Origin of the sequence: Nocardia sp. NPDC059240, from assembly GCF_042753865.1 — a bacterium.
Taxonomy (GTDB): domain Bacteria; phylum Actinomycetota; class Actinomycetes; order Mycobacteriales; family Mycobacteriaceae; genus Nocardia.
The window spans coordinates 227,454-284,343 of record NZ_JBHZAC010000005.1; the positions used below are offsets into that span (position 1 = coordinate 227,454).

The window sequence follows — 56,890 nt, forward strand, 5'->3', positions numbered from 1 at the left end:
TGTGTTCGGCTGCTTATTTTGTTAATAACACACCCCCCCCCAAGACCCAATCCACCACCACCCCCTCGGGGCCCCCGTACCCCGGCCGCCCGGCATTTTTTCCGAAGATGCCGGGCCGCCGTCGTTTCCGCCCGGGCAGGGGGTCGTTTCCGCCCGGCCAGGGGTGCGCGGGTGGATTCACAACCGGTGATGGCAGCATTGCGGGCGTGTCTGCCGTTCGTCGCCTGCCCGTGGTCAAGGACCTGACCTTGGTGACGGCAGGGGCGATGACCGCGAATGTGGCCGGATACCTGCTGCAATTGCTCGCCAGTCGATGGTTGGGCGTCGGCGGATACAGCACGTTCGCGAGCCTGCTGGCGGTACAGATGCTGTGCGCCGTCCCCGCGCTGGCGCTGCAGAACGTGGTCGCGCGGGAAGTGGTACGGGGCGCGCCCATTACCGCCGCACGCGCGTTGACACTGCGCTGCGCGGGTCTGGTGACGGCGGCGGCGCTGGTGCTGGTGCCCGTGGTCAGCGCCGTGCTGAAGGTGAGCCTGGTCGCCTCGGGCGGCGCGCTGTGCTCCGCGCCGATGCTGGTCCTGCTGGCCGGGGAGCAGGGAATACTGCAGGGCCGCAGCCGCTTTCGCGAGCTGGCGACCGTGCTCGGCGGGGCGGCCACCCTTCGGGTGACGCCCGCGATCGTCCTGCTCGCCTGCGGCGTCGGTGCCGCGCCCGCCCTCTGGGTCGGCGCGATGGGCGCGGCGATCGCGGCCCTCACCGCCCGCCGGATGACCGATGCCGCGGTCGCCGACCGTCCCGGCGCGGAGGTCACGCCCGCGTGGGGCCTCGGGGTCGCGGCGGTCTTCCGGGCGGTGCAGGTGCAGGCGGCGTTGACCGCGTTGTCGGCGGCGGATCTGCTGGTGGCGCGGATTGTGCTGGACGAGAACGATGCCGGGCGGTACGCGCTCGGGGCCATCGCGGCCAAGATCGCGTTCTGGTTGCCGCAGGCGGTCGGGGTGGTGCTGTATCCGCGCATGGCGCAACCACAGCATTCCGTGCGCGCCATGCGATCCGCGCTGGCCGTGCTGGTGGGCATCGGGGCCGTGACGGTGCTGGGCGCGGCCGCGGCGGCCCCGCTGGCGCCGCTGTTCGCCGGACAGGATTACGCGCCGATAGAGGGGCTGCTGTGGTTGTTCGCGCTCGAAGGCGCGCTGCTGGCCGTGCTGCAGGCGGCGCTGCTGTCGGCCATCGCGGCGGATCGGACGGCGCCGGCCGCGATCACCTGGATCGGCTTGGCCGGCGGTGTGGCCGTCATGCTGACCTGTGCGCATTCGGTGCTGTCGTTGATCGTCATCGCCACGGTCACCGCCGCGGCCACCACGCTGGTGATCACCGGCGTGGCCGTGCGCACGGCACGCGAGGACGCGGAGAACCGTTCGCCGGTCCCGGATCTCGGAGTGGGTGGGACGTAGGGTGCCGAATGTGAATGCCGAGGGTCGCAAGCGGTGGTACCGGCTGGTGCCGGCGGCTTACAGCCTGGCGCTGGCCCTGATCGTGCTGGGCCCGCTGCTCGGATCGGGATACCTGCTGCTGCGCGACGCGGTCAGCACGCCGCGCTCGTATCTCACCGATTCGGCGCTCGGACTGGGTGAGGCGGCGCCGCGCGCCGTACCGCAGGACGCCCTGCTCGCCGTCCTCTCCTCGGTCGTGGACGGCGGGATCGTCGTCAAAGCGATACTGCTGGCGGCTGTTTGGCTGGCCGGATGGGGCGCGGCCGCGCTGGCCCGGGAACTGCTGCGGGTCTCGCTGGGCCCGCAGCTGGTGGCCGCCACCGTCGCCATCTGGAATCCGTATGTGGCCGAACGCCTGCTCCAGGGGCACTGGAGCCTGCTCGCCGGCTATGCCGCACTGCCCTGGATCGCGCTGCTGGCGGCCCGATTACGTGCCGCGCCACCAGCCGGCACGGCCGGTACCTGGGCGGCATTGATCGGCTGCCTGGCGGCCGCGGGCCTGACACCGACCGGGTCGCTGCTGGCGGGCGGCATCGCGGTGGTGCTGGTCGGCAAGCGGAATCTGCCCGCGACGGTGACGTTCTGGATTCTCACCACCATGCCCTGGGTGATCGCGACCGCGCTCTCGGGCACGGGCGCCGCGCCCTCGGATCCGGCGGGCATCCCCGCCTTCGCCGCCCGCGCCGAACCCTGGCTCGGCACCCTCGGCAGCCTGGCGGGCCTCGGCGGCATCTGGAACAGCACCGCCGTACCCGATTCGCGGACAACGTTTTTCGCACTGATCGGAACACTGCTGCTACTCGTGTTGGTGGTCACCGGATTACGCGCGGTCCGCGGCTCCGGAAGGGTCGCCCGGCGGCTGGTCTGGCTGGCCGTGGCGGCGATCGTGCTGCCCGCGCTGGGCGCGACCGGCTGGGGACTGTCGGTCGGCGAGTTCCTGGTGACCCGGGTGCCCGGCGCGGGACTGCTGCGCGACACCCAGAAGTATGTGGCGCTGGCGATGCCCGCGTACGCGCTGTGCGCGGCGGCCGGCTGCCGGGTGGCCGGACGGTGGCTCTCGGCGAATGTCTTCGACGGACCCGGCGCGCGGCCCGATCGGCCTCGGACCGGCGGTGCCACAGTGCTTTTCATCGCCCTGCTGCTCATCGCGCTGCCGGATCTGGCGTGGGGTGTCGGCGGGGCACTGCGGCCGGTGCACTATCCAGCGGGCTGGCAGCGGGTGGCCGCGGCGGCGGACGGGCCCGGCGATATCGCGGTGCTGCCGGGCGGGATGTTCCGGAAGTTCGGCTATTCCGGTAGCGCGCCGGTGCTGGATCCGGCTCCGCGCATGATGCGCCGGGATGCGTTGCAGACGGGCGAACTTCCGGTGCGCGGCGGTGTCGTCGCCGGTGAGAGCAAGCAGGCGCGACGGGTGGAGCGGCTGCTGCTGCGTGGCGCGTCCGCGCACGAGCTGGCCCTGCAAGGGGTGGGCTGGGTGCTGGTCGAGGGCGGCACGCCCGGGCCGCTCGGCGACTCGAAAAATACTCTCGCCCAACTGGATCCCGTCTACAGTGACGCGGACCTGCAGTTGTACCGGGTGCCGGGAACCATTACCGCGGATGACGCCTCGCCCGCGGACCGCCGCCTGTCGGGCGCCGCGCATCTGCTGTGGGCGACCTTGCTGGTCGGCGGATTCCTCACCGCGGCAGCGTATTCGCGGCGGAAGGCTCCCGAAGAAGGCTCAGTCCTTGGGAAATCCGAGGGCGAACCCGAAGCCGATCACGACGATGCTCACCAGCGCGATGACGAGAATGATCCACATATCTAGAAACTATGAAGCGTAGTAGTCCGATGCGCCCGGCTTTCGGAATCCTCACAGCACGCGCGCAGGCGCGATCAGGCCGCTGACCCGCTCGCCGCGGGTCACCGCCGACAGCACCTCGTAAACCCCGTTTCCGGTTTGCTCCCAAGAGAATTCACGCGCCCGCGCCCGCGCCTTCTCCCCCAGCACCGTGCGGGACTCACGATTGCCGAGCAGCTCGCCGACGGCCTCGGTGAGCGCGGCGGCATCGTCGACCAGCAGCCCGGTCACCCCGTCCACGATGGAATCGGTGAGCCCGCGCGAACTTCGGTACCCGACCGTGGGCACCCCGTGCTGCGCCGCCTCGATGACCGCCAGCCCCCAGCCCTCCTTGCGCGAGGGCAGCACGTGCACCCAGGCGCGCGACAGCAGCCGATGCTTCTCGTCCTCGTCGACATGCCCGTGGAAGGTGACCGCGTCCGAGATGGCAAGTTCGTCGGCGTAGGCGCGCAGGTTGTCGGCCCACCAGCCGCCGCCGATCACGTCCAGACGCAGGCCGGGCATCCGGTCGCGCAGCCCGGCCACCACGGCCATGGCGTCCTCGATCTGCTTGTGCGGCACCAGTCGCGACAGCACCACGATGCTCGGGTGCGCGGTGCGGGTGTCGTCGTCACCGGCGGGCACGCGGGCCGGAATCGGCTCGGCGCCATTGCGCACCACCGCGATTCGCGTCCCGGCCACACCGAGGGCGGTCAGCTCTTCGGCCGACGGCAGCGACACCGTCAGATACTGCTCGCGCCGGTGCACGCGCGGCGAGAGCCGCGATTCGATCCACCAGCCGATCCGGCCGACCAGTCGCCCCGCCACCGGCCACTGCTCACGATGCCCGTGATGCACCAGCACCACGGTCGGCGCGGCCGTCGCGGCCCGCGCGAAGAAGGGGATCCCGTTCTGGGTGTCGATGACCGCGTCCGGCCGCAGCCCTTTCAACGGCCCGACCCCGAACCGACCCAGCGCGATCGCCGCCAGTGCCCGCGGATACACGGTGAACCGGCCGCCGCCACGGCTGATCTCGATGCCGTCCACCGATTCCCGCCGCGCCGCCCCGGGATACCCGGCGGTCCGCAGCGTCACCTTCACGCCGCGCGCGGCCAGCTGCGCCCCGACCTGCTCCAGATAACGCTCACTACCCCCACCCTGTGGATGCCCGGTGTCGCGCCAGCACAGCAGCAGCACTTCACGCACGGGCGGATCTCCAGGGTCACGGTCGAGGACGGGCGGTCGGATCGGCAGACAATGGGCTCCACCATATAACCCGTGCGCATGCCACGGGCCAACAGTGGTCATCCGACCTAACTCCTGTTGCCCGGTCGGGTCGCGCCTGTGCGAGACTGGCCGCCGTGCTTCGAGCTGAGCGAACCCTTACGCGCCGTGCCGGGCAGGGCCCGCGATTCGCCCGCCGGGCGACGCTGCGCCGGTCGCTACGGCTGCTGGGGAGTTTCAAGTTCGAGCAGACCGATCCGGCGATCTTCTATGGCGGGGTGGCGGTCGATACCGCCGAGTTGGTGGGGGATTTCTATCGGGATCTGACCGGGGAGTCGCTGCGCGGGACGATCGTGCTGGATGTGGGCGGGGGGCCCGGGTATTTCGCCGACGAGTTCGGGAGCGCGGGGGCGCGGTATCTGCCGGTCGAACCGGATCCTTCGGAGATGCATGCGGCCGGGCTGCAGGTGGCCGGATCGGTGCGCGGGTCGGGGATGGCGCTGCCGTTCCGCGATGACGCGGTGGAGATCTGCATTTCGTCGAATGTGGCCGAGCATGTGCCGCACCCGTGGGTGATGGCCGAGGAGATGCTGCGGGTCACCAAACCCGGTGGGCTGATGGTCTTTTCGTACACCGTGTGGCTGGGGCCGTTCGGCGGTCACGAGACCGGGCCCTGGCATTACCTGGGTGGCGAGTACGCGGCGCGGCGGTATCGGCGTAGGTACGGGCGGGAGCCCAAGAATCGTTTCGGCCGTTCGTTGTTCGCGGTGCGGGCTTCCGACGGAATGCGCTGGGCTCGCGAAACACCGGACGACGTAGAGATTCTCGCGGTGTTCCCGCGTTATCACCCGCGCTGGGCCTGGTGGATGGTCCGGGTTCCGGGGCTGCGGGAGCTGCTGGTCAGCAACCTGGTGGTGGTGGCCACCAAGCGTTCACGCTGACCGGGTCAGCGTTCGGCGTAACCGCGCCGGAAGACACGGCGTAACCCCGTGCAGGGTTCGGGTTCGCCCCACGGTGACTCCTGGGTAGCCAACCCCACGGTCTCCATTGCGGTCAGTCCGACCTGGCCGGCCAGAGCATTCACCGCGGCTACCGCCTCGGCGGCCTGTAGTGCGGCGGCGGCCTGCTCCAGCGTGAGGGTCCGGCCCGGCAGGAAGGACACCACCCAGCCGCCTGCGCCGACGCTTTTCGCCTGATGCGGGGTGAGATCACTGGTCATCAGCGACCGATCGACTACTTGCACCGCCATGACTCGGACTCCCCTGTGCGGTAACGGTTCATGAACCTAGCGAGCTATCCGCGATAGCTATAAAGCATGCTCGCTGCGCCCGTCGAATGCAATAGTGCGTTCGGTGAAAAGCGAACCGACAGGTTGGAATTCGATTTTTGGGAGTGCTGCCGGTTTGCCACAAGTATGCGGAATCGCTTGTGGCCCTGCACATCAGGTGGTGATCAATCCTCCGGCAACACCAGTCGCAATACCGGCTGCCCGGTTCGCACTGTCGGATAGGTCGCTTCGGCCACGTCAACCCGCCAGCCCGGTGGCAACACCCGCTGCAACTGACTCGCTGCCCGTTGCATGGGCGTGCTGATCACCGGCGTGTCAATCTCGGCCAGCGCGTCGAGCAGGAGGTCATCGGAGCGCACATCGGTCATACGAGTGATCTACCTTTCGCAGAGCTATTGCATAGCAACCAACCAGAACGGTGGAGAAAGGCGTGCAAATCAGAGCATAGGCCACCGCCTGGCTACCCAGAATTCGAATCACGGTTTACCCCACGGGTAACAAGGCGACTTAGAAACCGAGAGGTCGAATTTCAAAGAAGATCCCGGTCAGCGGGACCCGAACCCCCCATGCCCCGGACAGCGGAAGGGGCAAAACTGTAACGTGTTCTCATGGAGTACCAGAGTCTGTTCATCGGTGGCCAGTGGACCAAGCCCGCCGGTCCCGACACCCTGCCCGTCGTCTCGCCCGCAACCCTGGAAACCGTCGGCAGCGTGCCCGTCGTCACCCGCGCCGACGTGGATGCCGCGGTCGCGGCCGCCCGCCGGGCCTTCGACAGCGGACCCTGGCCGACCACCCCGCCCGAGGAACGCGCCGCCCTGCTGTCCCGCGTTGTCGCGCTGCTGGATCAGAAGGCCGGGGATCTCGCCGCCGCGCTGTCCGCCGAAATGGGTGCGCCGACCATGACCGCGAGCACCCTCAACTATGTGCCCGCGCGCGCCACCCTCGATTTCTACGCCGGGCTCGGAAAGTCCTTCCCCTGGACCGAAACTCGCACCGGACTGTTCGGCACCACCCGGGTGTCGCGCGAACCGGTCGGTGTCGTCGCCGCCATCATCGCCTGGAACGTGCCGCTGTTCCTGGCCGTCAACAAGCTCGCGCCCGCACTGCTGGCCGGGTGCAGCGTGGTCCTCAAGCCGGCGCCGCTGACCCCGCTGGCCGCCAACCTGCTGGCCGACATCTTCGCCGAGGCGGGCCTGCCCGAGGGCGTGCTGTCGGTGCTGCCCGCCGAGGCCGACGCCTCCGAATACCTGGTCTCCCATCCGGGCGTCGACAAGGTGACCTTCACCGGCAGCTCGGCCGTGGGCCGCAAGATCGCCGCCATCGCGGGCAGCCAGCTCAAGCGCTGCTCCCTCGAACTGGGCGGGAAGTCGGCGGCAATCCTGTTGCCGGACATGAACATCGAGCACATGCCCCAGCTCGCCTTCTCCGGCCTGATGAACAGCGGCCAGGCGTGCGTGGCGCAGACCCGGATCTTGGCCCCGCGCAGCCGCTACGACGAGATCCTCGAGGCGCTCAACGCCTCTATCGACCTCTTCCCCGTGGGCCTGCCCGACGATCCGGCCGCCCAGCTCGGCCCGCTCATCTCCGAGAAGCAGCGCGAGCGCGTCGAGGGCTACATCGCCAAGGGCAAGGACGAGGGCGCACGCCTGATCCGCGGCGGCGACCGGCCCGCCGACCTGCCCGGCTGGTACGTGCGGCCCACGGTGTTCGCCGACGTGAACAACTCCATGACCATCGCCCGCGAGGAGATCTTCGGCCCGGTCCTCTCGGTCCTCCCCTACGACACCGAGGCCGAGGCCGTCGCGATCGCCAACGACAGCGACTACGGCCTGGCGGGCTCGGTCTGGACCACCGACATCGAGCACGGCGCGAGCGTCGCCGCCAAGGTCCGCACCGGCACCTACGCGATCAACTGGTACGCCTTCGACGCCTGTGCACCCTTCGGCGGCTACAAGACCTCCGGCATCGGCCGCGAGAACGGCCCCGAGGGCTTGGACGCGTACTGCGAGACCAAGTCACTGCTCATGCCGATGGGCTTCGGCGCCTAGCGCTCTGCCGATGGACAGCTAGCGCTTGGCGAGCGGGAGGAGTGCCGGGACCGCGTTCCGGTACTCCTCGTAGCGCTGCCCGAAGGTGGCGATCAGCATGCGATCCTCCACCCGCACCCGCCGCAACAACCACACCAGCACGAACGCGAAGATCACCAGCGACGGCCCGCCCTGCAACAGCGCCGCGCCGCCCACCAACGCGAGCAGTCCCGTGTAAATCGGGTGCCGCACAAGCCGATACGGCCCGCCCGTCCGCAATTCGTGCTCCTCCTGGATCATCGGCCGTCCCGCCCACATGGTCCCCAGCGCCAGCCGCGCCCACACCATCAGCACGGACCCGGCGATGATCACCACCGCACCCAGCGCCGACATCGGTCGCACGTCCCACAGCACCGGATCCCACACCCGCCGCGGCACGAAACTCATTGCCACGACCAGGATTACGATCCCGACGAGCATCCACGGCTCGGGCAACAGCGTCCCGAAGAAGTGCTTGACCTTCCCGCCGAGACTGTCCTGCCGCACAGCGGAGAACCACACGGCGGTGATCAGCCACACCACCCACACGAGCTGGCTGCTCCACAGGGCCACGCGAACCAGGGCATCGACTGCATCCATATCCCCAGCCTGCGCCGACCCCGACCGCCCGGCCACCACCCACGGCACCGAGCCCCTCCACCCCCGGGTGGATTCCCGAACAGCAAAACGGCCCGCCTCCACCGAAGTCGGTGAGGGCGGGCCGCTTTCAGCCTTACGTCAGGCCAGACGCTCCTTGAGGGCTTCGAACTCGTCGCGCAGGCCGCTGGGCAGCTTGTCGCCGATGAACTCGAACCACTCCTCGATGGAGGGGATTTCCTTCTTCCACTCCTCGACGTTGACCGCGAGGGCCTCGTCGACGTCGCCCGCGCTCACGTCCAGGCCCTCGAGGTCGAGGTTGGCGGCGTGCGGGACATTGCCGATCGGGGTGGCATCGGCGGCAGCGGTGCCCTCGATGCGGCCGACGATCCACTCCAGCACGCGGGAGTTCTCGCCGAAGCCGGGCCACAGGAAGCGGCCGTCGGCGCCGCGACGGAACCAGTTGACGTAGAAGATCTTCGGCAGCGCCTGCGCGTCGGCGTTCTTGCCGAGGGTGATCCAGTGGTTGAGGTAGTCACCCACGTGGTAGCCCATGAACGGCAGCATGGCCATCGGGTCGCGGCGGACGGTGCCGACCTTGCCCTCGGCGGCGGCGGTCTGCTCGGAGCCGACGGTGGCGCCCATGAACACGCCGTGCTGCCAGTCGAAGGACTCGGTCACCAGCGGGATGGTGGTCTTGCGGCGACCGCCGAAGAGGATGGCCGAGATCGGCACGCCCTGCGGGTCGTCCCATTCGGGAGCGAGGGTGGGGCACTGCGACATCGGGGTGCAGTAGCGCGAGTTCGGGTGCGCGGCGAGGGTTTCCGACTCGCGCTCGAACCAGTCGTTGCCCTTCCAGTCGATGAGGTGGTCCGGAGTGCCCTCCAGGCCCTCCCACCACACATCGTTGTCGTCGGTCAGGGCGACATTGGTGTAGACGGTGTTGCCGGCCTCCATGGTGGCCATGGCGTTCGGGTTCGAGCTGTGGTTGGTGCCGGGGGCGACACCGAAGAAGCCGAACTCCGGGTTGACGGCATATAGTCGCCCGTCCTTGCCGAAGCGCATCCACGCGATGTCGTCACCGAGGGTCTCGGCGCGCCAGCCCGGAATGGTCGGCTGGATCATGGCGAGGTTGGTCTTGCCACAGGCCGACGGGAACGCGGCGGCGATGTAGTACGCCTTGTCCTCGGGCGAGATCAGCTTGAGGATCAGCATGTGCTCGGCCAGCCAGCCCTCGTCGTGCGCCATCGCGGAGGCGATGCGCAGCGAGTAGCACTTCTTGCCCAGCAGCGCGTTGCCGCCGTAACCCGAACCGTAGGACCAGATTTCGCGGTCCTCGGGGAAGTGGGTGATGTACTTGGTGTCGTTGCACGGCCACGGCACGTCGGCCTGGCCCTCGGCGAGCGGCGCGCCCACGGAGTGCAGCGCCTTCACGAAGGGGCGGTCGGTGCCCAGCTTCTCCAGGGCGGCACTGCCGGCGCGGGTCATCACGCGCATGGAGACCACCACGTACTCGGAGTCGGTGAGCTCGACGCCCAGCTTGGGGTCGTCGGCGCCGAGGGGGCCCATGCAGAAGGGCACCACGTACATGGTGCGGCCCTTCATGGAGCCGCGGTACAGCTCGGTCATGGTGGCGCGCATCTCGGCCGGGTCGACCCAGTTGTTGGTCGGGCCGGCGTCGGCCTCGGTCTTCGAGCAGATGTAGGTGCGGGATTCGACGCGGGCGACGTCGGAGGGATCGGAGAGCGCCAGGTAGGAGTTGGGCTTCTTGGCCTCGTTCAGCTTCTTGAACGTGCCGGCCGCGACCAGCTGCTCGGAGAGGCGGACCGCTTCCTCCTCGGACCCATCCGACCAGACCACGCGGTCGGGCTGGGTGAGTTCTGCGACCTCCTGTACCCAGGCAAGCAGTTCCTTGTGCTCGGTGGGCGCGGTGCCATCGTGAAGACCAGGAATGGTCGCTGAGGTCATGAAAACTCTCCTGAGATGGGCGGCAGGGCCCCCGCCGGTCCGTGCCGCCAGCCCGTCCCGGCTGGACGGGCGTACAAGAACGCGCCGGATGCCCTAGTTCCTTGCCTTAGAGGTTAACGCCACATATCGCGGCGTACGGAATCGGGTTGTCCACTCGGTATCGGGTCGAAACCTCCGACCAGCCGCTATGTGAATTCGAGTGCGGCCAGGTCACGTTCGCATGCCAGCAGTAAAGCGGGGCGGCGCTGGGTGGCCTGACGCAATTGCGCCTCCAATTCACCGACCCGCAGATCGGTTTCCACCATGCGGGCCGCGGAGCTGCCCAGCACCTCGTCGGTGAGCCGCTCCTCGGCGTCGACCAGGGCGGTGGCCACCCGCTGCTCCAGCTGTGCACGGGCGTCGACCAGCGTGTCCGCGACCCATTGCCGCAGATGAGCGGCCTCGGCGAGGTGGCCGCGAGCGCGCACCACCCAGCTCGCCGCGGCCGCCCCGAGCAGCAGGCTGACCGGCATGATCGCGTAGTCGAGGGCCTGCCACAGGGCCAGCGGGGCCACCACCAGACGGCCCAGACCGAATCCGGCCGAGGCCCCGAACGCGACCACCAGATGGTCCTCCACACCCCGGCGGCGCGGACCCGGCATGCGCACCTCCCGCGGTACCCGTTCCACGGACGGTGGAAAAGATATATGCCATTCCTCCGCGACGGATTCTTCGACTTGACGGCACAATTCGCCGATCCGGGAGCGAATGGTGCGGTCCATCTCCTGTGTGAGTTTTTCCACAACATCACTCACATGCCGCGGAAATTCGGCGTGTGTGCCGCGCGCGAGCCCCTCGATTTCGCCGCGCAACTCCCCGTGCACGGCCCGAATCCTGGCCCCTACCTCGTGCAATAGATCCACTCGAGCCAGTTGCAGCCGATTGCGCACGATGGTCATGGCCGTCCCCCGTCCGCCGTCGCCGACCGCCAGCAGCCGCGCCCGCTCCTCCCGCAGCGCGCACACATCCCCCGCCGCGCGCAGTCTCCCGATCTGCGCCTCGATCCGCCGTCGCGTCTGCGCCACCACCCGCTCCCGCACGATCGCCGCCTGATCCCCCACCGCCCCCGCCCCGGCCGCCACCACCAGCCGCGCATGCAACAACCCCACCCCCGACCGATCCACCAGCGCCGCATCCCCTTCCGCCCGCCCCGCCGCCGACAACCGCGCCGACACCGGCACGATCTCGGCCTCCTCGCAGCCGCCCACCTCGGCCAATAGTTCGGCATCCAGCTTCAGCACGTCCCGCCACTCCCGGTGCGCGTGAATCCCATCGAGCGCGAACACGATTCGCGTCCCGTCCGCCACCAGCCCCCGCACCCGCGCCACCGTGTCGTCACCGATCAGCGCTCCCGCGTCGAGCACCACCAACGCCACCGCGACGCTCGCGCCCACCGCGGCGTCGCGATCGACCACATCGAGATCCAGATGCGGTTCAAACCGTGCCAGCTCCACCCGCAACGCCGCTGCCTCGGTTTCGTCGGCCGCTACGAGGCCCATGGTGGTCGCCATCGCCGAGGCCGGACGGTTCACCGCACGCAGTAGCGCCAACCCATGCGGATTCCAGCGCATCACAACGGCTTCCGCCGTCGCGGCAAGACCGGCTGCAGCGGGCAGATCGGCCTCCGGCACCGGACCTTCGGATGCGTTATCGGCCTGGATCACAGCGGGTTTCGATCTCGTCCTGGATCCGGCTGTCGCGATGCCGGGCGGCGGCAGGTCCAGCGATGCGGGCCGGGGCTCGTCGTCATGAGCCGTGGCGGGTTCTCGCGGCGGCGGGTCGGAGCGGGGTTCGGGAATCAACATCGCTGATTCGTATCCGGTGGTGCGTTCGGCTTGGCCTGAATGTCGATCAATCGCGGCGGGCCGGTGCGGCGGTCAGCCGCCCGCGGTGGTGGTGAGCAACTCGTAGCGGTGGTGGAGTTCGCGGTGGAGGGCGTCGATTCCGGTGGCGCTGTGCAGGATTTGCAGGAGTGCGCGCGGGCCCAGGGCCGGGTCGTGGCGCAGGGCAGCGAGCGCGCATGAGACGCCGTGGAGTTCCCAGTGGTCCAGAACGGCTTGGCGCGCTTCGGGATCGGGGGCGAGGTCGGGTGCGGTGAACAACTCGTGGGAGAGGGTGAGGGGTGGGTCGGGGCGGGTGTGATGGCGACGGAGGGTGAGCACGTCGGCATCGGTGAAGGTGCCGTTGCGGGTGCACGCGGCAACCGACGCGACCACGGGGAAGACCATGATGCCGAGGTCGGTTGCGAGCTGCTCGGCGCGGGCGGCGGCGTCGGGCCAGCGGGTGCCGATGGTATCGGCCTTGTTGAGAACCACAAGGGTGCGCTCGGGTGGGAGAGTCCCGAGGAGGCGGCGGTCGGCGGGGGCGAAGGTGCCGGGGAGGATATAGAGGAGAAGGTCGGCGTCGAGGGTGGGCGCGGGTTGCCCGGGGTGGTCGACCGGTCGGGTTTCTTCGGCGGTGAGTAGCGATAGCGCATGTCGCAGGGTGGTTTTGCCCGCGCGGGCCCGGCCCGTCACCTGGATGCGCACAGATCGCCCGACCGGCACGCGGGCAGCCTAGCCGGAAGGTGCTGGGCGCGTGGGCGTTTCGGATCACAAACGCGCAGGTCAGACGGTGAGGAAGCAGACCGTTCCGGGTCCTTCTGTGCGCCAGCACAATTCGGTGCGACAGCTCTTCACAGACACCTGAATGTCCCCTACTCTGGCGATTCGGTCGGCATCAACGCCGATGTACGGCTGCGCGACCCCCTCGGTCCACGGCCGCGTCACAGCAGTTCGAGGCTGGAACGGGGAGGTTGCGATGAGCGTCAACGCCGACGTCATCGGTGCCATCGGGATACCGGACGGTGCGCACGAGCGGGACCGCCCGCTGCCGCGGAGTCAGGACCCCTTCTTCCATCCGCCGCGCGGCTTCGCCCGCCGCGAGCCGGGCGCCATCCTGCGCAGCCGCACGGTCGAGATCGCGCTGTTCGGTCTGGTGCCGCAGCAGGTGACGGCGTGGCAATTGCTCTATCGCAGTCAGGATCTGCACGGCAGCCCGGAGGTGGCGGTCACCACGGTGCTGCTGCCGCAGGGCGCCGAGCCGGATCCCCAACGCCCACTGCTGGCGTTCCAGACCGCCATGGACGCGGTGACCGAACGCTGCGCGCCGTCCTACGCGCTGCGCCGTGGGGCCCTCGCCCCGGGTTCCATCACCCAACTGGAGTGGCTGCTGGTCGCGAACGCGCTGCGCCGCGGCTGGGCGGTGAGTATCGCGGATCACGAAGGGCCGCTGGGTAATTTCGGGGCAGCCCGGGAGCCGGGCTATCGCGGCCTCGACGGCGTCCGTGCCGCACTGCGTTTCGCACCGCTGGGCCTGCGCGCCGACACCAAGGTCGCGGTGTGGGGCTATTCCGGTGGCGGCATGGCCGGTTCGTGGCTGGTGGAGCTGGCTCCGGAGTACGCGCCCGAGCTGAATATCGTCGGCGCGGCGCTCGGCGCGCCGGTGGGTGATCCCCGGCACGTCTTCCTGAATCTGAACGGTGGCCTGTTCGCGGGCTTTCCGGCGATCGTGATCTCGGCCCTGCGGCAGGTGTATCCGGCGCTGGCCGAGGTGGTGGACCGTGACTTCACCCCGGAGGGCCGCCGCCTGCTCGATCGCGTGCGCCTGCTGGGCCCGATCGCGGTGCTGCCGCTGCTGGTGGGCCGTCACCTGGACGACTACCTGCGGCGTCCGCTGGCGGAGATCCTGCCCGAACTCGAGGACATGTTCGACGAACTGCGGCTGGGCAATCGCACCCCGGCCTGTCCGATGCTGGTGGTGCAGCCCGTCAACGATCAGGTGATCGATGTGGCCGGTGTCGACGGTCAGGTGGAGCGGTACCGAGCCGGCGGGGCATCCGTCTGGTATGTCCGGGATCGCCTGAGCGAGCATTTCTCACTGCTGCCGTTGGCGACTCCGCTGAGCCTGGATTGGCTCGCCGATCGGCTGGCCGGCAAAACTCTTACCGAACCCTCAACCAAGACCGTCTGGTCGGTCGCACTCGCCCCGGCGCACTGGCGCAGCATGGTGGAAATGGCAACTACCGCAATGCGAGTCACGCTCGGACTGCCCTTGCGCCCAGCCGCCGCGGCAGCGTCCGACGAGGTCTCGGGCCTGGCAGCCTGAGTGTCGGCGGTCGCGGCAACCCCGGTCGATTGCTGCGCGAACTATCCAATACTGGACAATGGACGCCGTGAACGACGCCGCTAACCACTCCGCCGAGCCAGCTCCCGGGCCGCGTCCTGAGGGAGGCCATCGCCTCTACCCGCGGGTCACCAGCTTCCGCATGCGCCGGGGCGCGATCTCGCCCGCGCGCCAGGATTCCTGGGATGAGATGTGGCCGCGGATCGGCAAGGACGTCGCCGACGAAAAGCTGGACGCCGACGCCTGGTTCGGCCGCTCGGCCCCGGTGGTCGTCGAGATCGGCTGCGGCACCGGCACGGCCACCGCGGCGATGGCGCAGGCCGAACCGGAGTTCAACCTGATCGGCATCGAGGTCTACAAGCCGGGTCTGGCGCAGTTGGTGCAGCGGATCGAACGCGACAAGATCGAGAACATTCGACTGCTGCGCGGCGATGCCGTGGATGTCCTGGAAAATATGATTGCTCCCGAATCGCTGACGGGTGTTCGGGTGTTTTTCCCGGACCCGTGGCCGAAGGCGCGTCACCACAAACGCCGGCTGCTGCAGCCGGAAACCTTCGCACTCATCGCAAGTCGCCTGATTCCCGGCGGCGTGTTGCATGTGGCGACCGATCACGCTGACTATGCGGAGTGGATCGGACTGTACGGAAATGCGGAAACCCAGCTCATCGGCATGAACGAGCCCACCGGCGGGGACCCCGAGGCCTATCGGAACAAAGCACCGATTGGTTTCGAACGTCCGATTACCAAGTTCGAAAACAAAGGACTCCGCGCGGGCAGCGCCATCACCGAGTTCATCTGGGGGAAGATCGAATCATGAGCGTCAGCGAGATGGCCCCGCAGGTCGCCGAAGTTGCCGGAATTGTGCACGGCACCGACTCGACCGAACTATCGGGCACCGCCACCGGTCTCGGCGGCAACACCGGTGGCCCTGCCACCGGATCTCTGAGTGGCCATGCCACCGGCTCTCTGAGCGGTAATGCCACGGTCGCCCTGGGCGGCAACGCCACCGACGTGCGCCGCGTCCTGCTGGTCTGGGACGCACCGAATCTGGATATGGGCTTGGGCGCCATCCTCGGCGGCCGCCCGACCGCCGCCTACCGCCCGCGCTTCGACGCGCTGGGCCGCTGGCTGCTGGCCCGCACCGCGGAACTGTCGGTGGGCAGCACCACCCGGGTGGAGCCCGAGGCCACCGTCTTCACCAATATCGCCCCGGGCACCGCGGACGTCGTGCGACCCTGGGTCGAAGCTCTCCGCAATGTCGGCTACGCCGTCTTCGCGAAACCCAAGATCGACGAAGACTCCGATGTCGACAGCGACATGCTCGGCCATATCGACCTACGCCGGCGCGGTGCCGGTCTGGCCGGCATCATGGTGGCCTCCGCCGACGGTCAGGCGTTCCGCGCGCCCCTCGAGGAGATCGCCGCTTCCGGTGTGCCCGTTCAGGTATTGGGTTTCCGCGAGCACGCGAGTTGGGCCGTCACGTCGGATATCCTCGAGTTCATCGACCTCGAGGACATCCCGGGCGTGTTCCGTGAACCGCTGCCCCGGGTCAGCCTCGACTCGCTGCCCGACGAGGGTGCATGGTTGCAGCCGTTCCGGCCGCTGTCGGCCCTGCTCACCTCCCGCCCCGCTCAAGGAGTCGCTTAGTGTTCACCCGCTGGGGCGACCTGGTCTACAAGCTGCGCTACACCGTGCTCGGTGTAGTCGTTGCCGCAATGCTCGGCCTCGGAGGCTTCGGATTCGGGCTCGAGGACCATCTCAGCTCCAGCGGATGGTTCGACCCGAATTCGCAGTCCTCCCAGGCATCCATGCTGAAGGACCAGGTCTACGGGCGCGACCACAACAGCGACGTGATCCTGCTCTACACCGCGCCGGACAATTCGACCATCGATGATCCGGCGTGGAGCCAGAAGGTCATCAACAGCCTCAACGCGCTGCCGTCGAAGTACCCGGAGATCAGCGGGATCAATGCCTCGCCGTTCAAGCTCGACACCCCCAGTTCGCAATTGGCGCAGGCCGCGAGCGCGGATCGCAAGCACGCCTTCGCCTCCGTCGCCATCAAGGGCGACAACGACACCGACATGGTGCGCAACTACCGGACGGTGAAACAGGCCGACGCCTTCGCCATTCCGGGTGTCACGGTCGAGGTCGCCGGCCTGCAACCGGTCGCGGGCACCTTGAACGACACCATGGCGCAGGATCAGAAGCGCATGGAGATGATCGCCATTCCGGTGGTGGCCGTCCTGTTGTTCTTCATCTTCGGCGGTGTCGTGGCGGCGGCGCTGCCGCTGATCATCGGTGGCCTCACGGTGCTCGGCGCGAACGGCATCGTCATGGGGATCACCAAGTTCACCGAGGTGAACTCCTTTGTCTCCCCCGTGGTTTCGATGATCGGCTTGGGCCTGGCCATCGACTACGGCCTGTTCATAGTCAGCCGCTACCGCGAGGAGACGGCCGACGGCTACGACACCAAGGCGGCGGTGCGGCGCACGGTGCAGACCGCGGGCCGCACCGTCATCTTCTCGGCCACCATGATCATCGCGGCCAGCGCGGGCATGCTGCTGTTCCCGCAGGGCTTCCTCAAGTCGGTGGCCTACGGCACCATCGCGACGGTCGCGCTCGCCGCACTGTCGGCGCTGACCATCCTGCCCGCGATGCTGTCGATCCTCGGGCCGCGCGTGGATGCGCTGGGGCTCAAGCGGTTCCGCAAGGACAAGACCACCGAGGAAATCGAGAACGGCTTCTGGGGCAAGATCACCGCCTGGGTGATGAAGCACCCGCTGAAGGTCGCCATTCCGATCACCATCGGCCTGCTGCTGCTGATCATCCCGGTGAAGAACCTGGCCTTCGGTGGCATCAGCGAGACGTATCTGCCGCCGAACAACGCGACCCGATTGGCGCAGCAGCACTTCGACGAGATCTTCCCGCTGCGCAAGGCCGACCCGGTGCAGCTGGTCATCGTCACCGACAATCCGAAGAACATCGGCACCATCCTCAACGAGGCCAACAAGGCCAGTGGACTGCAGCCGAAGACCTCGTTCTCGCTGCCGCAGACGCCGCCCAACGGCTCCAACGTGTGGTCGACCACGCGGCCGTTGGAGAAGGGCGCCGACATCAAGCAGACGATGGCGGACCTGCGCTCCATCGACGTGCCGGACGGCGCCGAGGTGATGGTGACCGGAACGCCGGTCATGATGCAGGACAGCATCGATCAGCTGGTCGATCGCATGCCGCTGATGATCGCGCTGGTGGTGTTGGTGACCACCATCCTGATGTTCCTCACCTTCGGTTCGCTGGTGCTGCCGATCAAGGCCGCGCTCATGAGCGCGCTCGGCCTGGGTTCCACGCTCGGCATCCTGACCTGGATTTTCATCGACGGTCACGGTGCGGGTCTGCTGAATTTCACGCCGCAGCCGATCATGTCGCCGGTGCTGGTGCTGATCATCTCCGTGGTCTACGGCCTATCCATCGACTACGAGGTCTTCCTGCTCTCCCGCATGGTCGAGGCGCGCACGCAGGGCGCGAGCACGACCGAGGCGGTGCGCTCGGGTACCGCGCAGACCGGCCGGATCATTACCGCGGCCGCGCTCATCCTGCTGGTGGTCACGGGCGCGTTCGCGTTCTCCGATCTGGTGATGATGCAGTACATCGCCTACGGCATGGTGGCGGCGCTGTTCATCGACGCGACCGTGCTGCGCATGCTGCTGGTCCCGGCCACCATGAAGCTGCTCGGCGACGACTGCTGGTGGGCGCCCAAGTGGATGAAGAAGATCCAGCAGAAGATCGGCCTGGGCGAGCCCATCCTCGACGATGAGCGGCCCGGCGGCGGTGAGGTGCTCGACCTGGTCAAGGCGACCCCGATCACCGACCCGGTCACCATGCAGATCCCGATCCTGGCCGATGGCTCCGCCGCGGCGCGTCCTCGCAAGCCGCGTCCGCGCCGCACCGTGAGCGTGGACAGCGAGGCGCCGACGCAGCGCATCAATGTCACCGAGCCGGCGCCCGCGCCCGCCGACAAGGCGCCGGAACCCGATCGCCCCTCGCCCGGATTGCCTTCCGCCACCGCGCGTCCCGGCCGCGGCGTGACGCCGTCGACCGGTGCGGCACCGTCCTTCGTCGTCAATCCGGGCACGCCGGGCCCGCTGTCGGGTCTCGTGCCGCCCGAATCGGCCCCGCCCACCGGCACTTCCGGTGCGGAGGGCCCGGGCAATCCGGCGCCGCGCGCCGAATCCGGTGCGCCGCTGACCAATCTGGGCGGCGCCAAGGAATCGGGATCGGCGCTCCCGCCGCGCCGGGTGACCAGCGCCGCCTCGGCGGACGCGCCGACCACGGACCTCGGTGCCGCGAACCTCGGTTCCGGGACCACCGCACGTGGTCCGGTGGCCCCGCACCCGATCGGCGACTTCGCGTCCCCCGGTAAGGGATTCACCAATCCCGGCGGCGGCCTGCCGCAGCGTGGCAGCGCACCGACCGACGATCAGCGCGGCCAGGACGGGGCCTTCACGCCGTCCGCCGCACCCCCGCCGGTGCAGCCGAGCGTGGTGCCGTCGGTCTCGCAGCCCACACCCCCCGCGGCCACCGCACCGCCCGTCGCTCCTGCGGCACCGGCGGATCCGTCCGCACCCGCGGTCGGCTCCGAGCGGGTGCTGCCGCCGCCGACGGCGAAGATCCCGCCGCATCCGGCCACCCGGGCCCAGCTCTACCAGCCGCAACCGGCCGAAACCGGTGACGCCGAGGGACACTCGGAACCGGCCGGCGATGCGGCTGCCACGGAAGAGCATCCGGCCCACCACGCGGCGGCGGACGTTCCGCCCGGTGAGCGCAGCAGCATCGAGCAGTGGATGTCTGATCTGCGTTCGGCGCGGCGCCGTCCCAAGCCGGACGAGGATGCCAAGCATCGCGGTGGCGAGGGACGCCAGGTGAGCGTGAACGAACTGCTCCGCCGCCAGGATCGCGACTGATCCGAACATGATGAACGCCCGGCCGAAACCTCGGCCGGGCGTTCGTCTTTCAGGAGGTCACGCGGTGGGTGTGCGGGCCTCCAGATCTGCGTAGGCCCGCGCGTAGCGGGTACCGGCCACCAGCAGCAGGACACCGACCACCAGGAAGGCCGCGGCGCGCACCAACCCGTCCAGGGTGGCCAGATCGAACAGGAACAGTTTGGCCAGGGCGGCCGCGGTCACCAGCAGCCCGGCCGCGAGCGCGACCTTGGCCCGCTGCGGGGTCCGGGCCAGGCTGCGCAGACCGTAGAGCAGGGCGGCAGTCGCGGCGGCCATCCAGACCACCGTCGCGATCCCGTGCCCGGCGCGGAAGCCGTCCGGGTTGCCGGTGGCGACACCGAGGGACACCGTCAACGCGGTCACCGCGTACAGCCCGGCGATACCGGCGAACACCGACAGCGTGGTGGCATCGGATTCCCGATCCAGCAGACCGAGTCGGCGCGCGGTCCAACCCGCGACCACCAGCGCCGCGAGCACCAGCAGTGCCGACAGCGCGGTCGAAATGCTCAGGTGCGCCGCGGCTGCCGCGGGATCGGCGAGGGTGTTCGGGTCGGCTTGATAGAAGAAGGCGAGCGCGCCGAGCACCCCGTAGCCCGCACCGACGCCCGCGGCGATCCGCGACCGTTGCTGACCGGCCACCGCCAGGAAGCCCATGGCGACAACACACAGGGCCAACGGCAGGGTCTGCACCCGCGAGACTCCGATGCACGCCTCCAGCAGCGCGAACGCGCCCGCCAGCCCCGACACCACGGCCAGGTGGCCCGGAATCCGCAGGGCAGCAGACAGTTTCGGTATCCACGGCAGCGCCGCGACGAGTAGCAGCACGGTCGCGAACGAGGCCGATACGACCACGCCTCCCGGGCGGTCGAACATGATCGGCGCGGCCAGCATCGGCAGGGTCGCCGCCGCGAAGCTCAGGCTCCCGGCGACATCGCCGGGGCGCTGCCGCCCGGCGAGGACCGCCCCGACCAGCCCCACGACCGCGATGACGATCGCCGCGGCCAGCGACTGGAAACGGTGCGAGGCCGCGGTGGCGTCGCTGCCCATTCCCAGGGCCGAGGCGGTGATCGCGACCAAGGTCGCCAGCACCGCCGGGACCGTGCGCACCACGTGCAGCCACGGCCAGTCGCGGACGGATTGCACTGGGAGAGCGGCGATCTGCAGCACGATCAAGAAGCCGAGCAGCGCCAGCTCGGTGGTCACGATCGGTGCGAGCAGTGCCGCACCCAGCAGCACCAGCACGGCCAGCCCCTGCGCACGCCACTGCACGGCGAGCGCCACCCCACCGGCCGCGATCCCCAATGCGACGACGTATCCGACGACCGGATTCAGCCAGCCGTACATCGTGGTCATCGCGATGACATCCAGGTATCCCCCTGCGATACCGGTGGCCGCCAACGCGATTCCCCCGACCCGTCCGCCCGCCTTGCCGTACACCCGGGTCCCGACAGCCACCAGCGCACCCGAGAACGCCGCCCCGGCAACAACTCTCGGCACCGGCCCGAAGAACCCGGCCTGCGCCGCCAGCACCAGCAACATCACCACGCCGATCAACGTGACCGCCACCCCCGCGACAGCCAGCACCCGGCTGATCACCCCTTCCCGCTGCCACCACGGCGCGCGAACCGGCCGCGCATACGCCCGCCCCCGCTGCGGCGGCATTTGCGGCATGGGCTGATAGGCGGCAGTCATCCACCCCGGACGAGGCGCGCCCGCCGCCGGGGCATGCGGCACCGCGGGAGTCCCGGCCGGCGGCACAGCCTGCCCCGCAGCACTTCCGGGCGGCGGCACCGAACTCCACCCCGCGACCGGACCCGGCCGCGCGCCCGCCATCGGCGGAACTGATGACGACTCGCCGGTGCCGGTCGGCCGAGCTGCGGTGGTCGGGGTCTGTTGCGGAACTCCCTGCCCTGCAACGGGTCCAGCCGTGGGGGTCGGATCGGCTGCCGGGCCTGGGACCGGCGCCGCGGTGGCCGCCGGGTCGGGCCAGGCGATCGCGGGCACGACCGCGCCCGTCACCGGTGGTGCGATGACGGGCGCGGCGGTGTAAGTCGTTGTAGTGCGGGCGTTTTCGGCGATGACCTGGCCGTGCAGGGTTTGGAGGTCGCGGCCGAGGACGTTCATGTGCTCGCTGAGCGAGGTGAATTCAGTCGACAGCCGCGCGATCAGGCGAGGATCGATGGCGAGATTCATGTCCGCCATACTTTCGGGCGGGGCGGGCGGGCACATGAGTAGAAACACGCGCACTACTCATGATTACTACCCGACCGGCCACGGCGGATCCCCGTGGCCTTGTCAGGCGGGGTGGGCGGGGGCCGACGCGCGGGCGATGGTGGCGCGGATCTCGGTGGTGATGAGGTCCGGGGCCTCGAGCATCGGGACGTGGCCCAGGTCGGGGAGCGAGCGGACGTCGAGCGTGGTGGTCGAGGTCAGCGGCCGGTAGACGTGCGGCGGGAGGACGCGGTCGTTGTCGGGCAGGAGGATTGTGGTGGGCAGTTCGAGGTCGGCCAACCGGGTGAAACCCGTTGCGAGGTTGGGGTCTTCGGCCAGGTCATCGGCGATGGCACATTCCGTGATGGCCGCGGCCATGGCCTTGGCCAAGGGATTCGGGACATCGGCGGGCCGATTCGCGAGCAGCGGCAGCAGCAGACTGCGCAGCAGGTTCGGCATGGTCGGCTGCCGGTTCGGGCCCAAGCCGATGAGCGGGCCGAAGGCGCGGAACTTGCGCAGCAGGGAATCCGCGGCGGCCGGGGTGCGCCACAGGCCGGCGGGCGCGATGGCGGTGCACGAGCGAGCGCGGCCGCGGGCGGCGAGCTCCAGCGCGACCCAGCCGCCGAGTGAATTGCCCGCGATATGCGCCGTGTCCCAACCGGATTCGTCGAGCAGTCGCTCGCAGTAGTCGACCAGAGCGGCGACGGTGGCGGGGCGGGCCGCCTCGGGCCCACCCCAGTGGCCGGGGAAGGTGGGCGCGAGCACGGCGTGATCGGTGGTCAGGTCGTCGAGGACGGCACCCCAGGATTCCCAGGTCAGCAGCACCCCGTGCAGCAGGAGCAGCGGTTCGCCGCCGCCGGATCGATGCACTGCCTCCGGAACCTCGACGCCTTCCACCATGTGGCTGACCCTACCGTCCGGAACAGACTGCCGCCGGGCCCGTTTCACGCGCCGTTGAGGAAGCGCTTCCAGTTGGTGCCGAAGGGGTGCTTGGCCTTGATGGAGCTGAAGCGCAGCGTGCCGTGCACGATGATGTGCAGCGGGCCGATGGGCGGGCCTGTGCGGACCTTGGTCTCGGCGCTGGAGGCCATCAGGTCGATGCTGTTCAGGTCGACGGTGGCCTCGGGCGGCAGCAGCAGCTCGATCGAGCCACAGGTGTCGTTCACATGGATCTCGACGACCTGGGTGGTCATCACGGCCTGGGTGAAGTCCAGTTTCACGCTGCCGCAAAGGTTGTTGATCGATATCGAGGGCGGAACCTGCCACGGGCCCTTGCGGTCCACACTGGAAAAGCGGGCGCGAATCACATTGCCCGGCATGGCCGGTGGCATGCGCTGCGCGGTCACGAACCGTGGCTGCGGCGCTACCCAGCCCGGCGCGGCCGGGGCGGGGGCGGGCTGCCCGACCAGCCGGACACCCGGCAGGTCGACGAGCACCGTATTGAGTTCGCCGCGGGTCTTCGCCGCGAGCGCGGTGTCCATGCGCTCGGTGAATTCCCCCAGCGACAGCATGCCCAGACCCACCGCGCGCTGCAGCAGCCGGCCGACATGTTCGCGTTCGACATCAGATACCCGTAGATCCCGGTCGCCGATCACGGCGTTGCCGGTCGCGAGAGCGGAAACCGCTTCAGGACCTCCCATGCCTTCGAGGTTAGCCAGCCGGGCAGCGCCACCGCATCAGGGCAATCCCTGATCCACGCCCCCTATTCGAGGCCCTGCTCGATCGCGTAGCGGGTCAGCTCCACGCGATTGCCGAGCTGCAGTTTGCGCAGCGTGGACTGCACGTGGTTCTCGACGGTGCGGTGACTGAGGCTCAGCCGGGTGGCGATCTGCTTGGCGGACAAGCCCTTCGCCACCATGCGCAGGATCTCGGTCTCGCGGTCGGTGAGGGCCGGGCGGTGTGGTTCGTCGCGGTCTTCCGGGGTGTTGGCGATGCGGCGGAATTCCCCGAGCACCAACCCCGCCAGGCCGGGTGTGAAGACGGCTTGACCCGCCGCGGTGGAATGCACGGCATCCAGCAGTTCGGTGGCGGACGCGCTTTTGACCAGGTAGCCGGTGGCCCCGGCCTTGATGGCGTCGAGGACGTCCGCGCGTTCGGCCGAAGCCGAGAGCACCAGGACCCGGGAGCGCGGCGAGACCCGCAGCACCTCGGCGGTGGCGTCCGCGCCGTTGCCGTCGGGCAGTTGCATGTCCATCAGCACGACGGCCGGCTGGACGGCGGCCGCGCGGGCTCCGGCGGCCCGGACGCCGTCGGCGGTGGCGACCACGTCGAAGCCGGCCTCGGCGAGGTCGCGGGCCACGCCCTCGCGCCAGATCGGGTGGTCGTCGACCACCATCACCGTGATTCGCCGATCCGATTCGCTCATCCGCTCCTCCGTTCTCCTGGTGGCCGCCCTATCGACGCTGCACGGGCACCCGGAACTCCCATTCCGCGCCCGCACCCTCCTCATCGTCGTCCCAGGCCGCCGCCTCGAACAACAGCTGCGCGGTCCCGCCAAGGGCCGCGACCCGGCCGACGATGGAGCGCGAAACCCCCATCCGCCCTTGGTCTTCGGCTTCGGCGAGGCGGCCGGGCGGGATGCCGGGGCCGTCATCGCGCACGCTCACGATCAGTTCGTCGCCGGTATCCTCCAGCAGCACATACGCTTTCGCGCCCGGACCCGCGTGCTGCACCACATTGGCGAGGGCGGCGGCCACGGCGGCGGCCAGTTCGCGGGCCGCCCAATGCCCCAGCGGCACCGGATCGCCCGGGGTGGAGACGAAGACCGAGGGGGTGGCCTGGGCGGTCAGCAGCGGGCGCAGGTCCTCCTCGGCGCCGCCGTCGTCGGCGCGCACGCCCTGTTCGGAGATGAGCACCCGCAGCGCCACCTCCTGCTCACCGGCCCGTTGCGCCAATTCGACTGTCGGACCGCCGATCTCATTGCCGCGGCGCTTGATGTAGCTGAGCACCTGCAGCACCCCGTCGTGCACCTCGCGGGCCAGGCGTTCCCGCTCCTGGGTGGCGGCGGTGAGCCGGACCGCGCGCTGCAACTGCGCGTGCGCGCGGCGGGCGGTATTGGAGGCCAGACCGAGAGCCAGGCCCACCGAGATCAGCACGGGCAGGGTGGCGTCGCGCCAGACGTCGAAATCCCATTGGGCGCGGGCGGTGATGACGGCCGCGGAGACGAGCAGGCCCGAGCAGACGCCGCCCAGCGGACCCCACAGGATGGCGGCGGAGACCACGGCGTTCGCCGCCCAGAGGGTGGTGGGCAGGGTCTGATGATGGTGGTACCAGTCGTAGGAGGCGATGGTCCGGGTGGCGAAGATCAGGGCGATGACCACCACGTGGTCGCCGACCACCACCGCGGTCCGCACCCGCGGGTGATGACGAATCCGCCACTGCGACAACAGCACCGCGGAGATCCCCGACCACACCACCATGATCGCGATGTAGAACCAGCTCAGTCGTTGGTTGCTGTAGTAGGACACCGACGCGATCTGCTGGCCCACCGCGTACAGCAGGGTGACCAGCCGGAAGGCCTGCACCGCCCGCCACAGCGGTGCGGACGCGGCCCAATCCGGATCCGGATCAGTCGCCCGCGTCACCGGTGCCGCCGGGTGACTTCGTGCCGCCGGGTGACTTGGTCGGCCGGTGATCGTCCTCGCCCGTGATCGCCGAGACGGGCAGGATCGCGTCGGGATCGTCCGGGTCGGCATGGAAGATGCCGTCGTGCGGGTCGCCGGTGTGCAACTCCTGGTACGCCTCCTCGGGCGAATCGGCCAGCAGCGAGCGGATGGCGGTATTGAGCACCGCCACCAGCGGCACCGCGAGCAGACCACCGGCCAGGCCGGCCAGCACGATGCCGGCGGCGATGGCCAGCACCACGGCCAGCGGATGGATGCGCACCGCGCGGCCCATCAGCAGCGGTTGCAGCACATGGCCTTCCAGCTGCATGACCGCGATGGTGATGCCCAGCACGATGAGCGCGGTGACCAGGCCCTTGGTCATGAGCGCGATGAAGACCGCCACCGATCCGGCGATGAACGAGCCGATGATCGGGATGAACGCGCCGATGAACACCAGCGAGGCCAGCGGAAGCGCCAGCGGCACACTGAGGATCGCCAGGCCCGAACCGATGCCGATGGCGTCGACCAGCGCCACCAGCACGGTGGCGCGGACGAATCCGGTCAGGGTGCCGAAACCCAGCTTCCCGGCCACCCGCACGCGGTCACGGTGTGCGGTCGGGATGATGCGGGTGACGAACGTCCAGATCTGGTCCCCGCCATAGAGGAAGAAGATCAGGATGAACAGGGTCAGGAAGGCGCCGGTGAAGAATTCGCCGATCACGGTCGCGGTGGTGAGCGCCCCGTTGGTGAGCGCGTCCTTGTTGGACTCGATGGTCTTGACGATGGTGTCGCCCGCATTGCGGATCTGATCGTTGCTCAGGTGCAGCGGCCCGTTGATCAGCCAGTCCTGCACCTGGTGCACGGAGGTGGTGAATTCGCCGGACAGCTGCGGCACACCGGTGACGAACTGTTCGATGACGAAGGTCATGATCCCGGCGAGCAGTCCGAGCGACCCGACCAGCGCCACGAACACGCCGAGCGCGCGGGGCACCCCGAACCGCTGCATCCAATTGACCAGCGGCGCCATCAGCGCGGCCCCGAGCAGTGCGATGGACATCGGAATGGTGACCGTGGACAGCTTGCGCGCCAGGTAGGCGAAGGCCAGTACCGCCGCGAAGATGATCAGCAGCCGCCAGCACCACTCCGCCGTCTGCCGCACGATCGGGTGCACGGCCTCCCCGTCGCGGCGGCGTAGGCCACCGGACTCGCCGGATCTGCTGGACGTCGCCCGCACCTCACTCACGTAGGCGAGCCTACTGGGTGGTATCGGTAATCCGCCGGAACCAGTTCCCCGAATGCGGTGTGAGACGCATCCCCGGACGGGCTGTGCCAAACCACTATCTGCCTGGCACATTTCCGAGACCAATCGCAGCTATCCAGGAGTAAGTAACCGCGTTCACTCATTTCGAGTACTGGTCCTGGGGAAGTGCTGATGCGCACTCGATTTCGCTGTCTCGTCGCGGCCGGGCTCGTTATGGCCGCCACCCTGCTGCTGGTCCCGGGTGCGGGCCGCACCGCGCCGGAAGCGCACACCGGTGTACTCGGTGACGACTTTCTCTGGGGTGTGGCGGAATCCGGGTTTCAATCCGAAGGCCAGTCACCGGACAGCAATTGGAGCCGTTACATCGAGGCCAATCCCGGCTGGGACCGGCTCGGGGATTCCGTCGATTTCCGGGACCGGTTCCGGTCCGATATCGCCTTGGCGAAGAACCTCGGCGTCAAGGTTTTTCGGATCGGGGTGGAATGGGCGCGACTGGAACCGCAACCGGGGGTGTGGGATCCGGCCGCCTTCGCCTATTACGACGACGTGGTGGCGGCGATCGTGGCGGCCGGTATGCGGCCCATGCTGACACTGGATCACTGGGTGTATCCGGGCTGGGAGGCGGATCGGGGCGGCTGGGGCAATCCCGGCATGGTGACGGACTGGCTCACCAATATGCGCAAGGTCGTCGACCATTTCGCGGGACGCGATCCGATCTGGGTGACGATCAACGAGCCGGTCGCCTACATCGTGCACGAGGTGCAGCTGAACGGGACCGACGCCGATCAGATGCTGAATCGGGTGGCGCAGGCGCACAACGCTATCTACGACTACATCCATCAGGTGCAGCCGAACGCGTTGGTGACCAGCAATGTCGGGTACGTCGCGGGGGCGGAGTCGCAGGTCAACGGGCCGCTGATGGCACTGATCGGGGCCAGGCTGGACTTCATCGGCATCGACTACTACTTCGGTGACGGACCGCCCGGCGGCTCGGGCGGCATGTGGGAGCTGCCGGTCCATCCCGAGGGTATCTACTTTGCGCTGCAACACTATTCGCAGATGTTCCCCGGCAAACCGCTGTGGATCGTGGAGAACGGCATGCCCACCGAGAACGGGCAACCACGCGCGGACGGATACACCCGCTCGCAGCATCTGCGCGACACCGTCTACTGGTTGCAGCGGGCGAAGGCCGACGGCATGGACGTGATCGGATACAACTACTGGAGCCTGACCGACAACTACGAATGGGCTTCCTACACACCGCGATTCGGTCTGTACACGGTGAATGTCCGCACCGACCCGGACCTGAATCGCATCCCCACCGACGCGGTCGACACCTACCGGGACATCATCGCGCAGGACGGGGTGGCGGCCGACTACCTGCCGGCCCGCCCGCCCGCCGCCTGCGAGCTGATCGATCCACCAGCCAGCTGCGTCGCCCCGGTCACCGCCCCCTGAGCTGTTCGATCTGGGTTCGACTGAGCTGCTGAGCTTTTCGCAGGTGGCCGAGGATCACTTCCAGCTCGGCGTCGGTGTGCTCGCCGAGCATGGCCCGCCAGCCGACGCCGAGTTCGTCCCAGACCGCGGCGATGTGGGCGAGCCGTTCGGGGACCGGGGCGACCAGGACGCGGCGACGGTCGTGCGTGTCGGGCACGCGGGTGACGTAGCCACCGCGCTCGAGCCGGTCGACCAGGCGGGTGGCGGAGCCGGTCGTCAGCCCCGTCAGGTCGGCGATCTGCTTCACCGTGAGCGCCTCGGGCTCGGCGGTCAGCAGGCTCAGCGCCTGCACATCGGTGGGGTGCAGGCCGAGCCGGTCGGCGAGGGCCTGGTTGAACAGCGTGTATGCCGCCATGTACCGCCGCGATTCGTTCGACACTTCCTCGAACAGCGCGCGCCGACGCTCGGATGTCATCCAGATCACACTCCCAATTAGCTGCGCGGCGCAGCGATTCCGATTAGATTGCTGCGTGGCGCAGTTAATGCGCCACACAGCAGATTCTACAAGGAGAACCCTCGTGCTCACCATCGCGGTCACCGGCGCCACCGGCGCCCAGGGCGGCGCCACCGCCCGCGCCCTGCTCACCCTGGGCCACCAGGTCCGCGCCCTCACCCGCTTCCCGGACTCCCCGGCCGCCGTCGCCCTGCGCGAACTCGGCGCGCAGGTGCACTACGCCGACTTCGACAATCGCGAATCCCTCGATGCCGCACTGTCCGGCGCCGACTCACTGTTCGCGGTCACCACCCCGTTCGACACCGACACCTCCGTCGAGACCCGCCACGGCCGGACCCTCATCGACGCCGCGACCGCCACCCGCATCGGCCACATCGTCTTCACCTCGGTCGCGCACGCCGACCGCAACACCGGTGTCCCGCACTACGACAGCAAGTTCGCCATCGAGCAGTACCTGATGGCCTCGGGCGTGGCGTGGACCGTCATCGGACCCGCCGCCTTCATGAACAACTACACCACCGGCTGGACCCTCGACGGCCTGCGCACCGGCACCTTCTCCTGGCCCATGCCGTCCGACCGGTCCTTCACCCTCATCTGCCCCGAGGACATCGGCGCCTTCGCCGCCCACACCCTCGACCGCCGCGACGAATTCTTCGGCCGCCGCATCGACATCGCCGCCGACGAACTGACCCCGGCGCAGATCGCCGCCGCCCTCACCGAAGCCCTCACCATTCCGATTGCGCACCACCGGGTTCCGCTCGAATACGTCCGCAGCCGCTCGGCAGACCTGGCCGCGATGTTCGACTACTTCACGACGGTGGGCCTCGACGTCGACGTCCCCGGCCTGCGCCGTGACTACCCCGCCGTCGCCTGGACCTCCTTCGCCGACTGGGCCGCCCGCCAGGACTGGCCCGCCCTCCTGCCGGCCGCACCCGCCGCCCACTGACTCCCGCATGCGCCGAGATCCGGCGCCCGTGTAGTTGAATGAGCGCGTGTCCCAGTCGGATTCCGCGGACGATCTCGATCGGATTTCCGCGCCCCCGCCGCGGCTGACACACCGGCTCTTCGGAGTGTCCGGCCTGGGCTCCCGGTGGGCGAGCGCGCTGCGCTTCGCCGCGGCCTTCGCGGTGCCGGCGTCGATCGCGCAAGCCGTGGGGCAGGGCAGTCAGGCGCTGGGAATCATGTTCGGGGCCTTCCTCGCCATGTACGGGGAGAACCGGCCCTATCGGGTCCGCTGGGTCGAACTGTCGGCACTCGGAGCGCTGTTCCTGACCTGGGTGGGGCTGGGCGCGGGGGTCGCGCGCAGTACACAGGAGAGCACCGCCGCATTGCTGGTCATGCTGGTGGTGGTCGCCGCGGTCGCCACCTTTGTCGGACACTCCCTGATGCTTACGCCGCCGATGGGCGCGTTCGCGGTGATGCTCTGCGATGTCGGATTCAGCGGTGTGAAATCGGGTGCGGCACTGGCGACTGTGCTCGGCTGGCCCGCGGCCGGAGTGGCCGGCTCGATGGTCGTCTCCATGTCCGGGTGGTTGTGGCATCCGAACAAGCCGCAGCAAGACGCGGTCGCCGCCGCCATCGCCGCGATCGACCGGTCTCTCGAACGACCGGCCGTGGCCGATCGGCAGGAAGCCACCGCGGCACTCGTCGCGGCCTGGGCCGCCCTGCACGACGCGGGCACCGTCGCGATACCCGAGGATCCACTCGTGACGGCCTTACTCGCCGCCAATCGCCGGTTCGCGGGAGTCGTGAACCCCGATTTCCTCCCCAACGACACCGCGATCCCGCTGTCGCGACCCGGGCCCGGCTACCTCCTCGCCCGGACCTGGTCACCGCACTCGAGGGCGACGATCACCACCGCACGACTCGTCGTCGCGGCGACGCTGGCGGCCGTGCTGTGCACCGCGCTGCCGCTGGACCGGCCCGATTGGGCGATCCTGACGGTCGCGCTCGTCCTCGGTGGTGCGCCCGCACGTGCGGACGGGACCATCCGGGCGCTGCACCGATTGGCGGGCACCGTACTCGGCATCGGCGTGCTCGGCGGCCTGATCCGACTGTCTCCCAGCGGATTCTGGGTCATCGTCGTGCTCACCGTGCTGCTGTTTCTCATCGACTTCCTGGCCGCCGGGAACTACGCGCTCGCCGCCGCGTTCATCACTCCCGCCGCACTGCTGGTCGGCGTGCGCGGTGATCTCACCGGCGACCTCACCCCGCTGCTGCGCGATCGCCTGCTCGAGACTGCGATCGGCGCGGCGCTCGCCATCGCGGCGCTCTGGCTGATCGCTCCGCGCGCGCATCGTCGCGGCATGCTGTGGATGCAGGGTCGCGTCTCTGCCGCCTCGGCGAAACTGCTTGCACTGCTGCGCGATACCCCACCCGACAACCCGCGCGCCATGCGCCTGCGCCGCGATCTGCAATACGAACTCGCCGGCGCCGCGGTCGCCATCACCGTCGCCGCTCGCACCGAGCCGGCCTGGACTCGCACCCATCGGGACGAATACCTGCGTCGTGAACGCCACGGTGTCGCCCTGCTGATCGCCTGCTGGCACACCCCGCCCGGCCACCTGCTCACCGGCATCGACGAGCGAATGCCGGACCTGCCGTGAACACCGGGCGCTAGGCGACCGTGGTGGATGGCGCCGTGCGCAGCACGGTGAGACCGGCGGTGACGGCGGAACCGGCTGCGCTCCAGCTGATTCCGGCGGGTTGAGTGGTGAGGACGACCACCAGGTAGCGCAGGGGCTGGTTGGGAGCGGCCGCCACGAGGCCGGTGGTGTTCATGGTCGTGGAGGCGTTCATCATCATCCACCCCTGTTTGACCGCGGTGGGGACACCGGGAAAGACGGTGGGGATGCCGAAGGACTGGTCGGTGCCGTCGGCGGCGATTCGGGTGCTGTGGAGCAGGCCGTTCAGGATGACCTGGCGGTCCGGTTCCGGGACCGCGGTGGTGAGGTAGTGGTAGATGGCGACGACATCCGCCGGGGTGGTGCGGGTTTCGCCCCATTCCGAGGAGTCCTCCGGCAGTTGGGTACCGGTGAGACCGATCCGGTCGATCATGCGGCTCACGATGTCGGTGCCGCCGCCCGTACACCACAGCTCGTCGGCGATGTCGTCGTCACTGGTCGCGAGCATGCGTTCCAGCCGGGCGGGGTCGGCTGAATTCGCTTGCGGGCCTTGGCCGTGCAGGGCATCGAGCGCGATCAGCAATTTGACCACGGATGCGGTGTAGAACGACTGATCGGCGCCGAGGGCCGCGACCACACTGCCGGTACCGGTGTCGATGACATCGATGCCGACTTCGGTACCGGGAGAGGCGTCCTGGATCGCGGACTGCATCTGCCGGGCCAGTTCCGCGGGTGGCAACGTGGCCGGAACCGCGGGCCACGCGGGACTCGCAGGCGCGGCCGACGCCGCGAGGGGCGCGGCCTGCGCGGCGACGAAGGCGAGCAGGCCCGCCGCGACACTCAGCCGCCACGGCCGAAATGCGCTGGTGGGGCGCGCGATCGCGCCGGCGGTATGGATGCGCATGAGTATTGCTTTCGTGCTTCGAGTCGGGATTTGTGGTGCACGAATTCGCGGCCTGCCGACTACGCAGGTCGCATCGGAATTCGTTGTTTCGCTAGCCCCTCAGATCAGGGCTGCGGCACTGCATGACATTTCCCGTTGTCCGGGAAGTCACCCGACTGAATTGGGCAGTAGCTTGACATCACATGTATTGGAAGTCAATCCGTGTGACCGCCCTTACCGGCGCGCCTACTGCCGATGTGGCTATAGTTTGTGGTGCACCTCGTTAGGTGAGGCTCCTTTTCGAACACAGGCCACTGATCTCACGACGTCGAGAGACGCCCAAGATCAGGACAGATCTTCCCGGCTTAAGGGTTGATCCCAAGTGGCTTCCCGCCGAATTTCCGGTCGGGATACGTCGTTCAGTGCCGAAGCTCAACGTGTGGGGTTGCGCGCGGCACATGGGCTTTCGCGCAAACACTCCTTCGTGCGTTCACTGAGACCTGTCCAGTCCCTAGGTAGGTGTACGAATGAAGAACCTGATGACCTGCGTTCCGGTGGCCGGAGGCGGCACCGAGCGGACCCCGGTGGAGAATCTGCTGCTCACCCGCGGTGTCCTGCTGGCGAACAATATCCGTTTCCTGCTGATCAGGACCGCGGACGGCACCCCTGCGCTCGCGCTGGGCGAGCAGTTCCGGGGACTGGTGGCGCCGCTGCTGCGCGTCGACGGCGGCCCGGGCGCCATCACGATCGAGTACTGGGATTTCGGCCCCGAGGAAGTGCGTTGTCCACGCCCGAATGCCTTGACCCGCACCAGTTTTCCCGCCGCCGACCTGGAACTGTCCACGATCCGGCGGTTCGGCTGCGACTGGGTGTCGCCCGAGGGGATGTTCGAGCCGCACGCCGGCGATATCGGATTCCCCATCGACCTCGTGTTCTCCTGGGTCGACGGCAATGACCCGGCGCTGGCCGCGCGACGCACCGCGGCCGCGGTCGGCGTCGCTTTCGGCGAGGGCGACGCCGCACCGGCGCGCACCCGACAGATCGATGAGCTGCGCTTCGCGCTGCGATCCGTGCACGAATACGCGCCGTGGGTGCGCCGCATCTTCATCGCCACCGATTCGACGCCGCCGCGCTGGCTCGCCGACGATCCGAAGGTGACGATTGTTCGTGCGGCAGAACACTTTTCGGATCCGAGCAGCCTGCCGACCTTCAACTCGCACGCGATCGAGTCACAGCTGCAACACATTCCGGGGTTGAGCGAGCACTTCATCTACGCCAACGACGACATGTTCTTCGGGCGTCCCGTGTCGCCGGAGATGTTCTTCACCTCCGGTGGCATCAGCCGCTTCGTCGAATCCGATCTGCGCATCGGCACCGGGCCGAACACCGAGCAGCGCAGCGGATTCGAGAACGGGGCTCGCGTGAACCGGAAACTGCTGCAGGATCGATTCGGGCAGGTGATCACCCGCCACCTCGAACACGCGCCGACCCCGCTGCGCCGCAGCGTGCTGCTGGAGATGGAGCGGGAGTTCCCCGCGGATTTCGCCCGGACACAGGCCAGCCCGTTCCGCTCCAGCACCGATATCTCGGTGACGAACTCGCTCTTCCACTACTACGCCCTGCTGACCGGTCGCGCGGTACGGCACGAAACCGCGTGGGTGCGCTACGTCGACACCACGACCTTCGACGGGCTCGATCAGCTCGGCATCCTGTCGGTGCGCCGCGACGCGGACTTCTTCTGCCTCAACGACAGCAGCTTCCCCGAGGTGGAGGAATCCCACCGCACGTCGCGGGTGCGGTGCTTCCTGGAGCACTACTTCCCCCGCCCCGCACCCTGGGAGCGCACCGCCGCCGAGCTGATCGACACGGCGGCGGAGTCCGGCACCTTCGCCGCGTAGCCGGGTGGGCGGTCAGCCTCGACCGAGCTGTACCGCCTTGACCACCAACAGGATCGCGCCGATCACGAGGTAGCCACGCAACGCCAGCATCCCGAGTTTGGTACCGGCCGACCAGGTGACCGGTTCGAGCAGGGCCAGGGGCGGCATCCGCCAATGTTCCTTCTCGGACCGGTCGAACACGGGGGCCGGGGCGGGAGCCGGGGCGCGCCGTTGCAGATAGCGCAGTACCCCGACCGTCACCACCGCGAGCACGGCCAGTGCGGCGGCCAGGTATTCGGAAGTGCTGACCACATCCAGATCCGGGAACAGCGTGGTGGCCATCAGGATGCCCGACAGCAGCAGCAGGACGGCGACGATGACCCCGGCCACGATATTGAGCCAGGTCTTGTTCACCCACGGTCCCAGCACCTGCGGGTCGTTGCACAGCAGCAGCAGGAACACGCTCGCGCTCGGCAGCAGTAGTCCGGCCAGGGCCTGCACGGCCGTGGTGATAAGCCCCAGGGGCGCACCGGGAATCAGCACGATGACCGCTGCCAACGCCACCATGGCGATGTAGGAGAGGTAGAACTGTTTGGCGTCCTTGAAGCCGCGGTGCAGTGAGTGTTTGATGCCGAAGACGTCACCGAAGGCGTAGCTGGTGGCCAGCGTGACCGCCGCCGCGCCGATGATCGAGGCGTCCAGCAGCACGATCGCGAAGATCGATCCGAGTCCGTGGCCGAGATTTCCCAGCAGGTGCGCGATGCCGCCCGCGTCGTCGAATTTCCCGACCGCGTCGTTGGCGCGAGCCGCGTAGTCGGCGGTCATCACCAGCGCGGTCGCGCCGAGCACGACGACGAACGCACCGAGGGTGGTGTCGACGCGCTCGTACCCGATGAACCGCGGCGTGATGCGCTTGTCGACGATATTGGACTGCTGGAAGAACAGCTGCCAGGGCGCGACCGTGGTGCCGACGATCGCGATGATCAACAGCACGGCATCGGAACTGATACCGCCCGAGATGCCGGGCACCACGAAAGCCTTTGCCGCACGGCCCCAATCGGGGTGCGACAGCAAGAGCAACGGAATCTGCAGCAGGGTGATGGCGATGAACACGAACATCGCGCGCTCCCACCGGCGGAAGCTGCCCGAGGCCATGATGACCACCAGCGCCACCGCGGCGGTCGGAACCACGATGTACTTGGAGATGCCGAAGTACTCCGCCGCCAGGCTGACACCGATGAACTCGGTGACGATGGTGAGAAAGTTCAGGACGAACAGGTCACCGACGGAGAACCAGCCCCAGCCTCGACCGAAGCGCTCGTTGATGAGCCGGGCGTGGCCGACACCGGTGACCGCGCCGAGCCGAACCACCATCTCCTGGTTCACGATCAGCACGGGGATCAGCAACAGCAGCACCCACAACAGGCTGTAACCGTAGTTCTGCCCGGCCTGCGCGTAGGTGGCCACGCCACCGGCGTCATTGTCGCCGACCATGACGATCAGGCCGGGGCCGACGATCGCGAGCAGCGTCGCCATTCGGGTCTTGAAGGTGCGCGAATGCTCGGTATCGCCGAGCTTGATCTTGCCGAACGCGCCTTCGATATCACCCACGTGCGCCGAATCCAGCACGGCGGACTGACGATTCACACCGGGGGATCGGGTCGAAGCCGTATCCACGGGCTTGCGGAGCTCCGGACCCGGTGGCACCGGCGGGTTTTCGTGTGTATTCGTCATAGCTGTGCCGCGCCGTTCGGGTGCTGTGTCGGGGTCTTGCCGGCCGGCGCGGGCTCGCGCACCGGACGCGGCGCGGGCTCGCGGCGTCGCCAGTCCTCGGGAATGATGTCCTCGAGCACGTCGTCGACGGTCACCACACCGAGTACGCGATCCTCGTCGTCGACGACGGGTAGCAGGTAGAGGTTGTAATCCGCCATCAGCAGCGCGATGTCGGTGAGGTCGGCCTCGGGGCCGATGCGCACCGGGTCGGCGTCCATGATCTCGGAGATCGCGCGCCCCGGGTCCGCCTGCAGCAGCGCGATCACCGACACCACGCCGACGAGCTGCCCGCCCTCGACCACGTGCATCTTCAGCAGCGCCTCGGGCTGCAGCGCGGACGCCGCCGCCACGATCGACAATGCCTGCGACACGGTGGAATTCGGTGCGCAGGAGACAAAATCCACATTCATGAGTCCACCCGCGCTGTCGGGGTTGAAGCCCATCAGCGTGATGACCTTGACGCGCTGCCCGGGCGGCATCAGATCCAGTACCCGGCGGCGACGCGACTGGCGGAGTTCGAGAATGGAGTCGGCCGCGTCGTCGGCGCGCATGCGCCCGAGCAGGGCCGCGACCTCGCCGTCGGACATGGAGTTCAGGATCCGGCTGGACTGATCGGAATCCAGCTCCTCGAACACGTCGGCCTCGAGCTCCGGATCGCCGTGCACCTGGTCGAGGATCTCGCCGCGCTCATGCTTGTCGGCATCCTCGAGCAGGTCGGCGAGCTCGGCGGGCTTGAGGCCGCGCAAACGAACGCTGATGCCGCGTGCGGTCTGCGACCCGCTGTGCCCGATCAGGGGTTCGAACGCCTTCCAATCCCGCGAGGCATGACCGCCGGAAGATCTGATCAGTCCGAAGAACTGGGCCGGGCGGCGGGTGTCGAGCCGGGCCAGCACCCACCCCTCGGGAGTCTGGTCGAGTTCGACGTCGTAGGCGCGCACCAGTTCCGCGGCGGCGACGTCGATGAGGCGATGCCCGAGGATGTCCGCCTTCAGCAGCACCTCGCCGTCGCGGCGCTCGAAGGAGCGCAGGTCGACCTTGTTGACCGACAGCACGATCCGATCGGCGCCGAACTCGCGGATGCGATCGGCCGAGACGAACACCTGACGCCCGCCGACGCCGACGACCACGCCGGTGATCGCCGGATAGGCGTCGCCACCGGTCAGCCGCACGATCAAATCGTCTACGCGGCCGATGGATTCGCCGGATCCGGCGATCACGGGAGACTTGAGCAACTGCGACAGATGGAGGGTCGCGGCCGAATCCGGTATCGGCTGCGGTGTGGCTTCGGTCATAAGCACTCCTGTCTCGGCGTCCCCGGCGAACCGGCGACTACAGCCTCACCCTGCACCGTGGCCGGTGCCAATACTCGAATTCTGGCTCAACGGAGGGTATCGAACAGACCAACGAAACACCCCCATCGGCAAATGTCTGAATTGACTTATCAAACTCATTGGTGCCAAGCTGTGCCCCGTAATACAGCACCTCGCTAGGCGAGGCTCCTGCGTGAACAAAGGCCACTGATCCGACGACGTCGAGAGACGCCCAGGCTCAGGACAGGTTTCCCCGGATTAAGGGGTCACCCCAAGTGGCTTCCCAGGCAATGGGATACGTCGCGTAGTGCCGAAGCTCTGACGAGAGAGGTGCCCACCCGATTCGGTCTTCTACCTGGGTGGACTCCTCGTGTGCACACGTGCTGGCGCCCCCGTGCGCCCCGGCCGCAAGGAGGTGAGGAACAACAGTGCCATCCGGCGATAGTCCGCATCCCAGTCTCTTGTTCCCCGCACTCGTTTGCGGGTGGAAACACGCCACACGAGCCTGACAATTCACGAAACCCCTTTTACGCGACCGCATGCTGTCCGCTGCGCGGCCGTGTAATTCGTGCTGGCCATTTCACCCCCATTCGAATTCATCGTCCCACTGAATTTCGAAGGTTTTATCTCGATGAGGAAGCTCACCGCTTACACCCTGGCCGCCGCTACCGCTCTCGGCGTCGTGGCCTGCAACGCACAGGACGCCAAAGCCGATCCGGCACAGGCGAATCCCGGTATCCACTGGACCACCCAGGTGGTCGACAAGTCCGTCGTGCTCACCACCGATCTGGGCTCGCTGACCACCCAGGACGGCCAATTCCAGGTCCGTGACACCACCGGCGGCCTGGTCACCCAGTTCCCGCTGAGCTGGCTCGACAATGCCGGCGCGCACCCGATCGCCGCCCGGATCGACGGCAATACCGCCACTCTCACCCCGAACCTGGACCCGGCCGCCGTCACCCCGGCCCCGGCGCTCCCGGCTCCGGTGGTCAAGGACATCGCCAACCAGGCCGATCAGGACGCCGCCTTCTCCGCCGCGGTCAACCAGTTCGGCATCGTCACCTCCATGGGCACCATGGTCGGCACCCTGGTCGGTGGCGTCGCGGGCTGTGCCATCGGCGCCGCGGGCGGAGCCATCGCCGGTGTCGTGGTCATGTCGGTGCCGACCGGCATCGCGGGCTGTGTCGCCGGTGCGGCCATCGGTATCCCGCTGGGTGCCGCGGCCGGTCTGGTGTTCACCGGTGTGCCCGCCGCCATCGCGGTCGGTATCGGCCTGGCCCAGCGCCTGGCCGCGCCGGACTCCACCCCGGCCCCGGCCGCCGCTCCGGTCGCGTGATCGGTCCGATTGCGCCGGTGAAACTCGCACCGGCGCAATCGGATTCCGTAAAGATGCGATCGACAGCCCTTGACTTGCGGCTTGCGCGGGGTTCACACTTCTTCAGTCAGCACCTCGCTAGGCGAGGCTCCTGTACGAACACAGGCCACTGATCCGACGACGTCGAGAGACGCCCAGGCTCAGGACAGGTTTCCCCGGATTAAGGGGTAACCCCAGGTGGCTTCCCGCGTCGCGGGATACGTCGTGCAGTGCCGAAGCTCTGACGAGAGGGGTGCTCGCCCACCGTTTTTCGGTGCGGCATCCACCCCTTGCGTACTGGCCCAACCGTATCGGCGCCCGCGTGCGTCTCGGCAGCAAGGAGGTGAGGGACGAAAACATGAACGACGACGATCCTTATCCGAGTCCGCTTCGAGAACTCATTTCGTTCCCAGCTTGCTGCGGCCTTCCGAACTCCTGACCGATCCAGTTCGAAGTTCCCACCCCGTCGGGGGTGACTTCGGCGTGTCTTCGGCATGCCCGGAAACGCTTGCGGCAGTTGGCTTCACGCCGAGGAGCAAGTCATGGCCGTCATCGCATTCCCGCACCGCGACACCATCTCGATGCCGGTGTCCCTGATCAATCTCGTCCGCCGGCTCCGTACCAGGGCCCGGCTGACCGATCAGGAACGCCACTACATGGCGGCGGCCCGTCCCAGGGCCGCCCTCTACACCGCCTCGCTGGGCGGCCACCCCTACCACTGGTAGCGGGTCCATCGCCGATACGCAGTACTGCGAAAGATTCAGAGAGGGAGAAACGGTCATGGCCTTTTTCTCCAACGGCGACAGCCGTCATTCCACCGTCGCGGACAGCCCGAACCCGGGTGCCGTCATGGACAGCGCGCACGTCGGCGACATCGTCGGCGCGCTGGGCCGGGTCGGTCAGCACGACACCTCCGAGGGCCGCACCCGTTGGCAGCGTTTCCGCATGCTGCTGGCCATCATGGGGCCGGGTCTCATCGTCATGGTCGGCGACAACGACGCCGGTGGCGTCGCCACCTACGCCCAGGCCGGGCAGAACTACGGCATGGCCCTGGTCTGGACGCTGGTGCTGCTGATTCCGGTGCTCTACGTCAACCAGGAGATGGTGGTCCGGCTCGGCGCGGTCGCCGGGGTCGGGCACGCTCGCCTGATCTTCTCCCGGTTCGGAAAGTTCTGGGGCGCTTTCAGTGTCGGTGACCTGTTCATCGTCAATGCCCTGACCATCGTCACCGAGTTCATCGGTGTGTCCTTGGCGCTCAACTACTTCGGGCTGCCCAAGGGTATCTCGGTGCCCTTGGCCGCGGTATTGCTGTTCGGCGTGGTCGCCGGTGGCTCGTTCCGCCGTTGGGAGCGTTTCCTTTTCGCGCTCATCGCCGTGAACATCGTGCTGTTCCCGCTCGCGTTCATGGTGCATCCGAGCGTGAAAGACAGTGCGCACGGGCTGATTCCGTCCTTCCCGGGGGGACTGGACTCGACGCTGCTGCTGCTCATCGTCTCGATCGTGGGCACTACGGTCGCGCCCTGGCAGCTGTTCTTCCAACAGTCCAACATCGTCGACAAGCGGATCACCCCGCGCTGGATCAAGTTCGAGCGTATCGACCTGTGGATCGGCATCGCCGTCGTGATGACCGGCGCCGTGGCCATCATGGCCGCCGCGGCGTTCGGTCTCGCGGGCACCGACGCGGTCGGCAACTTCACCGACGCGGGCGCGGTCGCACAGGCCCTGCACGACAACATGGGCCAGACGGTCGGCGCGCTGTTCGCGATCCTGCTGCTGGACGCCTCGCTCATCGGCGCCAACGCCGTCGGCCTGGCCACCACGTATGCCCTCGGCGACACGCTCGGCAAGCGGCACTCGCTGCACTGGAAGATCACCGAAGCCCCGGTGTTCTACGCCGGTTACGCCGCCCTGCTGGCCGTGGCCGCGGCGGTGTCGTTCAGCCCGGATCACGTGCTGGGTCTGCTGACCCAGGGCGTGCAGGCGCTGGCCGGTGTGCTGCTGCCGTCGGCCACGGTGTTCCTGGTGTTGCTGTGCAATGACAAGGCGGTGCTGGGTCCGTGGGTGAACACGGTGCGCCAGAACATCATTGCCGGAATCATCGTGTGGTCGCTGGTGCTGCTGTCGCTGGCGCTGACCGCGGCGACCTTCTTCCACGACCTGTCCACCAAGACGCTCGAAATCGGATTCGGCACGGGTGCACTGGTGGGCGTCCTCGGTGGTGTGGCAATTGCGCTCGCGCACAAGAGGTCCGATCGTAAGGACACCGAGCGCACCGCGGCCGAGCTGGGCGGCCTCGATCCCGACCAGGTCGAGGAACTCGACTCGACCCCGCTCACGAAGGCCGAGCGCAAGGCCATCCTCGAGGCCGACCGGGAAAGCTTCCGCACCCCGGCCCTGGACACCCTCGAGCGTCCCGCGTTCTCCTCCGGACGCATGGCGGGCATGCTCGCCCTGCGTGGTTACCTGCTCATCGCGGTAGCCCTGGTCGGCGTGAAGATCTTCCAGCAGATCACGGGGTGAGCCATCGCCTTGATCGGCTCCTCAGGAGTTGACGAGGGTGGTTTCGGCGGTGGCCCGCAGGGGTGCGAGCGCGGTGGTCCAGGCGATGACCTGATCCAGGGTCTTGTGCAGCGCGTCGGTGTTCCGGTCACCGGGGACGAAGGTGGCGTCGTGCTCGAAATCGGTGAGCACCGAGATGGTGACCTGGTAGCCGACGTCTGCCATGCCGAGGGTGCTGCAGACGCCACGCAACTGGGCCACCGCGCGAGCGCCGCCGTTCACGCCGTAGGAGACGAATCCGACTGCCTTGTCGACCCATTCGGCGAAGACGTGGTCGAGGGCGTTCTTCAGGACCCCGGGGTAACCGCCGTTGTACTCCGGAGTCACCAGCACGAAGCCGTCGAATCGCTATCCCCTACCGACGAGACAGCCGAACGGGATGTCAGGTCTGACAACTCGAGTCGCTGTTTCGTCGGGTTGTATGAAGAGGCATCGACCGAAGGAGTCGGACACCATGACCGATCCGCAGTTGCGCGCGGTGATCAGCGAACGCCGTCAGCTGATCAACCTCGCCTACCGGCTGCTCGGCTCGCTGAGCGAGGCCGAGGACGTGGTGCAGGAGACCTACGCGCGCTGGTACGCGCTGTCCGAACAGCAGCGCGACGCAGTGGACAAGCCCGGCGCGTGGTTGACGACGGTCGCCGGCCGCATCTGCCTGGATCTGCTCGGCTCGGCGCGCGCCAGACGGGAACAGTATGTGGGCGAATGGATTCCGGAGCCCGTGCCCAGCGCCGCCGAAAGGTTCGGTGCCGGGACGTCCACCGATCCCGCCGACCGGGTCACCCTCGACGAGTCGATCAGCATGGCGTTCCTGGTCGTCCTGGACTCCATGACGCCCGCCGAACGGGTGGCCTTCGTCCTGCACGACGTCTACCGCTACCCCTTCGCCGAGATCGCCGAGATCGTCGGCCGCACCCCCGCCGCCTGCCGCCAGCTCGCCTCCAGCGCCCGCCGCCGCGTCGACACCTCGCGCAGCCCGTCCACCGCCGAGCGCGCCGAAGTGATCCGGGACTTCAAGCGCGCTTGGGAGACAAGCGATCTGACGGCCCTCATCGGCCTGCTCGACCCGACCGCGATCGCGACCGCGGACAGCGGCGGCCGCGCCCTCGCCTTCCTCGATCCGATCATCGGCGGCGCCCACATCGCCCACGCCTGGGTCGAGATCGTCGCCCGCGGCCCCGAGGTCACCCTGATCGAGCGCACCGTGAACGGCCAACCCGGCCTGGTCGCCGACCACAACGGCACCATCATCTCGGTGTTCGCGTTCGATATCGCCGACAACCGCGTCACCCGCATCTGGGTGACGCGCAACCCCGAGAAGCTCCGCCTCTGGACCACCGGCTGAACCAGCTAGATTGGTGATCGTGTCAGCAGCGCCCCTTCAAGCGGTCAAACAGACCATGAGGACTCGCTGGCCGCTGTATCTAGCTTCCATGCTCGCGGCCAACGCGTTCGGTGCTGTCCTGGTGTGGGCCTTCATTCAGTACGGACTGCCGGTTCCGGCGAGCGGGAACAGCGCGACGCGGCAGACGGGGCTGTTGATTCCGACGGTCGTGTTGCTGGTGGGCGGGTTTCTGAGTGTGACGGCGTCGGCGCTGATGCTGCGGCCGGTGATGCGCTGGCAGGTGCGGGGTGGGCCGCCGTCGCGGCAGGAACAGATGGCGGCGCTGCACGCCCCGTTGCGGCAGTCGATCGTGCACCTGGTGCTGTGGCTGATCCTGGGTGGCGTGCTGGCGTCGCTGATCATCGTGCGAACGCCGGAGATGGCGGCGGCGGTGATCGTCACCGAATGTATGGCCGCCACCATCGTTTTCGGCTTCACCTACATGCTGGGCGAGCGAATTCTGCGGCCGGTCGCGGCGGAAGCCCTGACCACGGGCGCTTTCGACCACACCCTGACGGCCGGTGTCGGCACCCGGATGGCGATGACCTGGGGTATGGGAACCTTCGCTCCGACCATCGCCATCGTGCTTTTGTGCGTCACCCAGATTTCTTCTCGCGTCCAGTTTTCCGCACAGTCGCTGGCCGTCTCGATTCTGCTGTTGTGTGGTGTGGTGATCATGCAGGCGCTGGCGCTTTCCATGCTCACGGGTTCTTCCATTTCCGATCCGATCCGTCAGCTCAGCCAGGCCATCGACCGCGTGCAGGAAGGCGCGCGGGATGTGCAGGTGGAGGTTTTCGACGGTTCGGAAATCGGACTGCTGCAGGTTGGCTTCAACCGCATGATGGGCGAGGCCGCGAAACGGCGGGAACTGCAGGAATTGTTCGGCCGGCACGTGGGCGAGGAGGTCGCGCTCCGGGCGCTCGAGTACGGCACCGAACTCGGTGGTGAAACCCGATTCGTAGCGGTCTTGTTCGTGGATATGGTCGGTTCCACCGCGACCGCCGCGGAACGTCCGCCGACCGAAGTGGTCAGCCTGCTCAACGAGTTCTTCCGCGTTGTCGTGGATGTCATCGACCGCCACCACGGACTTATCAATAAATTCATGGGCGATGCCGCGCTGGCCATCTTCGGTGCGCCGCTGGACCGTCCGGACGCCCCGACCGCGGCCCTGGCCGCCGCCCGTGAGCTGCGCGAAGCCCTGCGCGAGGTGGTCGGGCTGGATATCGGCATCGGTGTTTCGGCGGGCCTGGCGGTGGCCGGGAATATCGGCGGCGCGAATCGCTTCGAATACACCGTGATCGGTGATCCGGTGAACGAGGCGTCGCGGCTCACCGAACTCGCCAAGGACCGTCCCGGACGCGTCCTGACCTCGTCGAGCGCACTGTTTTTCGCCGACGAGAACGAGCAGCGGCATTGGCAGACCGGTGAAGAGGTGCAACTGCGCGGCCGCCGCCGGAAAACCCGCCTCGCCTGGCCGTCGGAAAGCGCCGAACAGACTGATGCAGACGAGGCGACAGCTAGTTCGTTAGGGTGAGAGCGTGACGGCCCATGGTGACCTGGCCGGCGAACCTGCGCCGCCCGCGAATAACCCGCACCGTGGCAGGTTCTGGTGGGCCAAATGGGTTCTCGGCACCGCGCTGGTGGGGCTGCTGATTTCCGAGGGCATATATCTATATCCGCGCCTGCACGAATCCTGGAAGAACCTCACCGAAGTCCATTGGGGCTGGGTCGCCGCCTGCATCTTCATGGCGGCGTTTTCCATGAGCGGATTCGGCCGCATCCAGAAACAGCTGATGCACGCGGGTGGCGTGGAGGTGAGCCAGCGCAAGTCCGTGGCGGTGGTGTACGGCGCGACCGGCATGTCGCTGACCCTGCCCGCGGGCCAGGTGTTCTCGGCCGCCTTCACCTACCGGCAGACCCGACGCTGGGGGGCGAGCCCGATCCTGGCGTCCTGGCAGCTGGTGATGTCGGGCGCGGTGGCGGCGGGCGGGCTGGCCCTGCTGGGCCTGTTCGGCACGGTGCTGTCGGGAGATCGGGTCGGACCGCTCAAGGTGATCCTGACGCTGGGCACCATCGCCCTGCTGATCGGGGCCGTCAACTACGTGTCCCGGCACCCCGGCGGGGTGGAGGCGCTGTTGCGCCGAATCCTGCACGGGGTGAACCGGATTCGCCATCGGCCCGCCGACGCGGGGGTGGAGAAGGTCGGCGAGATCCTCTCGCAGCTGGAGTCGGTGGACCTGAACAAGCGCGACGGCGCGTGGGTCGCGGTGTGGGCGTTGGTGCATCGGCTCGCCGACGTCGCGTGCCTGGGTTTCGCCTGCTACGCGGTGGGTGCGGACCCGCGCTGGGCAGCGCTCATGCTGGCGTTCGCGGCCGGCAAGGCCGTGGGCACCATCCCGTTGGCCCCGGGCGGCATCGTCTATGTGGATGCCACGCTCATCTATTCGCTGACCGTGGCGGCCGGTCTACCCGCCTCGCAGGCCGTGGCCGCGGCCTTCCTCTACCGCCTGATCAGTTTCGTGCTGGTGGCGATCGTGGGCTGGATCGTCTTCCTGTTCCTGTTCCGTAAGCCGCAGGCCGATGACGCGGAGCTGGAGAAGGAGTTCGAGGAACGCGGCAATTCGCTGGTCACCGACCGCCGCAGGCAAAACCCCCCGGAAGGCACCGCGACCTGAACCGGGGGTGACGGGTCAGGGTGCAGTGTCCCTGCAGAGACGCGCCGACGCCGCCCGATACCCTGTGGCCCGTGAGGAAACTGGTGCCGTTCGCCGTGGATGTCGTGCTCGTGGTGTTCTTCTGCGTACTCGGGCGGCGCAGTCATGACGAGGCCACGCTGGGTGTCGGCCTGCTGCGTACCTTCTGGCCGTTCGGCACCGGGCTGGTGCTGGGCTGGGTGATCGCCGTCGCGGTGGCGTCGGGCCGCGAGGGGGTCAGCGCGGCACGGCGTTTCGACGGCCGCGCCTGGTGGCCGACCGGGGTGATCCTGTGGCTGAGCACGCTGATCGGCGGCATGCTGCTGCGGGCCGTGTCGGGCCAGGGGGTCGCGTTCAGCTTCGTCCTGGTGGCCGCGACCTTCCTGGCCCTGTTCCTGATCGGCTGGCGCGCAGCGGTTCAGATCCTGCGCGCCCGCTGACCGTCGCTAGTCCGGTGAGGCCAGCGACTGCAGCAGTCGCGCGGCCACGCGGGCGGTGAGATCGCCGCTGTCGGGATCGTCGATGTGGATGGCGAAGGCCAGGTCACCCATGGTGGCGATGAGCCAGGCGCTGTTGCCGGTGGTGGCGCCGAAGGCCTGCACGTCGCGATACCGGTTGAGGGCGGCCATTTCCGGCGCGCCGACCCCGTCGTGCAGCATGGCGCGCAGCCGGTCGGTGGCGCCGCCGGGCAGCGCGGGCAGATCGGCCTCGGTGGTGGCGGGCTGACCGATGGTGATCATCGGCTTGGGCACCTGGCCGTTGGCGATGGCGGCCGCCGCGATGGCCATGCCCCAGGGGCTGGCCAGCAGCGAGTCCGCCGCATTACCCCGCCCGACATTCTCGGCGGCGTTCTTGCCGGTGGGCAGGCGACCGGTGGTCTCCTCCAGGCCGGGCACCTTGAAGTCGATGCCGATGCCGAGCAGGCTGGCCGCGTCCGCGGCATCGCCGACCGAAACATCCTGCGGCGCTTTGTTCTTGGTGACCGCGGCGACGTTCTTGAACAGTTCGATCATGCCGCCGACCGGGTAGAGCCCGGTGAAGGCGATATTGCCGCGCTCGCTGGCCTGACTGTTCTGCGCGGCCGCGACGATCGCGCCACTCGAGGGCTGGATGGCCACGATCGAGGTGGGCGATCCGGTGCTCACCACCGCGTCCTCGGCGGCGCGCTGCAGCCGCTGGTCCATGGTGGCGGGGATGTCGGGTCCGGGCGGGACCTGTTCCCCGGCGAGCTGGGTGACGAAGCTGCCGTCGGGTTCGAAGAGCTGAACTCCCCAGCCGGAGTGCGCGTCCCGATTGTCGGTCCACACCTTGCCGAACGCGTCGAGCAGCGGCGACCAGATGCGGCGGTCGGCGGCGATCAGCTTGGGCTGCTTCTCCATCACCACGCCCGGGATCGGGGCCATGCGCGGTTGCAGGATGTTGAAGTCGCCGTCGCGCAGGTTGACCGCGACGATGGGCTTGCCCTGTGCGGCCGAGAGCTGTTGCAGCAGTGCCGGTCCGTCGATGAGCGGGGCCACCGGGGCGATGGCGGCGCCGAGCGCGTTGGTGGAGGCGACCGGGTCGGTGATCTTGGTCGGGTCGAGTTTGATGACGTTGATGGTCTGCTCGGTCATCAGCGGCTGCCCGACGATGTCGTTCACCTTGGGCGAGGGCTGGGCGGAGGTGCGCACCAGTTTGGCGCTGCGCTTGGCGTCCAGCTGCGGCATGACCAGGGCCGGGTCCCACGAGATGCGCCAGCCCACACTGAGTTTGCGCACGGTGCCGTTGAGGTCGTATTTCCAGTCGCGCTTGTCGCCGAAGTTCCAGGCGCCGGTCATGGAGAAGAGACCAGTCGTACCGTCCAGTCCGATGAACTGGGTGACGTGGTAGTCGGGCTTGCCCGGATCGAGGCCCTCGAAAACTTGCTTCAGCGTTGCCGAAGCCCCGGCCGGGTAGGAAGTCAGTCGCGACGCCCCGTCATAGTCCTTCTTGTCGATCAGCGTGGTGAACCGATCGACCACCGCCTCGGCACCCGACGATCGCTCCCGAACTCCACATGACCCCATCGCGATAGCGACGGCTGCCACACCCGCGAGTGCGATCGCACCCCGTACCCGGAAGCGGCGGGATCCCCACACATCCATATCGCCCACTCTTCACTCTGGCCACAACAGCAACAGGTCCACGGTACCGCGCGCCTATCGCCCGCGGCTCCACCTTTCCACCAGGCGTGCTTGTTCTGAGCACCACCATAGTGCCGAAATCGTTCGGCAGTGACCACTTACATGATCACCGGTCGGTTACAGCCCTGGCGTATTCGAGACTCGGGAGACCGTTCGGTTCTCACTGGTGACAGCTGTTCACAGCCTTCCGGCGCGAGCCCGCGAACCCCGTTCTCCCAGAGCGGAACCCACGGCGGCTGATTCGACGTAACGTTGTAATCAGCATTACAACTCCATGCAGTAAGTGAGAGTGACCAAGATGAGACACGGACATCGCGGACCCGGTTTCGGGCGCACCGGAGGCTGGCAGCAAGCCGACCTTCCCGACGCCTCGGACGCCGCCGACTGGTTCGCTGGTCGTTTGCCAGCCGACTGGTTCACCGGTCCCGCAACCCTCGAAATCGATCGCGACGAGATCGTCGTGGTCGGTGAACTCCCCCTCCCCGCAGCCGAACCCGCCGACGCCGCCCCCCAGGACGCGCCCCCGGCCGGCGTCCCGCAGGCCACCCGAGAGGGCGTCATCGCCCGCTTCCGGGAGACCACCCGCCCCGCTCGCATGCAGATCGCCCAGGAGGCACAGGCCCGTTACGGCCGCAATGTGGCCTGGGGAATCACGGTCGACGGTGAGCGAATCATGTTCACCCACCTGGCCATTCCGGTGATGACCCGGCTGCGCCAGCCCGAGCGCAAGGTGCTCGACACCCTCGTCGACGCCGGTGTCGCGCGCTCCCGCTCCGACGCGCTGGCCTGGACGGTCAAGCTGGCTGGCAAGCACGCCGAGGCGTGGCTCGAGGAATTGCGCTCGGCCATGAGCAAAGTCGACGACCTGCGCTCCGAGGGACCGACCGGCCTGTAGGACCCGCCCCGGACCGTAGAGTGGGCCACATGCCTGCAACCGGTCCGATCCTGGTGCTCAACGGTCCGAACCTGAACATGCTGGGCACCCGCCAGCCCGAGGTGTACGGCTCGGACACCCTCGACGACGTGGTGGAGCTGTGCCGCAAGACCGCGGCACGGTTCGACCGCGAGATCGTGGCGTTCCAGTCCAATCACGAAGGCGCGCTGATCGACCGGATCCATGCCGCGCGCGGCATGGAATCGGCGATCGTCATCAATCCGGGCGGCCTCACCCACACCTCGGTGGCCCTGCGCGACGCGCTGGTCATCCCGGAGGTGCCGATCGTCGAGGTGCACATCAGCAATGTGCATGCCCGCGAGGAGTTCCGGCACCACTCCTTCGTCTCTCCCATCGCCACCGCCGTGATCGCGGGGATGGGGATCCAGGGCTACGCGGCGGCGATCGAGTTCCTCGCCATCAACTCGTAGGTGGACACCGCTCGGCCCGCATCGGCGCTGGCGGCGACGGCCTTGCGCCAGAACGCCTGTGCCGCGTGCGAGAGGGCGGCATCCACCCCGACCTCCTCGCTCGCGTCGATGACGTGCTGCGCGCCCGCGTCCATCATTTTCAGACTCGCCGCATCGGCCCAGCCGCCGTGCTGGTTCGCCACCGAGAACTGCTCCATGAAGTACGGGAACGCGGCACTCGAGCGCACCGCGAACGGGACGAATGCGGCAATGTCGTGGCCGGAGCGGGCGATCATGGCCGTGGCCTGATCGAAGGCCAGCAGCCAGGGATGGAAGATGGTGAGCAGGCCCTGGTAGAAGACCTGCGCCAGACCGTCATCCGCGCCCAGATACTCCTGCGGGCTCAGCGGCCGCAGCAGTTCGGCGTGCGTGTCGAACACCTCGCGGGGACCGCTGTAGAAGATGTAGGACGCTGGGTGCTCGATATTGTCGCCCGCCGACATGACACCGCCGGACAGGAATTCGGCCCCACGCTCGCGCACCCAGGCCCCGCCCGCGCGTGCCTTCTCCGGCGAATCCGACGAGAGATTGGCGATGACCTTGCCGCGCAGGCGATCCGCGGCCGGACCCAGCACGTCGTACATGGCCGCGTAGTGGGTGAGGCTCAGCACGATGACCTCGTTGGCCTCCAGCGCCTCGGCGACCGTGGCCGCCTTGCGCGCCCCGAGTGCGGCCATGGCATCGGCCTTCGCCGGACTGCGGTTCCAGACGGTCACCTCCACGCCGGCCTTCAGGAACGCCCGGACCATCGCCTGCCCCATCGGGCCCAGGCCGAGGACGGTGACGGATCGGTGCTGATCAGACATGCTGTTACCCCTTCGATTCCGGCTCCTCCGATGCGGTGAGCCGAGTTCGAGAGTGCGCGCGATCGGTAGCCTCGGGAAGACCGCACCTGCGCGTGGGGTTGCTTACCCGGAGGTTCGAAATCTGGTCAGGAGGGCGCGATGAGTACCGAGGGTGACGCGGTTAACACGGTGTGCGGCATGTCCGTGGCCATCGACGTGGTCGGCGGCAAATGGAAAATGCACCTGATGTGGGTGCTGGCCGAGGGCCCGCAGCGCTTCGGGCAGATCCGCCGCCTGCTGACCGGGGTGAGCGAGAAGGTGCTCGCCGAGAACCTGCGGCAGATGGAGGCCAGCGGGGTCGTGCACCGCGAGATCTACCCGGAAATCCCACCGCGCGTGGAGTATTCGCTTACCGAGCTGGGCTGGGAGCTCAGCTCGGCGCTGCGGCCGCTCGAGGAGTGGGGCGACCGCAATCGCGACCGGGTGCTCGGCCGCCCACTCAACGCCGCGGGCTGAGCCGCCTACCCCGCGATCCGCGCACCGATCCGTTCCAGCAGCGCTGCGGCGTTCGCAATGCTGGCGGCCGGGTCGGGCTCCAGTTCGGAAAGCGCGTAGGCGTCGGCGAATCCGGCCGCCCGCACCTGTTCGGGGGTGAGCTGGATGCGCCCCGCGACCGCGATGATCGGCACCCCGGCCGCCCGCGCCGCCGTGCCGACGCCTAATGGCGCCTTGCCCGACAGGCTCTGCTCGTCCAGGGAACCCTCCCCCGTGACGACGAGATCGACATCGGCCAAGTGGGCCTTGAAGTCGATCAGGTCGAGCACCAGCTCGATACCGGACCGCATGCGCGCGCCCAGCGCCGCCAGCGCGCCGAATCCGGTGCCGCCCGCCGCACCCGCACCCGGCTTGTCGGCCCATTCGGGACCGAGCACGGCGGCCCAATTCTTCAGTGCCGCTTCCAGATCCGCGACCTGCTCGGGCGTCGCACCCTTCTGCGGCCCGTAGACGGCGGCCGCGCCGTTCGACCCGAGCAGTGGATTGTCCACATCGCCGGCCAGGGTGAAGGTCGCATCGGCCAGGCCCGGATGCAGATCGGTGCGGTCCACGTGCACCGCGCGCGCGAGTGCCGCACCGCCGCAGGGCAATTCGTTGCCGTCGACATCGAGGATGCGCAGCCCGAGGGCCTGCAGCAGACCGGCCCCGCCGTCGGTGGAGGCGCTGCCACCCAGGCCGAGCACGATGTCGCGCGCGCCCCGATCCAGGGCATCGCCGATCACGTCACCCACGCCGTAGGTACTGGCATGCAGTGGATCCGCTTGTCCGCCGGGAAGTTTCGTGATGCCGCTGACGGCCGCCAACTCCACCACCGCGGTCCGCCCACGCACCGCGTAGGAGGCACTCACCGGTGCGAGCGTCGGCCCGTAGCTGTCGACGGTGACCCGCTCCCAGCCCGCCGCCACGAACGCGTCGACCGTCCCGTCGCCGCCGTCCGCGATCGGGGCCTGCGTCACCCGGGTTTCCGGGGCGACCTCCGCGATCCCCGCCGCCAGCGCGGCGGCCACCTGCGCGGCGGTGAGTGAGCCCTTGAATTTGTCCGGGGCGAGCAACACCCGGCGCGGCCGTGGGTTCGTCATCCCTACAGTGTGCGCAATGGTGTGGGAAGCGACACGCCCGGAGCCACCCTTCACGTATTCGGACAAATAGCCGTCGCGGGCGCACTAACCTCGGGCCCATGTCGAGTGAGTCGATCGAGGTCCGCAAGAACGCCGCACTGGATCGGTTCGAGTTGTACGTCGACGATTACCTCGCCGGTGTCGCGGCCTACCAGGACACCGCCAATGAGCGCGCCTTCGTACACACCGAGATCTATCCACAGCACGAGGGGCTGGGCTACGGCCGCAAGCTCGTGCAGGGCGCGCTGGATCAGACCCGGGACGAGGGTTTCGGGATCCTGCCGATGTGCCCGATGGTGCACCATTTCGTCGAATCCCGGCCGGAATACCTGGCTTTGGTGCCGCAATGGTCCAGACAGCGCCTGAACCTACCGCAGAACTAGTACGCCTTGACCGCGCCGTCCAACGCGGATTGCAGTTCGTCGCGCACCACCCGGGTGATCTCGGCGGGCTTGGCGGGCAACGCCGCGACCGGCACGCCGAAGTAGAAGCTGGCCGAGTGCGCCTCCTCCTTGGTCGGCTCGACCGCGGGATCCGGGCGCGGCCCGTAGCTCAACCCCAGACTCACCAGCACCGGATCCGCACCGAGCTTCTTGGCCCGGAAGGCGATGTGCCCGATGCCGCTGCCGACCTGCTGCACCTGCGCCGGATCCACGTCATTGCAGGTGCCCTCCGGGAACACCGCCACGCCGTCCCCGCGAGCCATGCGTTCGGCGCAGATATCGATCATGCGCTGCCCGGCCGCATTCACCGCGCGCAATCCGTGGTCCTTGCCGCGGAACACCGGAATGCCGCCCATCATGTCGATGCGTTCACGCAGCTTGTCCTCGACGAACAATTCGTCCTTGGCCAGTACCCGGGTGTGTCCGATGACCGGTCGCAGCGCGCTGCGCCAGGCCGCCGCGGCGACGGTGTACGGATCCAGCTGCGAGAGGTGGTTGACCGCGATCAGCAGTGGCCGGCGCTGGGAGATCAACTCCCGCAGCCGTTCCCGCGCCCCGGGCGCGTAGCTCACCCGCGGCCGGTAGCGACGCCCCAACAGCCAGTAGGCCGCCCGCGCCTTCAGCAGATTCTGCTGGTGGTCGCGATAGAAGTCGTACACGGCATCGCTGTTCTCGAGGATCACCTCGGGACGTTCCATATCGCCACCCTAGCTACCAACCGCAAGGTATGCGGGACAAGTTTTTCGGGCTCCGGAACGGCTCGTCACGGCACAAATGAGTAACCAGCAAATTATGCAACGCAATTAGCCTGTCTCAGTGCGATGATGGCGTAGTGGCACGCGCAGAGGAACACGGTGACCGTTCTCGACGCGAATTCCGGCATGAGGACCAGGTAGTTCGCCCTGGCACCCTGCTGGTGTCCGCAACCGATCTCGTGGAGCCGTCCTTCCGACGGTCCGTGGTGTACATCCTCGAGCACAATGACGGCGGCACCTGGGGTGTGGTGCTCAACAAACCCAGCGATACCGCGCTGCACGATGTGCTCCCCAATTGGTCCGAACTCGCCGCCGGGCCACGCGCCCTCTATATCGGCGGACCCGTGAAACGTGATGCGGCACTGTGCCTGGCCACCATCAAGGTGGGCGCGTCCATCGCCGGATTGTCGGGCGTGCGCCGGGTCGACGGCCGAGTGGCCCTGATCGACCTGGATTCCGATCCGGACCGGATCGAGCACCTCGTCGAGGGTGTCCGGGTCTTCGCCGGTTATGCCGGCTGGACCTTCGGCCAGCTGGAAGGCGAACTGGACCGCGGCGATTGGATCGTGCTGTCGGCCCTGCCCACCGACCCGCTCGCCGGCCGCGGCGATCTGTGGGCGCAAGTGCTACGCCGCCAACCCCTCCCGCTGTCGCTGCTGGCCACCCACCCGATCGAGCTCGAACGAAACTGAACCGTCGGAACGTCTGTGTCGTGATGGATGCGGAGGTGAGCGATGCCGGAGGATCAGGCCGCTTTGCTCCGCGCGCTGTACGACGAGCACGCGGCGGCACTGTGGCGCTACACCTACGGGTTGGTCGGGGATCCTGGTCGGGCCGAGGACATCGTGCAGGAGACCCTGCTGCGCGCGTGGCAACGACCCAATGTGCTGGATCAATCGACGAGCTCGGCGCGCGCCTGGCTGTTCACGGTGGCCCGTAACCTGGCTGTCGACGAACATCGCAGCGCGCGCAGCCGGCGCGAGTTCCGCACCGACCATCCGCCCGAGGTTCCCGAACCGGACAAGACCGATCGGGCGCTGGACGGGTGGCTGGTGGCGGACGCGCTGGCACGGTTGAGCATCGATCACCGGGACGTGATCGTCCGCGCCTACTACCGGGGGCTGTCCACGCACCAGATCTCGGAGGAGCTGGAGATCCCGGAGGGCACGGTCAAGTCCCGTATGCACTACGGCATGCGGGCATTGCGATTGGTGCTGCAGGAGATGGGGGTGACGAGATGACCGAGGGCCATGAGCTGTGCGATGGCTACACCACGTGGGATGGCGCGTATGTGCTCGGCGCTCTCGCCAGGGACGACCGCCGCGAATACGAGGAACATCTGACGGGATGCGACGCGTGCCGCGCGGCCGTGGGGAAGTTGGCCGGGCTGCCGGGTCTGCTGGCCCTGGTGGACGCGGATACCGCGCTGTCGGTTGCGGCGCAGGAGGATCCGCCCGCCAGCGTGCCGCCACCGCCCGAACGGCTGCTGCCGACCCTGGCGGAGCAGGCCGCCAAGCGGCGGCGCCGGGGGCGATGGTGGTCGATCGGCGGATCAGTGGCGGCGACGGCCGCGGCGGTGATGATCGCGGTGCCGGTGACCGCCAATGTCGCGCGCGACGCGGGCCCGGCGATCGTGCAGCAGGTGGTGGCGCAGGGACCGTTGAAGCCACAGACCGACACACCGATTCAGGCCACCTACAAGGTGATCACGGTCAACGGTCAGACCCGGGTCGACATGTGGTGCCAGTACCCGCCCGCCACCGACAAGGACGACGCCTCGTACATGTGGACGCTGTCGCTGTGGGTGACCCGCGACGACGGCGTCGCGTCCAAGCTCGCCGAGTGGACGGTCAAGCCCGGACAGACGCTGACTCCGGACGGCACCACATCGGTGTCGCCGGAGCAGCTGAAGACGGTCGAGATCCGCAATATGTCGGGGAAAGTCCTTCTCGCGGCGGGTATCTGACCAGCTATCGGGTCTTGCGCCGGATTACCTGGTCTTGCGGCGGAACGTGGTGGTGGACCAGAAGTATCCGGCCACCCCGATCACCACGCACCAGCCGACGGCCAGTATTCCGTTGTGCCCGATCGGTCCGCCCATGAGCAGTCCGCGCAGGGTTTCGGTGATGGGGGTGAAGGGCTGGTATTCGGCGAACTGCTTCACCCCGGCGGGCATGGTGTCCGTGGGGACCAGGCCGCTGCCGAGGAAGGGCAGGAACAGGATCGGCATCGGCATGTTGGAGGCGCTCTCCGGCGTCTGCGCGATCACGCCGAAGCCGACGCCCAGCCAGTTCAACGCGAACACGGTGAGGGCGATCAGGCCGAAGGCGGCCAGCCATTCCAGCACGTTGGCGTGCGGCCGGAAGCCGATGGCCAGGGCCATCAGGGTCATGGCGAGCACGCCCAGCATGCCCTGGATGAGGGTGCCGACGACCTGGCCGGTCAGGACCGAGGAGTGTGAGAAGCGCATGGTGCGAAAGCGATTGATGATGCCCTTGGTCATATCGGTGGCCATGCCGACCGCGACGCCCGCCACCATGTACGCCGGAATGATGAGCATCATGCCCGGCGTCAGATAGTCGATGTAGCGGCCACCGGTGGCCGACTTCAGCGCACCGCCGAACACGTAGTTGAACAGCAGCAGCAGGAACACCGGCATGATGATCAGCGAGAAGGTCATCGCCGGATACCGCTTGGCGTGCACCAGATTCCGGCGCACCATGGTTTTCGAGTCGGTGAACGACATTGTCAGGGTGCTCATTTGGCGGTCTCCTTCTCGGAAGTGTGGCCACCGGTCAGGGCCAGGAAGACGTCGTCGAGGTCGGGGGTGTGCACGGACAGGCCCGCGGGTTCCACCCCGGCCGCGTCGAGGCGGTCGATCACCTCGCGCACCGAGCGCACCGCGCCGTCGCTGGGGATGGCCAGGGTGAGATCACCGTTGACCTGGGATGCGGAGCCGAAAAGGCGTGCGGCGGCTTCGAATTCGGCGCGTTCACCGAAGTCCAGGCGGATGTAGCCGCCGGGCACCAGTCGCTTGAGCTGGTCCGCGGTGCCCTCGGCGACCAAACGCCCCTGGTGCAGCACCGCGATGCGGTCGGCCAGTTGGTCGGCCTCCTCCAGGTACTGCGTGGTCAGGAAGATGGTGACGCCACGCGCGGTGAGGCGGCGGATGACGTCCCACATGGCACGACGGCTACGCGGGTCCAGGCCCACGGTCGGCTCGTCGAGGAAGATGATGCGCGGATCGCCGACCAGGGTCATGGCCAGGTCGAGACGCCGCGTCATGCCGCCGGAGTAGCTGGAGGCGATCTTGTCGCCCGCCTCCTCCAGATCGAAGGTGGCCAGCAGTTCGGCTGCGAGCCTGCGGGTTTCGGCGCGCGGCAGATGATGCAGGTCGCCCATGAGGATGAGGTTCTCGCGGCCGGTGAGCAGTTCGTCGACGGCCGAGAACTGGCCGGTGACGCCGATGGCCGAACGCACCCCGTCGGGCTGGGTGCCGGGATCGAAACCGCCGACGGAGATTTCGCCGCCGTCGGCGCGCTTCAGGGTGGACAGGATCTCGACCGTGGTGGTCTTGCCCGCGCCGTTCGGGCCGAGCATCGAGAAGACGCTGCCCTCGGGGACGGTGAAGTCGATGCGGTCGAGCACGATGTGCTCGCCGAAGGACTTGCAGAGGCCGGTGACCGTGATGGCCGCCGCTCCGGAATGGTTCGCTGCGGGGTGGTTCATTGCTCCCCTCTCTTTCATCAATACATAGGCATGAATGCATGCGTCATCCAGGCCGTGACCGCCGAGGCGTGCGGTCAAAGTGTTGTTGTCCGGCTATTGAGTTGTGCTACAAGAGTTTTGGATCAGAACTTCGGATCAGATATCGAGATCCTCGACGTGCGGGTTCTGGGCGTCGACGACGCGGGCGTAGAGGCGATCCGGGATCTTGCCCTTCATATCCTCGAGCGAGTCGAAGACCTCGAGGTCGAAATCGCCCCAATCCTGTTCCCCCAGACCGAGGAAACGACGCCACTGGCGCCAATTGGTGTCGGTCGGAAACTCCGACCAGTTGGAGAAGTGGCTGTGCACCGCGTACGCGCCTTTGCGTGTGCGGTACACCCGGATGTCCTCGATGCGCTCGTTGGCCATCTGGTGCCAGTGCGTCAGCAGTGAGCCGGAGAAGCGGACCTGCCGCACCCCGTCCTTGCCGACCTTGAGGACCACCTCTTCGTAGCCCTGCAGGCGGCCCTCCTCGAGCTCGATGAAGCGCCGCAGTGCCGTCACGATCGCGCCCGACAGATTGCCCCCCACCAGCTCCTGCGCGCGCTGAAACAGCTTGAGGTCGTCATCGGATACGTAAATCGTCTTGTTCGGCATGACCCAACTATACGTAGACGTATACATACATGGCAAGACTTGTCGCGAACAGCGGTGATTGAACCGCTGACGACTCGCATTCGTATCCCGAGTGAGGCTACTAGGGCACCGGTGGAGATCACCGAAAGGAAGCGCCCATGCACAGCGGTACACGGGTCGTAGA

The 56,890-nt window shown here is 68.1% G+C and carries 52 protein-coding genes and 3 riboswitches (1 of these 55 running past the window's edge); of the genes, 27 read left to right on the top strand and 25 right to left on the bottom strand.

The window, feature by feature from the left end; all coding sequences use genetic code 11:
• Positions 1-266: 266 nt before the first annotated feature.
• Together ACFXHA_RS19820 and ACFXHA_RS19825 are read left to right on the top strand one after the other, a co-directional pair.
• A complete protein-coding gene (locus tag ACFXHA_RS19820) occupies positions 267-1,451 on the top strand; it encodes a polysaccharide biosynthesis protein (RefSeq protein WP_379359589.1) in 1,185 nt (394 codons plus the stop codon).
• A 10-nt stretch (positions 1,452-1,461) separates the two neighbouring features.
• On the top strand, positions 1,462-3,297 hold the full coding sequence (locus tag ACFXHA_RS19825) for a hypothetical protein (protein ID WP_379358705.1): 1,836 nt from the start codon (positions 1,462-1,464) through the stop codon (positions 3,295-3,297).
• Between the two features lie 45 nt (positions 3,298-3,342).
• On the opposite strand, the gene ACFXHA_RS19830 is transcribed toward ACFXHA_RS19825, so the two are convergent.
• Positions 3,343-4,515 (bottom strand): glycosyltransferase family 4 protein, encoded by a 1,173-nt coding sequence (locus ACFXHA_RS19830; protein ID WP_379358707.1) that lies wholly within the window; start codon positions 4,513-4,515, stop codon positions 3,343-3,345.
• 155 nt (positions 4,516-4,670) lie between these two features.
• On the opposite strand from ACFXHA_RS19830, the gene ACFXHA_RS19835 reads away from it, so the two are divergent.
• Entirely contained in the window at positions 4,671-5,474 is an 804-nt protein-coding gene (locus tag ACFXHA_RS19835; RefSeq protein ID WP_379358709.1) for a class I SAM-dependent methyltransferase, read from the top strand.
• A gap of 5 nt (positions 5,475-5,479) precedes the next feature.
• On the opposite strand, the gene ACFXHA_RS19840 is transcribed toward ACFXHA_RS19835, so the two are convergent.
• Positions 5,480-5,782 carry a hypothetical protein gene (locus ACFXHA_RS19840; RefSeq protein WP_379358711.1) on the bottom strand — a complete coding sequence of 101 codons (303 nt, stop codon included), beginning with the start codon at positions 5,780-5,782 and terminating at the stop codon, positions 5,480-5,482.
• Positions 5,783-5,985: 203 nt separating this feature from the next.
• Positions 5,986-6,189: a hypothetical protein gene (locus ACFXHA_RS19845; protein WP_379358713.1), complete on the bottom strand. Its 204-nt coding sequence runs from the start codon at positions 6,187-6,189 to the stop codon at positions 5,986-5,988.
• Between the two features lie 240 nt (positions 6,190-6,429).
• Here ACFXHA_RS19845 and ACFXHA_RS19850 point away from each other — a divergent pair, with 240 nt between their 5' ends.
• Positions 6,430-7,869, top strand: coding sequence for an aldehyde dehydrogenase (locus ACFXHA_RS19850; protein WP_379358715.1), 1,440 nt, complete (start codon positions 6,430-6,432; stop codon positions 7,867-7,869).
• An 18-nt stretch (positions 7,870-7,887) separates the two neighbouring features.
• Here the strand turns inward: ACFXHA_RS19850 and ACFXHA_RS19855 are convergent, their stop codons facing one another.
• From ACFXHA_RS19855 to ACFXHA_RS19870, 4 genes are all read right to left on the bottom strand, one after another.
• Positions 7,888-8,487, bottom strand: a complete 600-nt coding sequence (locus tag ACFXHA_RS19855; protein WP_379358717.1) for a methyltransferase family protein — start codon at positions 8,485-8,487, stop codon at positions 7,888-7,890.
• 138 nt (positions 8,488-8,625) lie between these two features.
• Complete coding sequence (locus ACFXHA_RS19860; protein WP_379358719.1) at positions 8,626-10,452, bottom strand: phosphoenolpyruvate carboxykinase (GTP); 1,827 nt, start codon at positions 10,450-10,452, stop codon at positions 8,626-8,628.
• Positions 10,453-10,637: 185 nt separating this feature from the next.
• The gene (locus ACFXHA_RS19865; RefSeq protein WP_379358721.1) at positions 10,638-12,296 is read right to left on the bottom strand and encodes a hypothetical protein; all 1,659 of its coding nucleotides are present in this window, start codon (positions 12,294-12,296) and stop codon (positions 10,638-10,640) included.
• A gap of 72 nt (positions 12,297-12,368) precedes the next feature.
• On the bottom strand, positions 12,369-13,037 hold the full coding sequence (locus tag ACFXHA_RS19870) for a hypothetical protein (RefSeq protein WP_379358723.1): 669 nt from the start codon (positions 13,035-13,037) through the stop codon (positions 12,369-12,371).
• 253 nt (positions 13,038-13,290) lie between these two features.
• On the opposite strand from ACFXHA_RS19870, the gene ACFXHA_RS19875 reads away from it, so the two are divergent.
• Genes ACFXHA_RS19875 through ACFXHA_RS19890 form a run of 4 tightly spaced genes read left to right on the top strand, consistent with a single transcriptional unit; the run spans position 13,291 to position 19,616 of the window.
• Positions 13,291-14,637 (top strand): lipase family protein, encoded by a 1,347-nt coding sequence (locus ACFXHA_RS19875; protein ID WP_379358725.1) that lies wholly within the window; start codon positions 13,291-13,293, stop codon positions 14,635-14,637.
• A gap of 58 nt (positions 14,638-14,695) precedes the next feature.
• Positions 14,696-15,472, top strand: coding sequence for a tRNA (guanosine(46)-N7)-methyltransferase TrmB (trmB, locus tag ACFXHA_RS19880; RefSeq protein ID WP_379358727.1), 777 nt, complete (start codon positions 14,696-14,698; stop codon positions 15,470-15,472).
• Positions 15,466-16,302, top strand: a complete 837-nt coding sequence (locus ACFXHA_RS19885) for an NYN domain-containing protein (RefSeq protein ID WP_379359591.1) — start codon at positions 15,466-15,468, stop codon at positions 16,300-16,302. The genes trmB and ACFXHA_RS19885 overlap by 7 nt, the downstream gene beginning before the upstream one ends.
• Positions 16,302-19,616, top strand: coding sequence for an MMPL family transporter (locus ACFXHA_RS19890; protein WP_379358729.1), 3,315 nt, complete (start codon positions 16,302-16,304; stop codon positions 19,614-19,616). Before ACFXHA_RS19885 ends, ACFXHA_RS19890 begins: the two co-directional genes overlap by 1 nt.
• Before the next feature lie 57 nt (positions 19,617-19,673).
• Here the strand turns inward: ACFXHA_RS19890 and ACFXHA_RS19895 are convergent, their stop codons facing one another.
• The 6 genes from ACFXHA_RS19895 to ACFXHA_RS19920 form a co-directional block, all read right to left on the bottom strand.
• Entirely contained in the window at positions 19,674-21,848 is a 2,175-nt protein-coding gene (locus ACFXHA_RS19895) for a DUF2339 domain-containing protein (protein ID WP_379358731.1), read from the bottom strand.
• A gap of 102 nt (positions 21,849-21,950) precedes the next feature.
• Positions 21,951-22,766 carry an alpha/beta fold hydrolase gene (locus ACFXHA_RS19900; RefSeq protein ID WP_379358733.1) on the bottom strand — a complete coding sequence of 272 codons (816 nt, stop codon included), beginning with the start codon at positions 22,764-22,766 and terminating at the stop codon, positions 21,951-21,953.
• A 44-nt stretch (positions 22,767-22,810) separates the two neighbouring features.
• The gene (locus tag ACFXHA_RS19905; protein WP_379359593.1) at positions 22,811-23,458 is read right to left on the bottom strand and encodes a DUF1707 domain-containing protein; all 648 of its coding nucleotides are present in this window, start codon (positions 23,456-23,458) and stop codon (positions 22,811-22,813) included.
• Between the two features lie 110 nt (positions 23,459-23,568).
• Positions 23,569-24,231 (bottom strand): response regulator, encoded by a 663-nt coding sequence (locus tag ACFXHA_RS19910; RefSeq protein WP_379358735.1) that lies wholly within the window; start codon positions 24,229-24,231, stop codon positions 23,569-23,571.
• Positions 24,232-24,259: 28 nt separating this feature from the next.
• Entirely contained in the window at positions 24,260-25,501 is a 1,242-nt protein-coding gene (gene macS, locus ACFXHA_RS19915) for a MacS family sensor histidine kinase (RefSeq protein ID WP_379359595.1), read from the bottom strand.
• Positions 25,434-26,714, bottom strand: coding sequence for an AI-2E family transporter (locus tag ACFXHA_RS19920; RefSeq protein WP_379358737.1), 1,281 nt, complete (start codon positions 26,712-26,714; stop codon positions 25,434-25,436). The genes macS and ACFXHA_RS19920 overlap by 68 nt, the downstream gene beginning before the upstream one ends.
• A 189-nt stretch (positions 26,715-26,903) precedes the next feature.
• Here ACFXHA_RS19920 and ACFXHA_RS19925 point away from each other — a divergent pair, with 189 nt between their 5' ends.
• Complete coding sequence (locus ACFXHA_RS19925) at positions 26,904-28,190, top strand: family 1 glycosylhydrolase (RefSeq protein WP_379358739.1); 1,287 nt, start codon at positions 26,904-26,906, stop codon at positions 28,188-28,190.
• Here the strand turns inward: ACFXHA_RS19925 and ACFXHA_RS19930 are convergent.
• Complete coding sequence (locus ACFXHA_RS19930; protein ID WP_379358741.1) at positions 28,177-28,644, bottom strand: MarR family winged helix-turn-helix transcriptional regulator; 468 nt, start codon at positions 28,642-28,644, stop codon at positions 28,177-28,179. The genes ACFXHA_RS19925 and ACFXHA_RS19930 overlap by 14 nt on opposite strands.
• A 103-nt stretch (positions 28,645-28,747) precedes the next feature.
• Between ACFXHA_RS19930 and ACFXHA_RS19935 the strand changes: the two genes are divergently transcribed.
• Positions 28,748-29,629, top strand: a complete 882-nt coding sequence (locus ACFXHA_RS19935) for an NmrA/HSCARG family protein (protein WP_379358743.1) — start codon at positions 28,748-28,750, stop codon at positions 29,627-29,629.
• 46 nt (positions 29,630-29,675) lie between these two features.
• Positions 29,676-31,289: an FUSC family protein gene (locus ACFXHA_RS19940; RefSeq protein WP_379358745.1), complete on the top strand. Its 1,614-nt coding sequence runs from the start codon at positions 29,676-29,678 to the stop codon at positions 31,287-31,289.
• Positions 31,290-31,299: 10 nt separating this feature from the next.
• Here the strand turns inward: ACFXHA_RS19940 and ACFXHA_RS19945 are convergent, their stop codons facing one another.
• The gene (locus ACFXHA_RS19945; RefSeq protein ID WP_379358747.1) at positions 31,300-32,211 is read right to left on the bottom strand and encodes a hypothetical protein; all 912 of its coding nucleotides are present in this window, start codon (positions 32,209-32,211) and stop codon (positions 31,300-31,302) included.
• Between the two features lie 251 nt (positions 32,212-32,462).
• Positions 32,463-32,641: riboswitch (M-box (ykoK) riboswitch) on the top strand.
• Between the two features lie 76 nt (positions 32,642-32,717).
• Here ACFXHA_RS19945 and ACFXHA_RS19950 point away from each other — a divergent pair.
• Entirely contained in the window at positions 32,718-34,088 is a 1,371-nt protein-coding gene (locus ACFXHA_RS19950) for a stealth conserved region 3 domain-containing protein (RefSeq protein WP_379358749.1), read from the top strand.
• Between the two features lie 12 nt (positions 34,089-34,100).
• Here the strand turns inward: ACFXHA_RS19950 and ACFXHA_RS19955 are convergent, their stop codons facing one another.
• Both ACFXHA_RS19955 and ACFXHA_RS19960 read right to left on the bottom strand, forming a co-directional pair.
• The gene (locus tag ACFXHA_RS19955; RefSeq protein WP_379359597.1) at positions 34,101-35,696 is read right to left on the bottom strand and encodes an Nramp family divalent metal transporter; all 1,596 of its coding nucleotides are present in this window, start codon (positions 35,694-35,696) and stop codon (positions 34,101-34,103) included.
• Positions 35,697-35,797: 101 nt separating this feature from the next.
• Positions 35,798-37,132, bottom strand: a complete 1,335-nt coding sequence (locus ACFXHA_RS19960; protein ID WP_379358751.1) for a magnesium transporter MgtE N-terminal domain-containing protein — start codon at positions 37,130-37,132, stop codon at positions 35,798-35,800.
• 183 nt (positions 37,133-37,315) lie between these two features.
• Positions 37,316-37,487: riboswitch (M-box (ykoK) riboswitch) on the top strand.
• A gap of 294 nt (positions 37,488-37,781) precedes the next feature.
• On the opposite strand from ACFXHA_RS19960, the gene ACFXHA_RS19965 reads away from it, so the two are divergent.
• The 3 genes from ACFXHA_RS19965 to ACFXHA_RS19975 all read left to right on the top strand — a co-directional run bounded on the left by ACFXHA_RS19965 (position 37,782) and on the right by ACFXHA_RS19975 (position 41,024).
• The gene (locus tag ACFXHA_RS19965; protein WP_379358753.1) at positions 37,782-38,486 is read left to right on the top strand and encodes a hypothetical protein; all 705 of its coding nucleotides are present in this window, start codon (positions 37,782-37,784) and stop codon (positions 38,484-38,486) included.
• A gap of 106 nt (positions 38,487-38,592) precedes the next feature.
• Positions 38,593-38,764: riboswitch (M-box (ykoK) riboswitch) on the top strand.
• A 282-nt stretch (positions 38,765-39,046) separates the two neighbouring features.
• Complete coding sequence (locus ACFXHA_RS19970) at positions 39,047-39,229, top strand: hypothetical protein (RefSeq protein ID WP_379358755.1); 183 nt, start codon at positions 39,047-39,049, stop codon at positions 39,227-39,229.
• A gap of 55 nt (positions 39,230-39,284) precedes the next feature.
• Positions 39,285-41,024, top strand: coding sequence for an NRAMP family divalent metal transporter (locus ACFXHA_RS19975; protein ID WP_379358757.1), 1,740 nt, complete (start codon positions 39,285-39,287; stop codon positions 41,022-41,024).
• Positions 41,025-41,045: 21 nt separating this feature from the next.
• On the opposite strand, the gene ACFXHA_RS19980 is transcribed toward ACFXHA_RS19975, so the two are convergent.
• Positions 41,046-41,396, bottom strand: coding sequence for an NADPH-dependent FMN reductase (locus ACFXHA_RS19980; RefSeq protein WP_379358759.1), 351 nt, complete (start codon positions 41,394-41,396; stop codon positions 41,046-41,048).
• Between the two features lie 121 nt (positions 41,397-41,517).
• Here ACFXHA_RS19980 and sigJ point away from each other — a divergent pair, with 121 nt between their 5' ends.
• The 4 genes from sigJ (at position 41,518) to ACFXHA_RS20000 (ending at position 45,580) form a co-directional block, all read left to right on the top strand.
• Positions 41,518-42,408: an RNA polymerase sigma factor SigJ gene (sigJ, locus tag ACFXHA_RS19985; RefSeq protein ID WP_379358761.1), complete on the top strand. Its 891-nt coding sequence runs from the start codon at positions 41,518-41,520 to the stop codon at positions 42,406-42,408.
• A 55-nt stretch (positions 42,409-42,463) separates the two neighbouring features.
• Positions 42,464-43,981 carry an adenylate/guanylate cyclase domain-containing protein gene (locus tag ACFXHA_RS19990; RefSeq protein WP_379359599.1) on the top strand — a complete coding sequence of 506 codons (1,518 nt, stop codon included), beginning with the start codon at positions 42,464-42,466 and terminating at the stop codon, positions 43,979-43,981.
• Positions 43,982-43,985: 4 nt separating this feature from the next.
• Positions 43,986-45,122 (top strand): YbhN family protein, encoded by a 1,137-nt coding sequence (locus ACFXHA_RS19995; protein ID WP_379358763.1) that lies wholly within the window; start codon positions 43,986-43,988, stop codon positions 45,120-45,122.
• A 71-nt stretch (positions 45,123-45,193) separates the two neighbouring features.
• Positions 45,194-45,580 carry a DUF3054 domain-containing protein gene (locus ACFXHA_RS20000; RefSeq protein WP_379358764.1) on the top strand — a complete coding sequence of 129 codons (387 nt, stop codon included), beginning with the start codon at positions 45,194-45,196 and terminating at the stop codon, positions 45,578-45,580.
• Positions 45,581-45,586: 6 nt separating this feature from the next.
• On the opposite strand, the gene ACFXHA_RS20005 is transcribed toward ACFXHA_RS20000, so the two are convergent.
• Complete coding sequence (locus ACFXHA_RS20005; RefSeq protein WP_379358766.1) at positions 45,587-47,263, bottom strand: NTF2-like N-terminal transpeptidase domain-containing protein; 1,677 nt, start codon at positions 47,261-47,263, stop codon at positions 45,587-45,589.
• 337 nt (positions 47,264-47,600) lie between these two features.
• Between ACFXHA_RS20005 and ACFXHA_RS20010 the strand changes: the two genes are divergently transcribed.
• Positions 47,601-48,197 carry a hypothetical protein gene (locus ACFXHA_RS20010; protein ID WP_379358768.1) on the top strand — a complete coding sequence of 199 codons (597 nt, stop codon included), beginning with the start codon at positions 47,601-47,603 and terminating at the stop codon, positions 48,195-48,197.
• A gap of 29 nt (positions 48,198-48,226) precedes the next feature.
• Positions 48,227-48,667, top strand: coding sequence for a type II 3-dehydroquinate dehydratase (gene aroQ / locus ACFXHA_RS20015; RefSeq protein ID WP_379358770.1), 441 nt, complete (start codon positions 48,227-48,229; stop codon positions 48,665-48,667).
• On the opposite strand, the gene ACFXHA_RS20020 is transcribed toward aroQ, so the two are convergent.
• A complete protein-coding gene (locus ACFXHA_RS20020) occupies positions 48,628-49,512 on the bottom strand; it encodes an NAD(P)-dependent oxidoreductase (protein ID WP_379358772.1) in 885 nt (294 codons plus the stop codon). The genes aroQ and ACFXHA_RS20020 overlap by 40 nt on opposite strands.
• A 138-nt stretch (positions 49,513-49,650) precedes the next feature.
• Here ACFXHA_RS20020 and ACFXHA_RS20025 point away from each other — a divergent pair, with 138 nt between their 5' ends.
• Entirely contained in the window at positions 49,651-50,007 is a 357-nt protein-coding gene (locus ACFXHA_RS20025) for a winged helix-turn-helix transcriptional regulator (RefSeq protein WP_379358774.1), read from the top strand.
• A 5-nt stretch (positions 50,008-50,012) separates the two neighbouring features.
• On the opposite strand, the gene ACFXHA_RS20030 is transcribed toward ACFXHA_RS20025, so the two are convergent.
• Positions 50,013-51,125, bottom strand: a complete 1,113-nt coding sequence (locus ACFXHA_RS20030) for a glycerate kinase (protein WP_379358776.1) — start codon at positions 51,123-51,125, stop codon at positions 50,013-50,015.
• A 98-nt stretch (positions 51,126-51,223) separates the two neighbouring features.
• Here ACFXHA_RS20030 and ACFXHA_RS20035 point away from each other — a divergent pair, with 98 nt between their 5' ends.
• The gene (locus ACFXHA_RS20035; protein ID WP_379358778.1) at positions 51,224-51,547 is read left to right on the top strand and encodes a GNAT family N-acetyltransferase; all 324 of its coding nucleotides are present in this window, start codon (positions 51,224-51,226) and stop codon (positions 51,545-51,547) included.
• On the opposite strand, the gene ACFXHA_RS20040 is transcribed toward ACFXHA_RS20035, so the two are convergent.
• Positions 51,544-52,305, bottom strand: coding sequence for a lysophospholipid acyltransferase family protein (locus ACFXHA_RS20040; protein ID WP_379358780.1), 762 nt, complete (start codon positions 52,303-52,305; stop codon positions 51,544-51,546). The two genes, ACFXHA_RS20035 and ACFXHA_RS20040, sit on opposite strands and share 4 nt — an antisense overlap.
• A 134-nt stretch (positions 52,306-52,439) precedes the next feature.
• Here ACFXHA_RS20040 and ACFXHA_RS20045 point away from each other — a divergent pair, with 134 nt between their 5' ends.
• The 3 genes from ACFXHA_RS20045 to ACFXHA_RS20055 are packed head-to-tail and all read left to right on the top strand — an operon-like array spanning position 52,440 to position 54,328.
• Positions 52,440-53,054, top strand: coding sequence for a YqgE/AlgH family protein (locus ACFXHA_RS20045; RefSeq protein ID WP_379358782.1), 615 nt, complete (start codon positions 52,440-52,442; stop codon positions 53,052-53,054).
• A gap of 42 nt (positions 53,055-53,096) precedes the next feature.
• Complete coding sequence (locus ACFXHA_RS20050) at positions 53,097-53,603, top strand: sigma-70 family RNA polymerase sigma factor (protein WP_379358784.1); 507 nt, start codon at positions 53,097-53,099, stop codon at positions 53,601-53,603.
• Positions 53,600-54,328, top strand: coding sequence for a zf-HC2 domain-containing protein (locus ACFXHA_RS20055; RefSeq protein ID WP_379358786.1), 729 nt, complete (start codon positions 53,600-53,602; stop codon positions 54,326-54,328). Before ACFXHA_RS20050 ends, ACFXHA_RS20055 begins: the two co-directional genes overlap by 4 nt.
• A 24-nt stretch (positions 54,329-54,352) precedes the next feature.
• Here ACFXHA_RS20055 and ACFXHA_RS20060 read toward each other — a convergent pair whose 3' ends face one another.
• The 3 genes from ACFXHA_RS20060 to ACFXHA_RS20070 form a co-directional block, all read right to left on the bottom strand.
• Positions 54,353-55,123: an ABC transporter permease gene (locus ACFXHA_RS20060; protein WP_379358788.1), complete on the bottom strand. Its 771-nt coding sequence runs from the start codon at positions 55,121-55,123 to the stop codon at positions 54,353-54,355.
• Positions 55,120-56,091 (bottom strand): ATP-binding cassette domain-containing protein, encoded by a 972-nt coding sequence (locus ACFXHA_RS20065; protein ID WP_379358790.1) that lies wholly within the window; start codon positions 56,089-56,091, stop codon positions 55,120-55,122. The genes ACFXHA_RS20060 and ACFXHA_RS20065 overlap by 4 nt, the downstream gene beginning before the upstream one ends.
• Before the next feature lie 135 nt (positions 56,092-56,226).
• Positions 56,227-56,727, bottom strand: a complete 501-nt coding sequence (locus ACFXHA_RS20070) for an EXLDI protein (protein WP_379358792.1) — start codon at positions 56,725-56,727, stop codon at positions 56,227-56,229.
• Positions 56,728-56,864: 137 nt separating this feature from the next.
• Between ACFXHA_RS20070 and ACFXHA_RS20075 the strand changes: the two genes are divergently transcribed.
• Positions 56,865-56,890 carry the 5' portion of a thiamine pyrophosphate-binding protein gene (locus ACFXHA_RS20075; protein WP_379358794.1) on the top strand. Its footprint extends 1,681 nt past the window's final position, so 26 of the gene's 1,707 nt are visible here — the first part of the coding sequence; it begins with the start codon at positions 56,865-56,867; the stop codon falls past the right edge of the window.

Coding starts and splice junctions, on each gene's coding strand:
- ACFXHA_RS20040 (WP_379358780.1), bottom strand. CDS start 52,305: ATGGAACGTCCCGAGGTGATCCTCGAGAACAGCGATGCCGTGTACGAC.
- ACFXHA_RS20010 (WP_379358768.1), top strand. CDS start 47,601: ATGAGACACGGACATCGCGGACCCGGTTTCGGGCGCACCGGAGGCTGG.
- ACFXHA_RS19820 (WP_379359589.1), top strand. CDS start 267: ATGACCGCGAATGTGGCCGGATACCTGCTGCAATTGCTCGCCAGTCGA.
- ACFXHA_RS19930 (WP_379358741.1), bottom strand. CDS start 28,644: ATGACATCCGAGCGTCGGCGCGCGCTGTTCGAGGAAGTGTCGAACGAA.
- ACFXHA_RS20035 (WP_379358778.1), top strand. CDS start 51,224: ATGTCGAGTGAGTCGATCGAGGTCCGCAAGAACGCCGCACTGGATCGG.
- ACFXHA_RS20005 (WP_379358766.1), bottom strand. CDS start 47,263: ATGGATGTGTGGGGATCCCGCCGCTTCCGGGTACGGGGTGCGATCGCA.
- ACFXHA_RS19850 (WP_379358715.1), top strand. CDS start 6,430: ATGGAGTACCAGAGTCTGTTCATCGGTGGCCAGTGGACCAAGCCCGCC.
- ACFXHA_RS20065 (WP_379358790.1), bottom strand. CDS start 56,091: ATGAACCACCCCGCAGCGAACCATTCCGGAGCGGCGGCCATCACGGTC.
- ACFXHA_RS19900 (WP_379358733.1), bottom strand. CDS start 22,766: ATGGTGGAAGGCGTCGAGGTTCCGGAGGCAGTGCATCGATCCGGCGGC.
- ACFXHA_RS19925 (WP_379358739.1), top strand. CDS start 26,904: ATGCGCACTCGATTTCGCTGTCTCGTCGCGGCCGGGCTCGTTATGGCC.
- ACFXHA_RS19960 (WP_379358751.1), bottom strand. CDS start 37,132: ATGACCGAAGCCACACCGCAGCCGATACCGGATTCGGCCGCGACCCTC.
- ACFXHA_RS20025 (WP_379358774.1), top strand. CDS start 49,651: ATGAGTACCGAGGGTGACGCGGTTAACACGGTGTGCGGCATGTCCGTG.
- ACFXHA_RS19965 (WP_379358753.1), top strand. CDS start 37,782: ATGAGGAAGCTCACCGCTTACACCCTGGCCGCCGCTACCGCTCTCGGC.
- ACFXHA_RS19895 (WP_379358731.1), bottom strand. CDS start 21,848: ATGAATCTCGCCATCGATCCTCGCCTGATCGCGCGGCTGTCGACTGAA.
- trmB (WP_379358727.1), top strand. CDS start 14,696: ATGGACGCCGTGAACGACGCCGCTAACCACTCCGCCGAGCCAGCTCCC.
- ACFXHA_RS19855 (WP_379358717.1), bottom strand. CDS start 8,487: ATGGATGCAGTCGATGCCCTGGTTCGCGTGGCCCTGTGGAGCAGCCAG.
- ACFXHA_RS19865 (WP_379358721.1), bottom strand. CDS start 12,296: ATGTTGATTCCCGAACCCCGCTCCGACCCGCCGCCGCGAGAACCCGCC.
- ACFXHA_RS19860 (WP_379358719.1), bottom strand. CDS start 10,452: ATGACCTCAGCGACCATTCCTGGTCTTCACGATGGCACCGCGCCCACC.
- ACFXHA_RS19875 (WP_379358725.1), top strand. CDS start 13,291: ATGAGCGTCAACGCCGACGTCATCGGTGCCATCGGGATACCGGACGGT.
- ACFXHA_RS19945 (WP_379358747.1), bottom strand. CDS start 32,211: ATGCGCATCCATACCGCCGGCGCGATCGCGCGCCCCACCAGCGCATTT.
- ACFXHA_RS20070 (WP_379358792.1), bottom strand. CDS start 56,727: ATGCCGAACAAGACGATTTACGTATCCGATGACGACCTCAAGCTGTTT.
- ACFXHA_RS20055 (WP_379358786.1), top strand. CDS start 53,600: ATGACCGAGGGCCATGAGCTGTGCGATGGCTACACCACGTGGGATGGC.
- ACFXHA_RS20020 (WP_379358772.1), bottom strand. CDS start 49,512: ATGTCTGATCAGCACCGATCCGTCACCGTCCTCGGCCTGGGCCCGATG.
- ACFXHA_RS19845 (WP_379358713.1), bottom strand. CDS start 6,189: ATGACCGATGTGCGCTCCGATGACCTCCTGCTCGACGCGCTGGCCGAG.
- sigJ (WP_379358761.1), top strand. CDS start 41,518: ATGACCGATCCGCAGTTGCGCGCGGTGATCAGCGAACGCCGTCAGCTG.
- ACFXHA_RS20030 (WP_379358776.1), bottom strand. CDS start 51,125: ATGACGAACCCACGGCCGCGCCGGGTGTTGCTCGCCCCGGACAAATTC.
- ACFXHA_RS19990 (WP_379359599.1), top strand. CDS start 42,464: ATGAGGACTCGCTGGCCGCTGTATCTAGCTTCCATGCTCGCGGCCAAC.
- ACFXHA_RS19975 (WP_379358757.1), top strand. CDS start 39,285: ATGGCCTTTTTCTCCAACGGCGACAGCCGTCATTCCACCGTCGCGGAC.
- ACFXHA_RS20050 (WP_379358784.1), top strand. CDS start 53,097: ATGCCGGAGGATCAGGCCGCTTTGCTCCGCGCGCTGTACGACGAGCAC.
- ACFXHA_RS19910 (WP_379358735.1), bottom strand. CDS start 24,231: ATGAGCGAATCGGATCGGCGAATCACGGTGATGGTGGTCGACGACCAC.
- ACFXHA_RS20060 (WP_379358788.1), bottom strand. CDS start 55,123: ATGAGCACCCTGACAATGTCGTTCACCGACTCGAAAACCATGGTGCGC.
- ACFXHA_RS19840 (WP_379358711.1), bottom strand. CDS start 5,782: ATGGCGGTGCAAGTAGTCGATCGGTCGCTGATGACCAGTGATCTCACC.
- ACFXHA_RS19970 (WP_379358755.1), top strand. CDS start 39,047: ATGGCCGTCATCGCATTCCCGCACCGCGACACCATCTCGATGCCGGTG.
- ACFXHA_RS19950 (WP_379358749.1), top strand. CDS start 32,718: ATGAAGAACCTGATGACCTGCGTTCCGGTGGCCGGAGGCGGCACCGAG.
- aroQ (WP_379358770.1), top strand. CDS start 48,227: ATGCCTGCAACCGGTCCGATCCTGGTGCTCAACGGTCCGAACCTGAAC.